Below are 55,410 nucleotides of genomic sequence, written 5' to 3' on the forward strand. Positions count from 1 at the left end.
TCAAGCAGAAGACGGCATACGAGATACATCGGTGACTGGAGTTCAGACGTGTGCTCTTCCGATTATGCGCAGCCACTTATCGCTAGGCTCTGTACGAAAAGTGGCTGCGCTCGGTGATGCTTCGTTAAAAACAGGCTCGGAATGCTCATTTACAACACGTAGACTCCGCTTCCTCGCCTGTTTTTGCCTCGCCTGACCTTCGCTCGCCGACTTTTCGCACAGGCCTAGATCAGGCCAGGGCTTTGGAAGCCAGCCAGAACAACGCTGCGGACAAGGCGACCGTTGCCGGCAGGGTCAGCACCCAGGCCAGCAGGATGGTGCGCACGGTTCCGCCTTGCAGGCCGCTCTTGTTGGCGACCATGGTGCCGGCTACACCCGATGACAGAATGTGCGTGGTGGACACCGGAAGACTGAACACGTTGGCCAGACCGATCGCGCAGGCGGTGGTGATCTGCGCCGACATGCCTTGTGCGTAGGTCATGCCCTGCTTGCCGATCTTCTCGCCAATCGTCAGCACCACACGTTTCCAGCCGACCATGGTGCCGATACCCAACGCCAGTGCGACCGCCAGAATCACCCAGAACGGTGCGTACTCGGTGGTGGTGGTCAAGTCCTTGCGAAGTTTCTCCAGGTCGGATTTTTCACGCGCTGACAGGTCAGGGAGTTTCCCTACCTTGCGGGCGGTGTCGTCCAGGCACAGCAGATAGCGACGAACTTCGATGCGGCTTTCAGGGGCCAGCGCATGGTAATCGGACACGCCCTTCAGGCGGTCGAGTAGCGCGTCGATGGTAGGTTCGGTCTGCTTCGGATTACAGGCAGAACTGGATGGCAGGTCGCCTTTTTCAGCTTTACCCATGGCCAGATATTCGCCCAGCGTGCTGCTGTTGCGCTGATAGAACTGGTTCAGGTGCTGGGTCGCGTCGCGGGTGCGTTCGATCTGGTAGGTCGTGCTGGTGAGGTCAAGCACGAACTGGCTGGGTACGATACCGATCAGCACCAGCATGATCAGGCCAATACCTTTCTGGCCGTCATTCGAACCGTGTACGAAGCTGACCGCCATGGCGGAAATGACCAGCACCAGACGGTTCCAGAACGGTGGGTGCTTCTTGTCATCCAGTTTGCGGCGCTGGTCAGGGGTCTTGTGCATCTTCGACAGTGGGCGCCACCATTTCAACGCAACCAGTACCAGACCCGCAACGATAAAGCCGGCCAGCGGCGAGAACACCAGCGAAGCGCCGATATCGATCGCTTTCTGCCAGTTCACGCCATCGGCCAGCGGGATATCGTTGAGCAGCGCATTGGCCAGACCCACACCGAGTATCGAGCCGATCAGCGTGTGCGAACTGGAGGCCGGAATACCGAAGTACCAGGTACCGAGGTTCCAGGTAATCGCCGCCGCCAGCAGCGAAAACACCATGGCCAGGCCATGTCCGGTGTTGACGTTGATGAGCAGTTCGACCGGCAGCAGATGGACGATGGCATAGGCAACGCCCACGCCGCCCAGCAACACGCCGAGAAAGTTGAATACACCGGAAAAAAGCACGGCCAGATGAGGCGGCATCGCTTTGGTGTAAATGACTGTCGCCACCGCGTTGGCGGTGTCATGAAAGCCGTTGATGAACTCGAAGGTGAGGACGAAAGCCAGGGCGAGCAACAGGCTCACAAGCACCCAGGCATCAAGCCCGCTGAATAAATCGATCATGTAGGTTTTCTGACCGGGTCTGAAGGGGGCGCGATTATGACAGAAAAAATACCGAACGACTTGTCGTCACCACGCGGTGTCGCCTCAAACCAAAAAAAAGACGCATGAGCGCCGCCCCGTTGAATGTTCAATGAGGCAGTAAGGCGTGTAATTCCGGGGGCTGGAAGTCAGAGTGTCGGGCAGGGATCGGCAGACCCGTGCTGTCATGGCTCTTCTTTCAGGCCTTCTTCCATTTTTTGCAGTTCTTGCTTGAACGCCTGGTCCAGCAGGCTGGCTCTTTTGCGCCAAGGCTTGCGTTCCGGTTCCGGTTGCGCGGCGTAGGTGGTGATTTCACCGCCGTAGACATCCTTGTAGCGTTGTTCCTGGCGCTCAAGTTCCGCGCGCAGTTCATCTTTAGTCACTTTAATACCTGATCGAGTCGAATGGGCTCTGGCGATGACGCAGAACATTGCAAGTATGTTCACTCCAGTCTGGCTGTATACCAAATACAGTCAGCGTCCTGTTCGGGCAATTGCGCGATAGGGTTACTGGACATGCCTGTTGTTGTCTGCGGCTACGTGCACCAGAGAAAAACACCTGTCGTAGCGACACACGTTTGATTTCAAGCACAGGGCTTGTGCTGGCAGGCTTGCTGATGGTCTCGCGGCGATACTGCACCGTGACAGCGCGTCGACAGGGCAGTCGATGCGAAAATCGGGTGAGTGGATCAATCGTTGCGAGGGTATTGCCAACCAACTGACGGATACTATCTCCAAGAACTTCTGCTACGTCAACAACAGAGGTTGAATGAGTTCACATGTCTGGTTTTTTTGTACGATTGTTCCGAAGTTTCAGTGAGCCGTTTATATGACATAAGTTTTATAAAACAGTTTTCACTTTCGACGACAAAATGTTGGCGAAGAAATTCCACGCTTTTTATATGCAGGATGTGTGGAGTTGCGCGGCAGGCACCGACCGCGAACGGGATGAGGAGGAGGGTGTCGCGAGCATCGGGCACGAGGGATGCGCTTGAGTAATGAAAACGGCCTTGCTTGGTGAGCAAGGCCGCTGCCTTGGACTTCTCAGTGGGTACCTGACCAGTATTTCCAAGAAGTCACTTCGTGGCAGAGGTAAAGGTATAAGTATATTTACATGGGGTCAATTGCGATTATCGGCCACCTGTTCGATAATCGCACAGGCGGGGAAGGGCTTCGCTCCCCTGAAAAGTGCTGGAACCTACGGTTTACAGGGCCTGAAAGGCAGTTACATAAGGTGTGTCAATGAACGACGAACTGCGTAAATCTTTTGCCTCATTGGCACCGCCCATCGTGGCGTCGCCCGCAAAGCGCATTCAGGCGCTGACCGGTGACCCGGATTTCATGACCTCGCTGGCGCGTGGGCTGGCCGTGATTCATGCCTTTCAGGAGCGCAAGCGGCACCTGACCATTGCGCAGATCAGCCATCGCACGGAGATCCCTCGCGCGGCAGTGCGTCGTTGTCTGCACACGCTGATCAAGCTCGGTTATGCGACCACTGACGGTCGTACCTACTCTTTACTGCCCAAGGTGTTGACTCTGGGCCACGCCTATTTGTCATCGACGCCACTGGCAACGTCTTCGCAGCCTTATCTGGACCGTATGAGTGATCAACTGCACGAGGCGTGCAACATGGCCACGCTGGAAGGCGACGACATTCTGTATATAGCGCGCTCTGCAACCACGCAGCGGCTCATCTCGGTCGACCTTTCCGTGGGCGGTCGTCTTCCCGCGTACTGCACGTCCATGGGCCGCATTCTGCTGGCCGCACTGGATGACGTGTCGCTGCATGAATACCTTGACCATGTCGATCTGCAGCCCAAGACCAGCCGCACCATTCGCACGCCGGAAGCCTTGCTCGAATGTCTGCAACTGGTTCGGCAACAGGGCTGGTGCATTGTCGATCAGGAACTGGAGCAGGGGCTGCGTTCGATTGCCGTACCGGTCTATGATGCGTCGGGCCAGGTGCTGGCTGCGCTGAATGTCAGTACCAGCGCTGGACGTGTGGCACGCAGCGAGCTGGAACAGCGCTTTCTGCCGATCATGCTCGATGCCAGCCGCGACCTGAGTACGCAGCTGTTTACCTGACGTGGCCGTGTTTTCGCCGGATTGAATTCGTTCGATTACCGAACGTTTAGTCGATTATCGGATTGTTTGCCTTCTTGCTCAGGCATAACCTCATTTTCATTCCGGCGCAGGTCTTCGCGCTGATCATTGAACGTGATGTTGGGTTCGGAGCACCTCATGGCAGACATTCTTTCTCTACGCGATGCGGTGAAGCAACTGGTCAACGATGGCGACACCGTTGCGCTGGAAGGCTTCACGCATCTGATCCCCACGGCCGCTGGCCATGAAATCATCCGTCAGGGTAAAAAAGACCTGACCCTGGTGCGCATGACGCCCGATCTGATCTACGACCAGTTGATCGGTGCCGGCTGTGCGAAGCGGCTGATTTTCTCGTGGGGCGGCAACCCTGGCGTTGGCTCCTTGCACCGTTTGCGCGATGCCGTTGAAAAGCAGTGGCCGCGCGCGATGGAAATTGAAGAGCACAGCCATGCCGACCTCGCCAACGCTTATGTAGCGGGTGCGTCCGGTCTGCCGTTCGCCGTGCTGCGCGCTTATGCCGGGTCCGACCTGCCCAAGGTCAACCCGCTGATCAAGACGGTCACCTGCCCGTTCACCGGCGAAGTGCTGGCAGCGGTGCCTTCGGTACGTCCCGACGTAACCGTGATTCATGCACAGAAAGCCGACCGCAAGGGCAACGTGCTGTTGTGGGGCATTCTCGGTGCGCAGAAAGAAGCCGCACTGGCTGCGAAGCGTTGCATTGTGACGGTGGAAGAAATCGTCGATGACCTCAAGGCGCCGATGAACTCCTGCGTGTTGCCGACCTGGGCGCTGAGCGCGGTGTGCCTGGTGCCAGGCGGTGCGCACCCGTCTTATGCGCATGGCTACTACGAGCGTGACAACCCCTTCTATCAGGCCTGGGACCCGATCGCCCGAGACCGGGAGACCTTCACGGCGTGGATCGATGAATACATCCACGGCACCGCAGACTTCAGTGAATTCCAGAGCAAGCTGGCTCGCGCGTCGGAGGCCAAATAATGACTTACTCCACCAGTGAAATGATGACCGTTGCCGCAGCCCGTCGCTTGCGTAATGGTTCTGTGTGCTTCGTCGGCATCGGCCTGCCTTCGAAGGCAGCGAATCTGGCACGTCTTACCTCTGCGCCTGACGTGGTACTGATCTACGAGTCCGGCCCGATTGGTGCCAAGCCCACGGTGTTGCCGTTGTCTATCGGTGATGGCGAGTTGGCTGAAACCGCCGACACAGTGGTATCCACCAGCGAAATTTTCCGCTACTGGCTGCAGGGCGGTCGCGTCGATGTCGGCTTTCTCGGCGCGGCGCAGGTCGACCGTTTCGGCAACATCAACACCACCGTGGTCGGCGATTACCACCATCCAAAAGTGCGTCTGCCGGGTGCAGGTGGTGCGCCGGAGATCGCCGGTTCGGCCAAATCAGTGCTGATCATCCTCAAGCAGTCGGCGCGTTCGTTCGTCGACAAGCTGGACTTCATCACCTCGGTCGGCCATGGCGAAGGCGGCGACTCGCGCAAACGTCTGGGCCTGCCAGGCGCCGGTCCGGTGGGCATCATCACCGACCTGTGCATCATGGAGCCGGAAGCCGGCACCCATGAGTTTGTCGTGACCACGCTGCACCCTGGCGTGACCCGCGAGCAGGTCGTTGCTGCAACCGGATGGGAGATCCGCTTTGCCGACACGGTGGCGGTTTCCGAAGAGCCTACCGACGTCGAGCTGACGGCGCTGCGTGATCTGGAAGCACGAACTGCCGCGGCTCATGGTCAGGTTGCAGGAGAAGCGTGATGCGTGAAGTATTTATTTGCGATGCGATTCGTACGCCCATCGGTCGCTTTGGTGGCGGGTTGTCTTCGGTGCGAGCAGACGACTTGGCGGCGGTGCCGATCAAGGCGCTGATGGAGCGTAACCCGTCGGTCAACTGGGAAGAGATCGACGAAGTGTTCTTCGGCTGTGCCAACCAGGCCGGTGAGGACAACCGCAACGTCGCGCGCATGGCCGCACTGTTGGCTGGGCTGCCGGAAAGTGTACCGGGCGTCACCCTCAATCGTTTGTGTGCGTCCGGGATGGACGCCATCGGCACCGCTTTCCGGGCCATCGCGTCAGGTGAAATCGAGCTGGCCATCGCCGGAGGCGTCGAGTCGATGTCCCGTGCCCCCTTCGTGATGGGCAAGGCCGATGCCGCGTTTTCGCGCAACATGAAGCTGGAAGACACCACCATCGGCTGGCGCTTTATCAATCCGGCGATGAAAGCGCAGTACGGCGTGGACTCAATGCCCGAGACGGGCGACAACGTTGCAACCGACTTCAGGATTTCTCGAGCCGATCAGGACGCTTTCGCCCTGCGCAGCCAGCAACGCACGGCCGTTGCCCAGGCTGCGGGCTTTTTCGAGGAAGAGATCGTGCCGGTGCGGGTCGCACACAAAAAGGGCGAGACCCTTGTCGACAAGGATGAGCATCCGCGTGGCGATACCAGTCTGGAAACCCTGAGCAAACTCAAGCCGGTCAATGGCCCGGACCGCACGGTGACTGCCGGTAACGCGTCCGGGGTCAACGACGGTGCTGCTGCGCTGATTCTGGCGTCGGCCGAAGCGGTCAAAAAGCATGGCCTGACGCCCCGTGCCCGCGTGCTCGGTATGGCCAGCGCGGCGGTTGCACCTCGGGTGATGGGCATTGGCCCGGTGCCGGCGGTGCGTAAACTGGTCGAGCGGCTGGGCCTGGCGGTGACCGATTTCGATGTCATCGAGCTCAATGAAGCATTTGCCAGCCAGGGGCTTGCGGTGCTGCGCGAGCTGGGTCTGGCGGACGATGCGCCGCAGGTCAATCCCAACGGCGGGGCGATTGCCCTCGGCCATCCGCTGGGCATGAGCGGCGCGCGGCTGGTGCTGACGGCGCTGCATCATCTGGAGAAAACCGGCGGGCGCAGAGGTCTGGCAACCATGTGCGTTGGCGTCGGGCAGGGGCTTGCGCTGGCCATCGAGCGGTAAGCCCTCCCGCTTCAACCTGTTGTCCAGCAACCCGGATCGTTTGTCTGCCTCCACGAAAAGGCGGGCCGATGATCCGGGTTGTTGTTCGTCTGGGCACTGGATGTTCAACCCTGCCGATTTTCCTGGTGGCTGAATTGCTCAGACTGATTGTGCTCGATTAAAGACGGTGTTACAGATTGTTTCTTATGGACAGTTCTGCTTGGGGAAAATAATGACTACAACATCAAAAGCACCGCATTACACCGGCGAGGAGCGAAGCAAAAGAATTTTCGCGATTGTCGGCGCCTCATCCGGCAACCTGGTCGAATGGTTCGACTTTTATATCTACGCCTTCTGCGCGATTTATTTCGCACCGGCTTTCTTCCCTTCCGATGATCCGACCGTTCAGTTGCTCAACACCGCAGGTGTGTTTGCCGCTGGCTTTCTGATGCGTCCGATTGGCGGATGGCTGTTTGGTCGTGTCGCAGACAAACATGGCCGCAAGAACTCCATGCTGATTTCGGTCACCATGATGTGTGCCGGATCATTGATCATTGCCTGTCTGCCGACCTATGCATCGATTGGCGCCTGGGCGCCGGCCTTGCTGCTGATGGCGCGCCTGCTGCAAGGCCTGTCGGTGGGTGGCGAGTACGGCACCACGGCCACTTACATGAGTGAAGTAGCGCTGCGTGGCCAGCGTGGCTTTTATGCTTCGTTTCAGTACGTGACTCTGATCGGCGGGCAACTGCTGGCGGTGTTGACCGTGGTCATCCTCCAGCAATTCCTGACCACCGAAGAGTTGCGTGACTACGGCTGGCGCATCCCCTTCGTGATCGGTGCTGCCGCTGCGGTCATTGCCTTGCTGCTGCGTCGCACCCTCAATGAAACCACCACGGCCGAAAGCCGGCAGGACAAGGACGCGGGCAGTATCGCGGCACTGTTCAAGCATCATGCGGCTGCCTTCATCACAGTGCTGGGTTACACCGCCGGTGGCTCGCTGATTTTCTACACCTTCACGACCTACATGCAGAAATACCTGGTCAACACCGGGGGCATGGAAGCCAAGACCGCCAGCTACATCATGACCGGCGCGCTGTTTCTGTACATGTGCATGCAGCCGTTCTTCGGCATGCTCGCGGACCGCATCGGCCGTCGCAATTCGATGCTCCTGTTCGGCGCGCTGGGTACGCTGTTTACAGTGCCGATCCTGATGACGCTCAAGACCACCACCAACCCGTTCATTGCCTTTGTGCTGATTACCCTGGCGCTGGCGATCGTCAGCTTCTACACCTCGATCAGCGGGCTGGTCAAAGCCGAGATGTTTCCGCCTCAGGTTCGTGCGCTGGGCGTGGGGCTGGCGTACGCGGTGGCCAACGCGATGTTCGGCGGCTCGGCTGAGTGGGTTGCGCTGAAACTCAAGAGTGCCGGGATGGAGAACAGCTTTTACTGGTACGTGACGGCCATGATGGCGGTAGCGTTCCTGTTCAGTCTGCGCTTGCCCAAAGAGCCCAAGTACCTGCATCAGGATCATTGATCGCAGGTGTGTTTCGGCCACAAAAAAACCACCTGATCAGGTGGTTTTTTTGTCTGCCGCTGTCAATCAGAACAGCTGAACCGAAGGCTTCTCCTTGGAGATGGTTTCGGTCTGTCCGGTTCTTTCATACCAGCCGCCGCCGAGGGCCTTGTACAGGTTGACCTCGCTGGTCAGCTGCGACAGGCGATCGGTGATCAGCGTTTGTTGCGCACTGAACAGCGAGCGCTGGGCGTCGAGGAAGGTCAGGTTGCTGTCGATGCCGATCCGGTAGCGACGCTCGGCCAGACGGTAGTAATCCTGGTTGGCCGCGACGAAGTCACGTTGCGCCTGGAGCTGCTCGTCATAAGTCTTGCGTGAAGCCAGGCCGTCGGACACTTCCTGGAAGGCGGTCTGAATCGCCTTCTCGTAGTTGGCAACGCTGATTTCCTTCTGGATTTTCGAGTAGTCCAGGCTGGCGCGCAGGTTACCGGCGTTGAAGATCGGAATGTTGATGCTTGGCTGGAACAGCCAGGCGCCCGATCCGCCCTTGAACAGGCCGGACAGCTCGCTGCTGCTGGTCCCGGCACTGGCCGTCAGGCTGATGCTCGGGAAGAACGCTGCACGTGCCGCGCCGATGTTGGCGTTGGCCGCCTTCAGTGAGTGCTCGGCTTCCAGTATGTCCGGACGACGCTGCAGCAGGTCGGACGGCAGGCCTGCCGGCATTTCGGTCAGCATGTCGGAATCGAGCAAATGGCTGGCCGGCAGGTTGTCAGGCAGGCTGGTGCCGAGCAGCAGCACCAGGCTGTTCTGATCCTGGGCAACCAGGCGCTGGTACTGGGCCAGTTTGGCGCGCGCGCTTTCGACGGCGGTACGCGACTGGCTCAGGTCCAGTGCCGAAGAAACGCCGACCTCGCTGGCGCGCGAGGTCAGACGGAAGCTTTCTTCGTAGGTCTTCAGGGTGTCCTGCGTCAGCTTGAGCAGTTCCTTGTCGGCCTGCCAGGTCATGTAGGCATTGGCGACACTGGCCACCAGACTGATCTGGGTGCTGCGACGTGCTTCCTCGCTGGCGAAGTAGGTCTCCAGCGCCTGCTCGCTGAGGCTGCGGACCCGGCCGAAGAGGTCCAGCTCGTACGAGCTGACACCCAGAGAGGCCGAGTAGCTGCTGGTGATGCCTGATTGACCGGTTTGCGACTGATCGGCTGGCACGCGCTGACGTGTACCGCTGCCGGTGGCCGAAACAGCAGGGAACAGGTCCGAGCGCTGGATACGGTACTGGGCGCGGTAGGCGTCGATGTTCAGCGCCGCAACCCGCAGGTCACGGTTGTTGAGCAGTGCAGTCTGAATCAGCTGTTGCAGCGCCGGGTCATTGAAGAAGTGCCGCCAGCCTTGTTCCGCGGCGGCCATTTTGGCGCCTTCGACCGGCGAGTACGCCGGCCCTTGCGGATATTGTGCGGCGACCGGTGCTTCCGGCTGCTTGTAATCGGGGATCAAAGAGCAGCCGCCGAGAATGAACGCGGTAACTGCAAGTGAGATCAATGACTTGCTCATTGGCCAGCCTCATCGTGTGAAATATGTTTCTGCTTGCTCTTGAAGAGCCCTGAAACCGTTACGAAGAACAGGGGCACCCAGAAGATCGCCAGAATAACTGCGGTGATCATACCGCCAATTACGCCAGTACCGATCGAATGCTGACTGCCCGAACCTGCGCCCGAGGAAATCGCCAGCGGCACGACGCCGAGGATGAAGGCCATGGAGGTCATGATGATCGGGCGCAGACGCATGCGGCAGGCCTCGATCGCCGCGTCCACCAGGCTCTTGCCCTGTTCGTGAAGCTCTTTGGCGAACTCGACGATCAGAATGGCGTTTTTCGCCGCCAGACCCACCGTCACCAGCAGTCCGACCTGGAAGAACACGTCGTTGGACAGACCGCGCAGGCTGGTTGCCATCAGTGCACCGATAACCCCCAGTGGCACCACGAGGATGACCGCGATCGGAATCGACCAGCTTTCATACAGCGCCGCCAGGCAGAGGAACACGACCAGCAACGACAGGGCATACAGGGCAGGGGCCTGCGAACCGGACAGACGTTCCTCGTAGGACAGACCGGTCCACGAGATGCCGATGCCCTGCGGCAGCTTCTTGGCCAGCGCCTCGACTTCGTTCATCGCGTCGCCGCTGCTGTAACCAGGGGCTGGCGTACCGAGCACTTCCTCTGCCGCCACGCCGTTGTAGCGTGACAGTTTCGGCGAGCCGTAGGACCATTTGCCGCTGGCGAAGGCCGAGAACGGCACCATTTCACCCGCACTGTTTCGCACGTACCATTTCTTCAGGTCTTCAGGCGTCATACGCGCACCTGCATCGCCCTGGATGTACACCTTCTTCACACGGCCACGGTCGATGAAGTCGTTGACGTAGCTGCCACCCAACGCGATGGACAGGGTGTTGTTGATGTCCGACAGGGTGATACCCAATGCGCTGGCGCGCTCGTCGTCGATGATCAACTGGTATTGCGGTTCGTCGTTCAGACCGTTCGGACGCACGCCTGCCAGAATCTTGCTCTGTGCGGCCATGCCGAGGAACTGGTTACGCGCCTGCATCAGTTTCTCGTGACCGACGCCGCCTTGGTCTTGCAGGTAAACGTCGAAGCCCGTTGCGTTACCCAGCTCCAATACCGATGGCGGCACGATGGCAAACACCATCGCGTCGCGCAGGCTGAAGAAATAGCCCTGAGCCCGCTTGGCCAGTTCGAAGACGCTGTTGTCGGAATCACGTTCTTCCCACGGCTTGAGCATCACGAACGCAATCGCCGAGCTTTGACCGCGGCCCGCGAAGTTGAAGCCGTTTACCGAGAACACCGACTTCACCGCGCCGCTTTCCTTGGTCAGCAGGTACTCACGCATCTGATCGATGACTTCCTGCGTGCGCTCGGTCGAGGAGCCGGCCGGTGTCTGGATCTGGGCGAAGATAACGCCCTGGTCTTCTTCGGGCAGGAACGCAGCCGGAATACGCATGAACATGAACACCATGCCCGCGCAGATCAGTATGTAACCCAGGTACGCAGGCCACTTGTGCTTGAGCATGTTGCCGACGCCGCGCTCGTAACTCAGAACGCTGCGGTCGAAGGTGCGGTTGAACCAGCCGAAGAAACCACGTTTCGGTTGCCCGTGCTTCTCGTGATCGATGGGTTTGAGCATGGTGGCGCACAGCGCCGGGGTGAAGATCAGCGCAACCACGACCGACAGGGCCATGGCCGAGACGATGGTGATCGAGAACTGCTTGTAGATCACCCCGGTGGAGCCGCCGAAGAACGCCATCGGCAACAGAACCGCCGACAGCACCAGGGCAATACCGACCAGCGCGCCCTGAATTTGTGTCATGGATTTGATCGTGGCGTCGCGTGGGGAGAGTTTTTCCTCCTCCATGACCCGCTCGACGTTTTCCACCACCACAATCGCATCGTCCACCAGCAAGCCGATGGCCAGCACCATACCGAACATGGTCAGGGTGTTGATGGTGAAGCCGAAGGCCGCGAGGATGCCGAACGTACCCAGCAAGACCACCGGAACCGTCATCGTGGTGATGATGGTTGCGCGGAAGTTCTGCAGGAACAGGTACATCACCAGGAACACCAGCACGATCGCTTCGATCAGGGTGTGCACCACGCCGTTGATCGATTCGCTGACCACCGGTGTGGTGTCATACGGGTAAACGACTTTCATGCCAGGCGGGAAGAACGGCTCCAGCGACGAAACGGTCGCGCGGATGGCCTTGGCGGTGTCCAGTGCATTGGCGCCGGTGGCGAGCTTGATCGCCAGACCGGAAGCCGGTTTGCCGTCGAACTGCGAATCGGTGCTGTAGTTCTCTGCGCCCAGGCCGACCGTGGCGACGTCTTTCAGGCGAACCTGCGAGCCGTCAGTGTTGACCTTGAGGAAGATGTTGCCGAACTGCTCTGCGGTCTGCAGACGCGTCTTGCCGATGATCGTGGCGTTCAACTGCTGGCCGCTGATCGATGGCAGGCCACCCAACTGGCCGGACGACACCTGAACGTTCTGCGCGGTGATCGCGTCTTTCACGTCCACTGGCGTCAGCTGGAAGTTGTTCAGCTTGGCCGGGTCCAGCCAGATACGCATGGCGTACTGCGAACCGAACACCTGGAAGTCACCCACACCCGAGGTCCGCGAGATCGGGTCCTGCATGTTCGACACAATGTAGTTGGCCAGGTCTTCCTTGCCCATGCTGCCGTCTTCCGACACCAGGCCGATCACCATCAGGAAGTTCTTCACTGCCTTGGTGACGCGGATACCCTGTTGCTGCACTTCCTGCGGCAGCAGCGGGGTCGCGAGGTTGAGCTTGTTCTGCACCTGAACCTGCGCCGTATCCGGGTTGGTGCCCTGATTGAAGGTCGCCGTGATGGTCATGCTGCCGTCGGAGTTACTTTCCGAGCTGACATAACGCAGGTTGTCGATACCGTTGAGCTGTTGCTCGATCACCTGAACCACAGTGTCCTGCACCGTCTGGGCAGACGCGCCCGGATAGGTAACCTGGATACCGATGGCGGGCGGTGCGATGCTCGGGTACTGGTTGATCGGCAGGCTGGAAATCGACAGCGCACCGACCAGCATGATCACGAGGGCAATAACCCAGGCAAAAATGGGTCGATCAATAAAGAATTTCGACATGGGTTACTCCCCTTTGCTGCCTGCGGCTTTATCAGTGGCCGGGGCAGGTGCCGGGTTTGCTCCTTTGACGTTGGTCGCTTCGGCGACTTTCACTTCGGCGCCTGGTTTGACGTACTGCAAGCCTTCGGTGATGACACGATCACCTTCTTTCAGGCCGTCTTCGATCAGCCAGTCGCTGCCCACGGTGCGATTGGCCACCAGCGTACGCATTTCAACCTTGTTGTCCTGATTGACGACCATGGCGGTCGGCGTGCCTTTCAGGTCGCGCGTCACGCCTTGCTGCGGCGCCAGAATGGCTTTCGAATTGACGCCAGCCTGCAACTGCGCATGAACGAACATGCCCGGCAGCAGACGGTGTTCAGGGTTCGGGAACACGGCACGCAGGGTCACGGAGCCGGTGGTCTGGTCAACCGATACTTCGGCGAATTCCAGTTTGCCTTCCTGGCCATAGACGCTGTTGTCTTCCAGGGTCAGCTTGACCTTGGCCGCGTTGTCGCCGGCTTTCTGCAGCTTGCCGCTGTCCAGGTCGCTGCGCAGCTTGAGCATATCGGCAGACGACTGCACCACGTCGACATAGATCGGATCGAGTTGCTGGATGGTCGCCATGGCGTCGGTCTGCGCGCTGCTCACCAGTGCGCCTTCAGTCACCGCAGAGCGACCGATACGACCGGAAATGGGCGCCAGCACCTTGGTGTAGCGCAGGTTGATCTGGGCGGTCTGCAGGGTTGCCTGAGCTTCCTGGGTCGATGCCAGCGCCGTGTCGTACTCCTGACGGCTCACCGCCTGCTCGCTGACCAGTTGCTTGTAGCGATCGGACATCGACTTGGCGGATTGCAGGGTGGCCTTGGCGCTGTTGGCGTTGGCTTCATAGACAGCCGGGTCGATCTGGTAGAGCTGCTGACCGGCTTTGACGTCGCCACCTTCGGTGAACAGACGCTTGAGAATGATGCCGTTGACCTGAGGACGAACCTCGGCGACGCGGAAGGCGGTGGTCCGGCCCGGCAGCTCGGTGGTCAGGGTATAGGGCTGTGCTTTGATGGTAACGACGCCTACCTGAGGGGTTTGCGCAGGCGGGGCGGCCTGTTCCTTCTTGCTACAGCCACTAAGCAGGGTTGCCAGGGCGACGGCAGTGACCAGAACGGTAACAGCTGGCTTGAATTGCATGAAGATCCTCGGGGCAGGAGCCTGTTATCTCAACAGTACGTTGAAGTGTAAAAAAATATTTCGGCTAGATAAGTAGCATGCTAAGGAATATACTTACATTCGCGGCTGTTTGTAAACACCGCAATGCGCATTCGGCCACTATTCAGGGAGCCGGGAGCCAATTCGGGACAAGGCGAGACAAATGCCGCCCGGCCATATCTCGAGGCATGACGCAAGACGCGTGCCTGAGGTGAATTTTTTGAGGTCTTATTGCCATGGTTCGTCGCACCAAAGAGGAAGCTCAGATCACTCGCAGCCAGATCCTGGAGGCTGCCGAGCAGGCTTTTTATGAGCGAGGCGTCGCCCGCACGACGCTGGCCGACATTGCCACCCTTGCCGGTGTGACGCGGGGCGCCATCTATTGGCACTTCAACAATAAGGCCGATCTGGTGCAGGCCATGCTCGACAGCCTTCAGGAGCCCCTCGACGAAATGGCGCAGGCCAGTCAGAGCGAGGACGAGGAAGACCCGCTGGGCTGCATGAGAAACCTGTTGATTCACCTGTTTCATGAACTCGCACTGGACCCGAAAACCCGTCGCATCAATGAAATCCTCTTTCACAAGTGCGAGTTTACCGACGAGATGTGTGATTTCCGTCGTCAGCGTCAGGACAACGCCATACAGTGCCACGACCGTATCACCCTGGGGCTGAACAATGCCGTACGCCAGGGGCAATTACCCAAAGGGCTGGACACCGCCCGGGCTGCCGTGGTGCTGTTTGCCTACGTCAACGGCATCATTTACCAATGGCTGCTGGTTCCGGACAGCTTCTCGCTGCCCGCAGAGGCCGAGCAACTGGTCGACGTGTGCCTGGACATGCTGCGTTTCAGCCCGACGTTGCTGATCGATAGCAACCGCTCGACAGTTGGCGCCTGACAGAACGTGAGCGGCGGCGGCACCCGCCGGTTCCGCCTGCCAGCGACGCTGTGCAGAGCCTAACTCCAATCCCTGCCTCTTATATAGTGTGTTTGCCGATCGTTTATCGGTATTCATTGATAGCGCTCACCGTGCAGGCATCAGCGAGCGTTGATCTGACAAGATATTGTAGGAAGCAAGTAGGACATTTCCTGATACATGTAGCTGATTTCCCAAAGTAAATTCCGAGTATTGCTCCGCAGGAAAACTCCCTTCACTCTTCGCCTCCTGAAAGATCAGAAGAGAGGAAGGTTGCATGTTTTTGCCGAATCTTGCGCCTATGTGCCCTGAAATCATCGCCAGTTACGCTGATGTCCACTCGGGCGGGCAGGGCCATGGCTATCCACTGAACGGGGACATTTCCGGCGTGACCGACATCTGCGAAGGGCATGCAGGTACGCGCAAAAACCTGACCCCCGCGACTGATGGGAGGGCAGGGCATGTCGGACACTGCAACTGATGCTGTGAGGTTATTGGCCAGGATCACGCAACAATCCGAACGTGTGGCCATGGATTCCGTGTTGGGCACGCCGGTCATACGGTTGGGGTTGATCACCACGCTGTATTTTCGCAATGGCCACACCGTGGAGATGAAGCGTCGCGTCGAAGCCTGCTTTTTGCGCTTTTATGACGCGTTCAAAACCAGACTCAAATGGCAACTCTTCAAACGCATGCGTCGCCTGAGCGGCTCCGGGTTCGCCTCGACCCGGCGCCAGATTGTCGAGAGCCCGCCAGACGAGCAGTTCATCTGGTCTATCGCCAGCGCCACTCAGGCTGAAGTCGCCACCTACAGCCTGTTCGTGATGAACACCTCAGAGGGGCAGGCCGACAACGACCGATCGTGTCTGAAAATGGTTCTGCCCTGGTCGTACCTGGCCGAGCCCGACGGCTTGAAACAGTACGAGGAGTGGATCAGGTACCTCAGCAGCGAACTGCAGGCCGAGCATGGCTTTGGTGGCCTTGCCTGCGTGTTGCCGTGCGACGGCCATCAGTATTTGCCGTGGGAATTTCGGCTTGCTCAGGATTTCAGCGGACTGATGGTCGACCCCGGCCCGCACATCGAAAGCCTGCGTCTGCTGGACCGTATCAAGGGCGTCAGCTGGTACACCGTGCTCGGTGATGCGTTCGTCAGGCAACTGGGAGGCAGCGACAAAATGCGCGGCGAGATGAGTGCGCACAGCGAGATCGTGTTCCACACCTACCGCAACGGCCTGATCATTCGCGCCGGCGAGGTGCCTGAGCTGGGCGGGCGAGGGCTGCCGCCGCCAAAGCCTTACGTGACGGTCAACAGGATGATCAAGCCGATTCGCCTGCAGGACACCGGCAACCTTCATCCCTACCTGGCTCCCGGGATTGGCTTTACCGATGAAACCACTGCGCAGTGGTATGCGCGATTCGATGAAAAGCCGCTGCCGCCGGTCTATGCCGGGCAAGCATGCCCTCGCTCAGGCAGCTGGTTCAGCAGTGCACAGTCCGGCTCGCGTCGGCACTTCGACGAGGGCGAACTGATGCCTGCGTTTGCCCATATAAAGAGCAAGAAAACGCAATGGTTCTGGGCCGGGATGCCTTCCTGAACCAGAAAGGCAGTCAGTCCCGTCCTCGCAGCAACGTATTGGGCATCACTGCGGCTGCCGCAAGACCGAGCAGCGAAATGGCCGCGCTGGTGATCAGCAGGTTTCTGAAGGTCAATGCCAGTTCGGCGCGCAGGGTTTCCAGCGCGGGTCCGGTGGCCGCGTTAAGGCTGTCGAGCAGGACATTGCCGGAGCCGCCTTCGCCACCCAGTGCTCCTGCGCCGAGTTGGCCGACACCAGTGTGCTGCAACATGGCCAGCAGCAGCGCCGACATCAGTGCCACGCCCACTGCACCACCCAGTGAGCGGAACAGATTGGTCGTGCTGGTCGCCACGCCCATATCCCGGGGCTGAACCGAATTCTGAGTGCCGACCAATGAGGTGGGGAACTGCATGCCGGTCGCAACACCGGTGAGGATCATGAACAGGCTCATCACTATCAGCGATTGCGGCGGCGTGAAGGCCATGCCCAGAATCGCAACCGGCATCAACAGCGCACCGGTCAGGATCAGCGGCTTGTAGCGTCCGGTATGCGCGGTGCGTCGCCCGGCAAAATAGGCGCCCATCGGCATGCCGATAGCCAGTGGAAGCAAGTGCAGGGCGGCGCTGTCTGCGCCGCCCCCGGTAACGGTCTGGTAACGCAGCGGCATCAGGACAATCAGGGAGATGGCCTGAAAACTGGTGAAGAACACGGTACACCAGCACAGCACAGCGCTCTTGTTGGTGAACAGATGCATGGGCAGCAAGGGTTCGGCCGTGCGACGTTCGTACCAGACGAAAATGGCCAGTGTCAGCAGCGCCGTGCCCAGTAACAACTGAACCTCGGTATCGCCCAGACCGTGGCCTTGGCCAATTTCGGTAATCCCCAGCAGCAGCGCTGTCAGGCCGATGATCATCAGCACGGTACCCAGGTAATCGATAATCGGCTTGCGCTGCGGTACTGGCAGGCCGACGAGGGTCCGATACGCGACGATCAGCGCGGCAGCTCCCAGGGGCAGATTGATCAGGAACACCCAGCGCCAGGACAGGTATTCGGTCATCAGGCCACCGAGCACCGGCCCGGCGACGCTGGCCACGGCGTACATGCTGCTGAAGTAACCCTGATAACGGCCACGCTCGCGAGGTGGAACGATGTCGGCGATGATCGCCTGGCTGACCGAAACCATCCCGCCTGCGCCGATACCTTGAAGAACGCGCGCCAGGACCAGTTGTTCCATGCTCTGCGCCAGGCCACAGAACAGTGACGCCAGGGTAAAAATCCCCAGCCCGAACAGCATCAGTTTACGTCGCCCGTAAAGATCGCCGAGTTTGCCGTAGATCGGCACGGCAACGGTTAGCGACACCATGTAGGCGGATATGACCCAAGCCAGTAGATCGATATCCCTGAACTGCGCGGAAATGGCAGGCATCGAGACCGCGACGATGGTTTGGTCCAGCGCGCTGAGCAGGACTGCCATCATCAACGCAAACAGGATGCTGCGGATGGCCGGAGGCGTTTGATTAAGACTGGTCAAGGCAAAACCTGATGGCAGTGTTGACCCGCCGCAAGTGTGGCGGGAGAGTCTGGCCAGTCTAATCCGATAGCTTGCTAATCGATAGCTGCCTTTGCGCAATGGCGATGCAATTCACGCTGTGCGAGCCTCATCGCAAGGCACTGAAGGTTGCATCGGTTGGCACGCAATGGCCAAGCGTACAGCTGGAGACATAGGGGGCCTGGCGCGCCAGTTCGTTACGATAGGCACCGGCGGTGTAGACAGCCAATACCGCCAGAGCGCCTGCGACAACCATGCATTTTCTTGTTATTACTTTCATGACGCACTCCTTACCTCGGCTACAGAGCAGTTTGAAAGGACTGATTAGAGTGTAGGACAAGGTTGGGTTTTGCGTCGGCTGCCTTATCGCTGCATGCCGCGTGTCGGACGAGGCGAAAGACGCGCTAGAATTCGCGCTTTGACGTATTGGCAGGGTTGAGAGACATGGCACGTAAGGAATACAACGGGTTTGAAGTGGTCTCGGCAGTGATGCCGTCCGAGCAGGGTTATAACGCGGCGATTGCCGTAAAGGCACTGGGCGCCGGCGGCGCACCACGTTTTCATGCGCTGCTGCCGGACCAGAAATTCAAGACCGCCGATGATGCCGACCTGGCCGCTGTGCAAGAGCTGCAGCGGCTGGTCGATATCGATGCAGAGGGCGAACCGGTGTGGGCTGACGCCTGATCAGGCGCCTGGGCGGAACATCTTGAACAGCGCTTCCGGGCCGAGCTGGAAGTAATCCGCCGGGCCGCCGCCGCGCAGGATAGGCTCGGCGGCGGCAGTGTCGTAAACGCCGTCCTTGAGCAGCGACTTGTCGATATGCACCGCCACCACCTCGCCAAGAATCAACCAGCTGGGCACCAGCTCCTTGTCGGCACGCTGCAACTGAATGATCTGCGTGACCTTGCACTCGAACGACACCGGCGTTTCAAGTACACGCGGCACCGAGACGATCTGCGAGGCCAGTGGGGTCAGGTTTGCCAGTTCGAATTCGCTGACGTCCGGTGCTACCGGCGCGCAGCTCTGGTTCATGGCTTCGGCCAGCGAGCGGGTCGCCAGGTTCCAGACGAACTCGCCGGTCTGCTCGATATTATTGAGGCTGTCTTTGCGACCCACGCTGCAGAAACCGATGATCGGCGGCACGTAGTTGAAGGCGTTGAAGAAGCTGTAAGGTGCCAGGTTGAGTTTGCCGTTGGCATCCTGCGACGAAATCCAGCCAATCGGGCGTGGGCCTACAATCGCGTTGAACGGGTCGTGCGGCAGGCCGTGACCCTTGGATGGCTCGTAGGAGTGAATTGCGTCTGACATGCTCGGTTCCTGATGGGCTCAATAGTGGATGTCAGCATAGTGCTGCGCATTTGCAGAGGATGCCAGAGCGGCGTGTGTGTTTCATCCTGAGCCAGACATGAAGAAGCCCGACATCAGCCGGGCTTTGGGGGTGTTGCGTGAGCGATCAGCCCAGACGATTGGCGCCTACGCGATCTGCACCGTCTGCAGCAAGACGATTGGCACCGACGTGGTCTGCACCATCGGCAGCCTGACGGTTTGCACCGACGCGGTCTGCGCCATCAGCGGCGAGACGATTGGCACCGACATGATCTGCGCCGTCAGCCGATACGCGGATCGAGCCGACGTTAGTGTGTTTGGTACCGCCTTCAGCAACGAGGGTGGCGCTGGACAGGTCGCTCTGAACGTGGGTGGCTGGAAGTGCAAATGCGCTCGATGCCAGAACAGAGATAGCCAGGCCAAAGATCAGTGTGTTGGTTTTCATGATGATGTCTCCAATGCGTGTCGGGTGAGTTGTCATCCCGGTATGGAGGCAATGCTACGCGCCAGCGGATTATTAAGAAGTTAATAGGATTGCTAGCGATCATCGCTAAAAATGATAGTTGGCTGTGATGCTCTGATTTCGGGCCTTTCAGCGGGGGTTGCATTATTGTGGTGCAATTCTTGAAAAGTCTTGTAATAAACGCTCTTGACAAATTAAAAGTGCAGTTTATTCAAGCGGTTATTGCTAAAAGTTGGCTAAATGACGCACCGCTCTGTAACACTCTGTTGCAGGTGCTGTATGTAATTGATTGTCTTGTAGCGGCCGTTGTATCGATGCGGACGATGATATTGATCGTTGTAAGTGAGCCTGAATGACTCTTCTGCCTGCGCGGAGTCCTCAGCGTTATACACACGTCTCGATAAGCCCGAAAAATGGAGTGAACGGGGCGGCGATCCCCATTGCTCACGAAGAGTCAGTCATAGCGCTCTATTTCTGGAGGCTGTACCGGCCTCTTCGCGAGCAAGCTCGCTCCCACGAGATTTGTATATAACGATGAGAGCGGAGCCTGGGCACGAGAATCGTCGCAATCCGATCAGTCAGTTTCGATACGCGAGTGCTTGCGCGTGTCTTTCATGAACACATACACCAGCAGCGAGCAGGCAATACAGGCAGTGACGTACCAGTAGTAACCGGTTTCCATACCGATGCTCTTGAACCACAGCGCGATGTATTCCGCAGTGCCGCCAAAGATCGATACCGTCAGGGCGTAAGGCAGACCGACGCCCAGCGCGCGGATCTCGGTGGGAAACAGCTCGGCCTTCACCACTGCGTTGATCGAGGTGTAGCCGCTGACAATGATCAGTGCCGCCATGATCAGGAAGAACGCACCCCACCATGTCTGAATGGTATGCAGCGTGGTCAGGATCGGTACGGTGCACAGCGTTCCCAGTACGCCGAACGCAATCAGGATCGGACGACGCCCGATCTTGTCGGACAGCGCACCAACGACCGGCTGCAACAGCATGAACAGAAACAGTGTCGCCGCTGATATCGACGTCGAGTCGGTGATGCTCATGCCGACGGTGTTGACCAGATACTTCTGCATGTAAGTGGTGTAAGTGTAGAAAGCCAGCGTCCCGCCCATGGTCAGACCCACGACGGTCATCAGTTCCTTGGGATGACGCATCAGCGTGCGCATCAGGCTTTCCTTGGGCTTTTCCTTCTTCTTGCGCGTGAACGACTCGGTTTCTTCCATGCCGCGACGCAGAAACAGCGCGACGATTGCGCACAGCGCACCGATGACGAACGGGATACGCCAGCCCCAGGCATACAATTGCTCCGTGGTCAGCGTCTGTTGCAGAACGATCAGCACGCCCAGCGCGATGAGCTGGCCGGAAATCAGCGTGACGTACTGAAAGCTGGAGAAGAAGCCGCGACGCTCCTTGGTGGCCATTTCGCTGAGGTAGGTGGCGGACGTGCCGTACTCCCCGCCGACAGACAGCCCCTGCAGCAAGCGGGCAAACACCAGCAGGATCGGAGCACCGACGCCGATGCTTTCATAGCCTGGTGTCAGGGCAATAATCAGCGAGCCGAAGCACATCAACAGCACCGATGCCATCAGCGCAGCCTTGCGGCCTTTGTAGTCAGCGTACAGCCCCATCAGCCAGCCACCTATAGGCCGCATCAGAAAGCCGACGGCAAAGATCGCGGCGGTGTTGAGCAACTGGGCGGTGGTGTCGCCCTTGGGAAAGAAGGCTTTGGCGAAGTACAGCGAGAAGGCGGCGTAGACGTACCAGTCGTACCACTCGACCATGTTGCCGACCGAACCACTGAAAATCGATTTGAGACGGCTGGAGGTGGTTTTCTGGCCGGCGGCACTAGCAGCCGACCCATGGGAGGCGGGATTGGAAGTTTCCATGGTGTTCCTTGTTTTTCATTATTTTTGGAAGGAGGCATTGGATGCCCTGCGTGTTACATAGCAGGAGCTGTGCCAGACCATGAGGGCTTGTTCTAGAGCGGTCGGGCGACTTTGATGAGCAAGAATCCGCTTATCTGCCCGGCTGGGGTAAGCGGATTCTTGCCGATGGAAGCGCTCGCAGCAGGGTGTTCTGGTCGATTGCCGACAGAAAAACCGCTCAAGCGCTCATTTTAGAGGAGATCAACAGCGCCGCCATGACGATACTCAGCGTGCCGATGATCACCATGATCGTGTGCCTTGCATAAAACTGCCGAATCTTCTGCCGGGCAGGCGCCGTCTGAAACAGGTAGCGATAAGGTGACAGGGCGACCCACAGCACCGCCAGCAGCAGATAAGTCAGCAGTGTGCGTGGGCCATCAAGCACGTGGACAAGGCCCAGAAACAAAAACGGAAGGCCATGCCGCAAGACCAGCGCCTGGGCACCGGGCCAGCTCAGCACCTTGGGCAGTAACTTGCTGCTCAGCCAGGCATCGGCAGGCTCTGCCAGAATCATCAGCGGACGCCATACACAGATAAAGATGAAGAAGCCGACGGTTGTCCAGAGCGGTGTCAGGAACAGCACGAGGACCCGCGTTCCCGGATTGTATTCCGTGCCTTCAGGCGCTAGCGGGGGTGCCAGCAACGCCAGCAGAAACGCGCCGATGTAGACCCAGATGAGCGGCGTGAAATCGCTCTGCTCACGCATGAGTTTCCAGGCGTTCAGGTCTGCTTCGGGGTAGCGCTTGAGGATATCGGGGTAGTGGACGGTCAACTGCTCCTGAATATGCGCGCAGGCGTTCCACACCGAGGCGTCTTGCTTGACCGCGGTACGGATCCGCGCGGCCAGACGTGGCGGCCTGAACATCAAGTGCGCGGCCTTGCCTTCGGCAGTGCTCGGTTTGGCGTCGAGCAGGCGTTGCAAATGCTCGGCGTACTCCACTTCTTCGTATCGCTGGCGCAGCGCCTGCCAGAGGTCTTCGGGGCCTGGGTGAAGGTTTTGCTGCAGGTTCCAGCCAAATACCGCGCGTGTCTGTTCCAGCAGGTCAGAGGTCACATGCTGGCTGGCAATCAGCAAGACCATGCACCTGCATTGCAAATGCTCGCGACGCTCCAGCTCTGTCAGCCAGGGCTGTTGCTCCAGCGTCTGAAGTTCTTCGATGAAGCGCGCATGCTGCCCGCTCTCGATGAGTGCGCTGAACGCTTCGAACGCCTCGCGCAATATCGCCTCGGCCAAGGCGTGCTGCTGGTAGCTGCTGATATGAATGCTTTGCCATACCGTCAGCCAGCGCAGATGCTGAAATGCAGCTTTGATCAATTCGACGCGCCGCGCCGAGTCGTTCAGGCACTCCAGCAGCAACAGTTGTTGAAAGCGCTCCGCCTGTCCATGCTCCATGGCGAGGTGCTGTTGCTCGGGCAGGTTCTGCGCTGTGGTTTGCCTGACCTGTTGAAGCCAGTCCATGCCATCGGGCTGCTCGATAACGGTCGTTGTCAGAAGCGGGGCAGGCGAGGGCTCAGGCAAGGGCTGGCGCAGCATGACAGGCTGGTCGTCTTCATCTGCGCGCGATCGTGCCAACTGCAGCGCCTCTTCATAGGCATCACGCAGATTCTGGAAGGCTGCCGGGTCTTCATCTGGGCGGTTGACCTTCAGTAACCGGGCATATTGGCGTTTGATGCTGCGCTCGTCGGCATCGTTATTCAGCTCAAGTACGGACCAACAGTCGATCATCTTGCGCCCTGCTCGAACGTGTCGACTTCCTGTTTGAGTTGCTTGCGAATTTCGCTGATCTGCCGCTCGTCCTGCGTCTCCAGCACATGCTGGAACTGGGTGGTCCAGTGATCGATAAGTTCTCGATCGCTGCCCAGGCATTCCTGATACAGGCGTTCAAGTCTGGCGATCAGATGAGTATTGGCCTGCTGTTCGCGCGGATGGACTTTGAGTGCTTCGAGTACCTGAAGGCGCTCCTGTATTTCATCAGGCGTCATCACGCCAGGGTTGTTTTCGATGACCAGCTTGTGACGTTCCCCGGTCAGCTGTGTCATCACATCGGCCTCCAGCAGGCCGTTGTTGTCATAGGTAAAGCGTACATCCAGCGCCACTTCGCCGGCCTTCGCCTTGGGGATCGGGATAATGAGCTCGCCCAGGGCGATGTTGTCCTTGACCATGCGGCTTTCGCCTTGAAAGATCCGCACCATAACGTGCTCTTGATCATCACTGACGGTCTGGACCGTTTTTACCCGGCTGACCGGTACGACACTGTTGCGTTCGATAATGGGCAGGTAATGACCGCTTTCATAGCGATTGCCAACTTGCGTGATGGTCTCGATCCCCAGTGTGTAAGGGCACACATCGGTGAGGACGATCTCCTCCAGCGCTGCGTCCCGGTGCTTGAGTGCCGCCTGCACCGCTGCGCCCTGAGCGACGATCTCATCGGGATTGAGTGCAATGGAAGGGAAGCGCCCGAACAGGCTCGCGGCAAGCTTGCGGATCAGTGGCATGCGCGTCGTGCCGCCCACCAGCAGAATCTCATCCAGATCGGCGACGCGTATCCGCGCGTCTCGAAGCGCACGCTCGGCCGGCGCGCGCAGGCGGTTGAGCAGGGGCGCATAAAAATCGCTCATCTGCTCTTGAGTAATGGTCTTTCGCCATTCCCTGTCGGCGTGACGCAATACGAAGTCGGCACTTCCGTCCTGGCCCAAAGCCCTGCGCACCCGCTCGGCTTCGCGCCGCAAGGCCGGTGCAATCAGCTCCGTTGACGGGAAGTCCGGCTCATCGCGGTGCAGGTTCACAAAGTGCTCGACCATGACCTGATCGAAATCCTCGCCCCCCAGAAAGTTGTCGCCCGCGCTGGCACGCACTTCCATCACGCCGTCGAAAAGCTCGAGGATCGAGATGTCGAAGGTCCCGCCACCCAGATCGAAGACCAGAAACGAGGTTTCGCCTTCCTTCTGGTGAAGGCCATACGCAAGTGCGGCCGCTGTCGGCTCGTTGATGAGCTTCTCGACCTTGAGCCCCGCCAGCTCACCGGCAATACGCGTGGCTTTACGTTGAGCGTCGCTGAAATAGGCCGGGACGCTGATCACCGCTTCGGTAACAGGCTCGCCAAACGCGCGCTCGACATCAGCCTTCAGGCTTTTGAGCACCAGCGAGGACAGCTCTTCCGGGCGGTAATTGGCAGAGCCCAGGCGAATTTCCTGAGCGCTGCCCATGTAGCGTTTGAACAGGGCGGCGGTTTTTTCCGGGTGGGTCTGCAGGCGTTCGCGGGCTGCCTTGCCGACCAGAATCTGCCCGTCGTCGTCCAGCCCGACAACGCTGGGGGTGAGTGTTTCTCCCAATGCGTTGGTCACCAGCTCGCTGCTGCCGTCGCGCCATACAGCCACCAGGCTGTTGGTGGTGCCCAGATCAATACCGACGATCATCTCGAAAATGCTCCCTGCTCTAAGAGTGTTGCGATGTTTTGCGTGATTCTGAATCAAGGCAACCGGTGTTGTCTTGGTTTTATGCGCCGGAAGTGCCGGGATTCACTCATGCGAATCCATCCCCTCAGTGTTCGCCGGTACGACTCACGGCCTTGTGCAGAATCGCCGCCAGATCGTCTCTGCAATAGGGTTTCTGCAGCAGGTCGAAGCGGTGTGTTTCGTCCTGAGCGATCGTCGCGAACTCAGTGCTGTACCCGGTGGTAAGAACCACCGGCATCCACGGATAGCGCGCTTCGATTTCGGCGTACAGTTCCAGGCCGCTCATGCCGGGCATGGCGATATCCGAGAACACCACATGAAAGTTTTCCGGGTTGCCAGAAAGCTCTTTCAGCGCCTCGGCGGCACTGCTTACCCAGAGCACCTGAAAGCCCAATTGCTCAAGCATCGGGCGGGTATAGGTGCCGATGTCCTGATTGTCCTCGACCATCAGTACGCACAGCCCGGGCAACGGGGTGAGGGTGTGGCGATGGTCTTCCTGGACGACTTCGTGATTCTGTGCGCTGGGCAGGCACAGCGTGAAGCGGCTGCCTTTGCCGAGCTCGCTTTCAACCAGCACTTCACCGCCCGACTGCTTGGCAAACCCGAATACCTGCGACAAACCCAGCCCGGTGCCCTGGCCGACACTCTTGGTGGTATAGAACGGTTCGAAGATCAGGCCCAGCTTTTCCTTGGCAATACCTGCGCCGGTATCGGTCAGCGATACCTTTACATAGTCTCCCGCGCTGTGTGAGGCCGGCTGGTCTGCAGTGCAGTGGGCAGCGCATTCAACCTTGATGACCAGCTTACCCGCGCCGGACATCGCATCGCGGGCGTTGACCACCATGTTGACCAGCGCAGTATCGAACTGGCTGCCGTCGGCGAAGATGAAGCACGGCTCGGCAGGCAGGTCGATGCTGACCTGAATACGTGCGCCGGTCAGCGTGTCCATCATCTCGCCGATGCGCGCCACACTCTTGCAGACATCGAACACTTCCGGCTGCAAGGCCTGACGGCGGGCGAACGCCAGCAGCTGGCCGGTCAGGCGTGCGGCCCGGTCGACCGTGCTGGAGATGGCCTCGACGTACTTCACACGACGGTGCTCTTCAAGGTTCGCTGACTTCAGCAGGTCGCTGCAGGAGCGGATCACGGTCAGCAGGTTGTTGAAATCATGTGCCACGCCGCCGGTGAGTTGGCCGATGGCTTCCAGCTTCTGCGCCTGATGCAGGGCGTCCTGGGAAAGCCGTAGCGCTTCATTGGCCTCTTCTTCGGCCTGAATGTCACGGCCGACGGCATGGATGAATTGCTTGTCCGGCACGGCAGTCCAGGAGATGGTCCGGTACGAGCCGTCCTGATGACGATAGCGATTCTTGAAGTGCGGAATCGTGCGGCCGCTCTCCAGCCCGCTCATGGCGGCCAGCGTGCTGTCCACGTCTTCAGGGTGCACCAGTGCCAGAAACTGGCTGTCGAGCAGTTGTTCTTCCGACCAGCCGAGGGCTTGCGTCCATGCCGGATTGACTGCCGAGATGATCCCGTCGAACTGCGCCACCAGCATCAGGTCGGTCGACAGCCGCCAGATGCGATCACGGTCCTGGGTGCGTTCGACCACGCGTTGTTCAAGGGTCTCGTTGAGCGACAGCAGGGCCTCTTCAGCGTCTCTGAGCTGGGTCATGTCCCTGGAGACACAGAGGATCTTCTCTGGTTTGCCATCCTTGCCGAAAATCGGGCTGACCTGCACATGCCACCACTTGGTGGTGCCCGCCAGGGTCTGCGCCGAACCGGTGAAACTTGCGTTCTGACCCGCTCGTGCCGCGTCAACCGCAGCAATGGCGTCCAGATTGCCCTGGTCATGCCAGAAGTCAGGCCAAGGGCAGCCGCGAATCGCGTTGAAATCGCTGACCTCCATGATCCGCTGACCGCCTTCACTCATGAAGGTCAGGCGCGAATCGAGGTCCAGCACCTTGATGCAGTCGTTGATGCTCGACAGCACACGGTCGGTGAACGCTTCGTTCTCCGACTGACGGACTTCGGCCATGACCTGCAACGTGGTCTCGTTGACCCGGCAGAACACGCCTTCGATCAGGCCGCTATCGCCATACAGCGGCGAATAGGACAGCGACCACCAGGTCTGCTCGGGCTTGCCATTGCGGACGATGGTGCGCTGAATATTGTCAGACCGGCGGCTTTGTCCGGCCAGTGCCTGCTCGGCGAGCGGCCGTACGGCTTCCCAGGCATCGCCCCAGACCGAGGCAATGGGCTGCCCCTGCGCCTGTCGGGCGGCAATCGGCAGGACCTGAGAGTAAGCGTCATTGAAAAACAGGGTGTAGTCAGGTCCCCAGAGCAGGTACATGCTGTCCGGGCAACTGAGCATCAGATTCATTGAAGACAGTAGCGCTGCGGGCCATGCTTGCTTCGGTCCCAGCGCGGACGTCGACCAGTCCGTCTCTCGGATAAACCGACCCATTTCGCCGCCTCCCAGGGGGAGGTCGAGGGGAGTATTCACGGTAGAAAATGCCCCATCTTTCGGACTGTCAAAGTGAGCTGAGTAATCAGGCGGGCATGATGTCATTATGCCTCACAAGTATCCAGCCATCACGACCTCATATAGCCGTGAACAGTATGCAGACCCGGCGCTGCGGGAAATGTTCGGTTATCGCCGGAACAAGCTGTACGGAATGTGCGCCGCCTTCATTCGAGGAACGTTTCGCGTACCAGAGCATGGCGCTGCATCTTCTCGTTCAGCGTCCGCCGCGGCAGTTGCAACTCATTGAGCACCGCCTTGATGTCGCCTTTATGACGGGCCAGCGAAGCGCGCAGGCATTGCGCTTCGAAGGCTTCCTGACGCGCCGCCAGTGAGTGCCCGGCCGATTGGGTATCACGTTGCGGCAGGGCGTGCTCCAGCCCCAAGGCCTGCCGCTCGGCGGCATTGGCCAGCTCGCGCACGTTGCCTGGCCAGTCATGCCCGAGCAGACGGCTCAGATGAGCTGCGTCCAGCGCTGGCGGCTCCCGACCCACGCGCTCGGCGGCGGCGCGGGCGAAGTGGCTGAACAGTTGCGCGATGTCTTCTAGGCGCTCGCGCAGCGGCGGCAGGCGCAGCTCGGCAACGTTGAGGCGGTAGGCCAGATCTTCGCGGAAGCGCCCGGCACGCGCCTCTTCGAGAAGATCAGGCTTGGTCGCGGCAATGATTCGCAGATCGACGTCGATACTCTGATTCGAGCCCAGCCGCTCAAGGCGCTTGTCCTGCAGAACGCGCAGCAGCTTGACCTGTTGCGCCATCGGCATGCTCTCGATTTCATCGAGGAACACCGTGCCGCCGTCGGCATACTCCAGGCGACCGATGCGCTTGCCCTGCGCGCCGGTGAAGGCGCCGCTTTCGTGGCCGAACAGCTCGGCTTCGAACAGATGCTCCGGGATGGCCGCGCAGTTGAGTGCAACAAAAGGTCTGGCGGCGCGCGGCCCGAAATCGTGCAGGCAGCGCGCCACCAGTTCCTTGCCGCTGCCGGTTTCCCCGCGAATGATCACGTTGACCGGCAGTTGCGCCAGTTCCAGCACCTGGCGGCGCAGTGTCTGCATGCCGGGCGATACGCCGAGCAGCGTGGCGTCCAGCCGGGTTCTGGCATCGGCCTGCTCATGCAGGCGGCGGTTTTCCAGCACCAGCTGGCGTTTCTCAAGGGCGCGCCGCAGGTTGCTGATCAGGGTTTCCGGGCTGAAGGGTTTTTCCAGAAAGTCATAGGCCCCCTCGCGCATCGCCTCCACGGCCATCGGCACATCGCCATGGCCGGTCAGGAGGATGACCGGCAGGTCGCGGTCTGCGCCTTGCAACCGGGTCAGCAGTTCCAGGCCGCTCATGCCCGGCATGCGCACGTCGGTCAGCACGACGCCGGGGAAGTGCTCCGGTATGTGCGCCAGGCACTCTTCGGCGCGGGCGAAGACTTGCACCTCGAACCCCGACAACGTCAGCCATTGTTCGACGGCTTGCCGAATGGGCGCCTCGTCGTCTACCACGATGACCGAATTCAACATGCCGGGTCAGGCCTCCAGAAAGTCGTTGGGCAAGCTGAACCAGAACTCGGCGCCGTCCGCATGGTTTTGCGCCGTCAGTTGTCCGCCCAGTTCATGAATGATGGCGTACGACACAGCCAGGCCAAGGCCCAGGCCGTCGCCCACCGGTTTGGTGGTGAAGAACGGATCGAAAATGTCGGGCAGATTCTCCGCGGCGATCCCGCTTCCGTTGTCCCTGACGCTGAGCCGCCAATAGTTGTCGACGGCGTCGATACGCACTTCAAGGCGCCTTGAGCGGCACTCGCGCATGGCGTCCAGTGCATTGCGCAGCAGGTTTATCAGCACCTGCTCCAGGCGGATGGCGTCGCCGCGCACCCATGCCGGGCGAGCCAGATGCAGAACGCAGTCGACGTGTTCCTCGCGCAGGCGCGGGTCGAGCAACAGCAAAGCCTGATCGACCACCGTGGCCAGGTCCAGCCTCTCGCGCAGGCCGCTGGGGCTCTTGCGCGCGAAGGTTTTCAGATGGCTGGTCAGGGCGGCCATACGCGTCAGTTGCTGATCGACTGGAACCAGCGCTTTGCAGGCTTCATCGATGCGGCCCTGATCGAGCAGCAGTCGCAGGGTTGCCAGTTGCATGCGCTGGGCGGTCAGCGGCTGGTTGATTTCGTGGGCCAGCGCTGCCGACATCTGCCCCAGCGCCGCCAGTTTGGCCGACTGCACCAGACCGTCCTGCGCGGTTTGCAGATCACGCGTGCGCTCTAGCACCAGACGCTCCAGTTCATCCCGGTTGCGTTCCCTCAATCGCGCCAGTCGCCAGCGCTGATAGAGAAACAGGCCCAGAAATACCAGCGCCAGCCAGATGCCTGCGGCGGCCAGCCCTGCATTGCGAACGTCCTCACTGGAGGCGGGCGGCTTGCGCAACAGGTGCAGGGTCCAGTTCTCATCCACAAGGGGCAGCGACTGCCAGAGATAATCCGTGGTGCCGTCCGGGCCGTCGACACGGCTCAAATGGCTGTTTGCGCTGAAGCTGTCGATGACCCGGCTGCGCAGCGGTGACAATACCTGTTTGTCGTACTGGCGGGTGCGCAACAGGGTGGCACGGTCTTCCACCGAGATCGGCAGCAGCTCGCGATAGCGCCAGCCTGGTTGATTGGCGATGAACACGATGCCTTTCTCATCGCTGACCAGCAGCAGGTCCTCACCCTGATCCCACTCCTGCTCAAGGCTGGGGAACTCCAGCTTGACGACCATCGCCCCCATGAACCCACCGGTATCGTTCAAGACCGCGCTGGACAGAAAGTACCCCGGAATTCCGGTGGTCACACCGACCGCGTAAAAGCGCCCGGTGCCCTTGGCGCGGGTTTGCAGAAAGTAGGGTCGAAAAGCGTAGTTGTGGCCGACATAGCTATTGGGCGTACGCCAGTTGCTCGCGCCAATCGCCAGACCATGGCGGTCGAGCAATTCCAGCGTCGACGAATGAGCCGCGCTGTTGATTTTTTCCAGCTTGAGGTTGAGTGCGTTCTGCACCTCACCGGTCACCGGGCCGTTCAGCGCGGCTCGAATTTCCGGGTCCAGCGCCAGCACGGAGGGCAGGGCGCGATAGCGCTCGATCAGAGTGTGCAGGGTATTGGCATACAGTGCCAGCTGTCCTTCGGCACGCGCGGCGTCTTCCGACATTGCGTGACGCTGCGCCTGACGCATCGCGAGCCCGGCGCACAGGGCTGCACCGGCCAGAATCAGCAGCACGTACAGGGTAATGCGCCAGTAGCGATGCTTGAGCGTCATGTCGCAGCCTGATTGAACCCTGCTGGCGCGTTCCCGAGCGAATGCTCACGAACGCGCCACGCGCAGGGTTTACAACAGATTGAAGGTCGCTTCTTTGACTGCTTGCGAGTCCAGGCCGATCATGACCTTGAATTCGCCAGGTTCTGCCACGTGCTTGAGCTCGGTGTTGTAGAACTTCAGGTCGTCTTCACTGAGGGTGAAGGTCACGACCTTTTCTTCTCCGGGCTCAAGCATCACTTTTTCGAAGTTCTTCAGTTCTTTTACCGGACGGCTGATCGACGCCGCTACGTCATGCAGGTACAACTGCACAACGGTTGCACCGGCAACCTTGCCGGTATTTTTCACGGTCACGCTGGCCTTCAGCTTGCCTTTGCGCGTCATGTTGGCGTCCGACAACGTGATGTCCGAGACGTCGAACTGGGTGTAGCTCAGACCATAACCGAACGGGTACATCGGGCCATTGGGCTCCTCGAAATAGTGCGAGGTGTAGTTGCCTGGCTTGCCTTCGTGATACGGACGGCCGGTGTTCAGGTGCGCATAGTAGACCGGCAGTTGACCGATCGAGCGAGGAAACGTCATGGCTAGCTTGCCCGACGGGTTGTAGTCGCCGAACAGCACATCAGCCACTGCGTTGCCGCCTTCGGTGCCCGGGAACCAGGTTTCGAGCATGGCGTCGGCCTGTTCCTGTTCGTCGACCAGAACCAGCGGACGGCCATTCATCAGCACCAGCACCAGTGGTTTGCCAGTGGCCTTGAGCGCCTTGATCAGGTCGCGCTGTTTACCCGGAATGTTCAGGCTGCTGCGGCTGGCCGATTCATGCGACATGCCGCGCGATTCACCGACCACGGCAACGATCACATCGGCCTGCTCGGCGACCTTGACCGCTTCGTCGATCATTTCCTGCGCTGGACGCGGGTCGATCTCTACTTCCTTCTCGATGAAGTTCAGGTAGTTGAGGACGTGTTCGTTGTCACTGACGTTGGCACCGCGTGCGTAAACCAGCTTGGCCTTGTCGCCGACCGCGTTGGCCAGCCCTTCATACACCGTCACCGACTGGTTGGGACGACCTGCTGCCGACCAACTGCCGAGCATGTCGAGGTGACTTTGCGCCAGTCCGCCGATCACGGCGATGGTGCCTTGCTTCTTCAGCGGCAGTGTTTCGTTCTGGTTTTTCAGCAGCACCAGCGTCTTGCGCGCCACATCGCGAGCTTCGGCACGGTGCAGGCGGTCATCGGAATAGGTGTCGGCCGGATCTTCGGCAGCGACGCCGATGCGACCGTAAGGCGAGGCGAACAGGCCCATGTCGTACTTGGCACCCAGCACCTCACGCACGGCGTTGTCGATTTCCTTCATGGAAACCTCGCCGTCCTTCACCAGGCCGGGCAACTGCTCGCCATAGGCCGCGTCGTTCATGCTCAGGTCGACGCCCGCCTTGATCGCCAGCTTGGCGGCCTCGCGGAAATCCTTGGCCACGCCGTGGTCGATCAGCTCCTTGAGCGCGCCGTGGTCGCTGATGGTCACGCCCTTGAAGCCCCAGTCCTTGCGCAACAGGTCCTGCATCAGCCATTTGTTGGAGGTCGACGGCACGCCGTTGATCGAGTTGAGTGCGACCATGATGCCGCCGGCGCCGGCATCGATGCCGGCCTTGTAGGGCGGCAGGTAGTCCTGGTACATGCGCGTCATGCTCATGTCCACGGTGTTGTAGTCGCGTCCGCCTTCTACCGCGCCATACAGGGCGAAGTGTTTGACGGCGGCCATGATGCTGTCGCTGGCTGCGACGTTCTTGCCCTGGAAGGACCTGACCATCACGTCGGAAATGCGTGACACCAGGTAGGTGTCTTCACCGAAGCCTTCGGAGCTGCGGCCCCAGCGAGGGTCGCGGGAAATATCCACCATGGGGGCGAAGGTCATGTCGATGCTGTCGGAACTGGCTTCTTTGGCCGAGACCCGGCCCATCGTCGCGATGGCGTCCATGTCCCAGCTGGCGGCCATGCCCAGGCTGATCGGAAAAATGGTCCGGTGACCGTGAACCACGTCATAGGCAAAGAACATCGGAATTTTCAGACGGCTTTTGGCGACTGCGGCTTCCTGCAGCGGACGATTTTCCGAGCGGGTAATGGAGTTGAACGTGCCGCCGATTTTTCCGGCAGCAATTTCCTTGAGAATTTGCGGCTGTGGCATTTCCGAACTGATACTGATGAGTCGTAACTGACCGATCTTTTCGTCCAGAGTCATTTGTTTCATGAGTTTGCCGATGAAGGCATTCTTGGCCTGAAGCGTTGTATTGTCCGTGGCGGCAGCGGTCTGGGCCATCACCGACTGACTGGCCATACCAACCAGCAAACCTAATAAACACAGCTTATTCATGAATGATTTCTCAAGGCTTTTGTCAGTAACTCGCGTTTAATGTCCGACAGCCAGTTTTTGGGTTATGGACCTTTGGCGTTATGGTTCGTACGGGATGCAAGGATAGTTGCCATCCGCTTCACTGTACGAAGTCTTCCCAAGGTGTGTACGAAAATGGCGGTTTGATTGATTTTTGTACAGACCCTGTCGATCAAATAGTGACCGCATCAGGTGTTGGCGGTGGATTATGCCGGGGAACTTGTGTTTTGGCTAAGGCGTGTCGTTTCAATGGATTCAAAAAAACACCGGAGGTCTGGATTTTGAAGTCTGTTTCACAGTGGATGTTGTATGTGGTGATGCTGTTGGGAGGGGTATTGCGTGCCGAGGCAGAGCCGTCAGCACTGGTTTTTCCGCCGATGACCGGCAGTGTGGTGGATGCCGCACAAATGCTCGATAGCCAGACTACGGTTCGTCTGGCCAGACTTCTGAGCGCCCATGAAAAGGCGACCGGGGAGCGTGTGGTGGTGGTGACCCTCGCTGATCTGCAGGGCACGAGCATCGAAGAGTTCGGCTCTCGACTCGGTGACACCTGGGGCCTGGGGCTGCACGGCAAGGAGGACAGTGTTCTGCTGGTGGTCTATCGCGATAAGCGCAAGGTGTTCATGGAGGTCGGCGGCGCGCTGAAGGATCGTCTCAATGACGCCCAGGCCTCTCTGATCATCGACATGCTGATGACCCCCGAGTTTGACGACAACCGGTTTGCAGTCGGCATAGAGCGCGGTACGCGCGCGGTCATTGCGGCATTGGGCGGGCAGATACCTGATTATCCGGAGCCTAAAAGACAGATGTCCGAAGATGACCAGCAGACCAATGACGACCAGGTCTGGCTGATCGGGATCGTGTTGACCCTCATCGTGCTGGGGATTGTCATCATCAGCGTCAGGCGCGGCGGCGCTACCCGGCCCGCCCGTGAAAGAGCCGCTGATCGCAGCGGCGGACGTTTCGGCGGTGGCGGTGCTTCAGGCAACTGGTAGTTGATTGATTCGGAATGAGGGAACCATGGCTTTACTGAACAAAGACGAACAGCGGCAGGTTGCCGAAGCGATTGACCGCGTCGAGCAGCGCACTGACGCCGAGCTGGTCACGGTGCTGGCCGCTCGCGCTGACGACTATGCCTACATGCCGCTGATCTGGGCAGGTCTGATCGGCCTGCTGGTGCCGGGCACGATCAATTACTGCCTGCAATGGCTGAGTGCGGACGAATTGATGCTCGCGCAGATGAGCACGTTCATTATCGTGGCGCTGGTGTGCCACCTGTCGAAGGTCTCAGCGTTGCTGGTGCCGCTTTCGGTGCGGCGCTGGCGGGCCGGAAACCTCGCGCGCCGGCAGTTTCTCGAACAGAACCTGCACAAGACCCACGACGGGACCGGCATTCTGGTGTTTGTCAGCGAGGCCGAACGGTATGTCGAAATCCTCGTTGACCATGGCATTGCCAGTCGTCTGCACAACGATACCTGGAAGGCGATGGTCGATGTGTTTACCCAGCAGGTCAGAGACGGGCAGACCTTGCAGGGGTTTCTCGGCTGCATCCATGCCTGTGGCGAGCTGCTTGCCGATCATGTTCCCGTGACCCACGGCAGGAATGAATTACCGAACAGGTTGGTGGTGCTCGGCTGAAGCGAAAGCAGGCGTCGATTCTATCGACACCTGCCTTTCTGAATAGGGGGTATGTCAGAGCGTGCGGTTGATATCGTGGAACGATTTCAGGTAAGTCTTCAATTGTGCAACATGCTCGCTGGCCGAAACCGTTGAGTCGTTTTGCTGTGCGCTCTTGTCCAGAAAGCGATACAGCGATCGATACACGTGTCTAGCCTCCTGAACCCAGGCCTCTTTGCTCTGCTCGACTTGCGACAACAGTGTCAACTCTTCGAGTTTGAACAGCGTGGCCTTGATTTCCTGAGCGTTGGCACGCGAATCGTCCAGCAGCGTGTTGTAACGCTGCCTCAACTTGTCGCGCTCTCCGGTCAGCTCTGAATAATTGATGGCGTCGCTGATTTTTCCCAGCAGCTTTCCGAGTCGGGCAATCCCGGCTTGTAGAAGGGCAATCTCTGGCGACGGTACATTGATCAGCGCCAGTTCTTCTGCGCTGGGGAGCAGGTCTTTGAAAATATCGGCCAGGTTGTATTTTTCGTATGCCTTGATCGTTTCATCCAGCAGACGTCGATCTTCGGCAATCACGCTCATCCGGATGTCCAGATCGGTCTTGCGCTGAGTCAGGCGATCAACGTGCTTGTGCAGCGTACTTTGAACGCGGCTGCCGTCCAGCTTCAGGTTGATCTGTTGCATGCGATCGCTGCTTTCAGCAATGGCGTTGGCCGCTTTAAGGATGATGGCTGTCAGCCCTGTCAGTTGACGAGTACGCTCGACGTTCAGCATACGAATGGCCAGCTGTTTCTGCAGATCACTCAAGTCAGGGTGCGCCTCGATCTGCTGCTGTTTCAAGTCAATCGGTGCCAGATTAACGCTACGCAGTTGCGCCACGATAGCGGCCAGGTGCTCACCCCACAGCGCCTCGGCATGACTGAGCGCCCTTTGAAGAGGCTGCAACTTTTCTTTCATGACCGGCAGGAAGTCCAGCTGCAAAGACATGACGTGGTCGTAGATATTCTGCCGGGCGGACTCCATGATTCGGGTGTCGGGCGGGGTAAGTTCCAGACGGTTAGAGAGGGTGTGTGCGTTCACGGTAATATCCTTATTGGGTGATGTATTTGCCGGAATTGAACTGGTCTAGTGCACGTTCAAAGGTGTCCAGTAACTCGGTCGAAATATTTCTGATTTCCAGCCACGGCGAGACCACTCCCTGGAAATGTAACGCGAAAATGAACAGTGCCTGATCGTCCTCTAGGGTCGCCAGTTCCCGTGCGGAACTCTTGATGTAAGACGACAACAAGGCCCAGACGTCTTTCAGGTTAGTGGCGCCCTGCTGGGCATCCTGCATGCGCAGGTTCATGTCTTCGAAAATTAACTGCAGGCTGAGGATGGCCGCCGCAAGAGGGCGCTTTTCCTTGAGTTGCTGGACTTTGGCAGTTTTGATATGGACCAACCGATCCTTGTCCTTGCGTATCCTTTCTGCCAGGCTGCCGAATATGCCTCCGGTAATGGCGACACCGATGGGGCCTCCAATGATCCCCCAGGCAATATTGTTCTTGGCCGTCGTATACTCCTTCATCTTTTGTTCGATATCGCGTGTTAACCGGTCGATATCGCTTTCCAGGTCTTGGATCTCCTGGTCCAGCTCCGAGTTGTTCGAAAGCGTTACCTTGTGTTGAATGCTCGGCATGATCTCCGCGTTCAGGGTATTGCTGAAGGTGTTTATTTCTTCAGTCAGAAGCTCCGCTGAGTGGCGATGCATGTCTATTCGTTCGGCCATTCGCGTCAGCAAACCGGACAGTGCGCCACACACTTGCTTTTCTGTTGAACTCAGCGGCACGCGCTTCAGGCCGCTGATGTCCTCGAGCTTCAAGTCGGCAATCGTCAGCGTCAATTGTTCGATGACGTCCATTCTTTCGATGTGGGTGATAATCAGACCGCCCTGGTTAACGAAATGAGCGGCAAATATTCCGATATCGAAGCCAGTGGTCTTCACAGCATTTTCAATTGGCGACCAGCTTCGGGCATGCCGATTGATGGTGATGTAAGTGTCCATGACATCTTTCGGCTCAAGTCCGGGAATGCCGCTTTTTTCGAACCCCAGGTACTGTTCCGTGCGTGCCAGTGTGGTGGGCAGATTCAGACCTTGTCGTTCATAGCGTTTTAAGCTGATGACGTCTTCATCGGTCACAATCAGGCCAGGCCTTCGGCCTCCTTTATCGCCGTCTTCAACTATCGCTCTCAGGTATTCGACGGGTTTTGTTGTAACGCGTGCGATATCCTCGGTTATAAGGGTGTTTACTGGGTTAATCATGATGCACGGTCCTTGTGCGATGAGTACGGTAGAGCCAATGCTCCTGTTTTATATCGGCTGATCGATCTCTCTCAGCCGAGAGCCAATATAAAGAAAGGTGCCCACGGTTCAAGGTGTAATAATGGAACCTGGCAGTGATACTTTTACCGTTTATGTACAGTTCAATATTCGATGTAGGCCATTGCGGACGGCCTCTGTGGTCCCGCAAAAATAAGGGTGCCCGGCAACCCGTCACGGGCTAAAATGCGCGCCTGATTTTTTCAAGTCCCGCTCGGGACGTTCGAGGCACCCTTTAATGTCAGTCAACACTCCCGCGCCACTCACAGCTGCGCCTGAGCACCTCGCGCAGTTCCTCGGTCTGCTGGAGACCAGCCTGTCGCAGAACTCGCTGATCAAACTGGTCCTGGCCAAATACGTGGGCAGCGAGGCTGATCTGCAGCGCATTATCATCAAGCCGTTGACCGTCAAGGCGCAGCCCTGCCTGAGTTTCGTGTATCGCTACAAGACGCGCGATATCACCAGAAACTTCGCGCTTGCCGAAGCCGTGGAGGTCATTGCCGGCCTGATACCCGCGTCGTTCAAGAACGCACACCTGTTGTCGCTGAGCGACGAGGTGCAGCTGGAGTTCAGCAAGAAGGGCAAGACGACGCTGTTCAAAAGCAAGGCTCAGCAGGAGCGCCAGGCCCCTTCGGCAGGGCATGATCGCGAGAAGAAGCGCTATCTGGAGCTGACCCGGCCATTCCTGACCGACCTTGGCGTGACCAATCGGCAGCATGAGCTGATTCCGGCCATGTCGCGCAAATGGAAGCAGATCAACAAGTTCATCGAAGTGTTTTCCCATGCACTGAGCTCATCGCCGCTCAAGCTTGATCAGCCGATCAAGGTTGCGGACTTCGGCTCAGGCAAGGGGTATCTGACCTTCGCCATCCACGACTACCTGTGCAACACCTTGCAGGCGCAAGGGCAGGTGACCGGTGTCGAGCTGCGCGAAGACATGGTCACGTTGTGCAACGAGGCGGCGGCGAAGCTCGATCATCCGGGGCTGACCTTTGCTCAGGGTGACGTGCGTACAGTGGCGCCCAGCGCGCTGGACGTGATGATCGCGCTGCACGCCTGTGACATCGCGACAGACTATGCCATTCATATGGGCATTCGCTCCGGCGCTTCGATCATCATGTGCTCGCCGTGCTGCCACAAACAGATTCGTCTGCAGATCCAGAGCCCCGCCTTGTTGAAACCGATGCTGCAATACGGTCTGCACATGGGCCAGCAGGCAGAGATGGTCACCGACAGCCTGCGCGCGCTGTTGCTGGAGGCATGCGGTTACGAGACCAAAGTGTTCGAGTTCATTTCGCTGGAGCACACCAACAAGAACAAGATGATCCTCGCGGTCAAGCGTGCCGAGCCGGTCGATCCGGCTCAGTTACTGGCGCGTATTCAGGAGCTCAAGACGTTCTACGGCATCAGCGAGCATTGCCTGGAAACGCTCCTCAAGAGCGACGGCTTTATCGGCTGAAAATAGCCGTTCTGTGCGCAGTGGCCGAAGTGTCTGCGATCAACGGTCTGGTGTTTGACTGCTTCGTTGCGCTGGGTCAATGGTTGTACCTCGCGCAAGGCGGATGCTTGGCTCATCACTCAAGCATCCGCGCTACCCTCGAGGGTCCGTCATGATCAGCACTTTTTTCATCCCCGCTGTGAACATCATCGGCACTGGCTGCATTGATGAAGCCATGCTCGCCATACGCAAATACGGATTTCGCAAGGCGCTGATCGTCACGGATGCGGGGCTCGCCAAGGCTGGAGTAGCCAGTCAGGTCGCCGGGCTGCTGGTGGAGCAGGGCATCGACTCGGTCGTGTACGACGGTGCCCGCCCCAACCCGACCATCGCCAACGTCGAGAACGGTCTTGCCCTGTTGCAGGCGCGCCAGTGCGATTTCGTCATATCGCTGGGCGGTGGCTCGCCGCACGACTGCGCTAAAGGCATTGCCCTGTGTGCCAGCAACGGCGGGCACATCAGTGACTATGAGGGCGTCGACCGCTCGGCAAAGCCGCAGTTGCCGCTGATCGCCATCAACACCACCGCCGGAACCGCGAGTGAAATGACCCGCTTCTGCATCATCACCGATGAAGCCCGGCACGTAAAAATGGCGATCATCGACCGCAACGTCACGCCGCTATTGTCGGTGAATGACCCCGACATGATGGTCGCCATGCCCAGGTCGCTGACCGCCGCCACCGGTATGGATGCCTTGACTCACGCAATCGAAGCCTATGTCTCCACGGCTGCCAACCCGATCACCGATGCCTGCGCCTTGCAGGCCATGGCGCTGATCGCCAACAATTTGCGCGACGCATTCAACAACGGGGCAAACATCACCGCCCGCGAGAACATGGCCTATGCCCAGTTCCTCGCCGGCATGGCGTTCAATAACGCCTCATTGGGCTACGTGCATGCCATGGCGCACCAGCTGGGCGGCTTTTATGATTTGCCCCACGGTGTGTGCAACGCCGTACTGCTGCCCCATGTGCAGCGCTTCAACGCCAGTGTCAGCGCTGCCCGCCTGACCGACGTTGCGCACGCCATGGGCAGCAATATCCGCGGGCTCTCTCCGGAAGAAGGCGCTCAAGCGGCCATCGACGCCATTCGTGCACTGTCGGCTGCCGTGGAAATCCCGCCAGGTCTTGCTACGCTGGGCGTCAAAGAGGAAGACTTCCCGCTGTTGGCCACCAATGCCCTGAAAGATGCCTGTGGCCTGACCAATCCGCGTCCTGCCGATCTTGAGCAAATTCAGGATATATTTCGCCAGGCACTTTAATCACTCCTGCACAACAGGCCCGCCATGGATGTGCTTAGGCCGTACATCCTTGAAGATCATGAGTGTTGTGGACGCGGGATTGACAGCGTCAGGATGGAGCGGGTGTTTTCGTGAGCCAGGGTGCCTGAACAGAGGCTGACCAGCACCATGGAAGCGGAGCAGGCCAGGCCGCAGTCCGTTTAGCATCCAGATTGTCCTCGCGAATCCCGCGAGCATGACGGGAGGCTCAACCGATGACGCCCCTGCAATCTCTTTTGCAAAGCGGCTATCTGAAGATCGCCGCCACTCTGGTTCTGCTCTTTTCAGGCGCGCAATGCCTGCGGGCAGCAGACATTCCTGAAGGTTTCGCCAAGGATGTGACCGGCGGAGGCTCCGCGGCTGCCGTGCATCCCTCCACGCTGGATGAACTTCGTTCAGCACTCTGTGCGTCGCATGACTCGCACGGTGCCTGCACCGATGACACACCGCGAGTGATTGTCCTGGACCACACGTTCGACTTCCGCGCGAGCATGATTGCCAACGGCAATACCACAACCACCGAATCAGGCTGCGTAGTGAAACCGTGCCCGCGGGGTGGTGAGCAACTTGCACTGAATGGCGCCAACAACTTCTGCCAATCAAGGCCACGTGTCATGGTGACCTACGACAACGCGGGGCTGAAACCACTGAAAGTCGGCTCCAACAAGACATTGATCGGGCTTGGCGACAAGGCAGGCATTCAGGGCGCTGGGCTGTTCATTGGCGACGGCGCGCATAACGTGATCGTTCGCAACCTGACGCTTTCGGATATCAATCCACGTGTCTTATGGGGCGGCGATGCGCTGACCTTGAACAAGGCCGATGGCGTGTGGATCGATCACAACACCTTTGCGCGGATCGGCAGACAGATGATTGTTACGGGCTGGGGCACTGCGTCACACATCACCATTTCCAGCAATGAGTTCGACGGCCGAACGCCTTACTCGTCTACCTGCGATGGCCATCATTACTGGGTATGGCTGTTCCTCGGCAGTCAGGACACGCTGACGCTGTCGAGAAACTATGTACACGATACCTCTGGCAGAGCACCCCATTCAGGTGGCATGAACAATGCGCATGTTCGTGCCCAACTGGTCAACAACGTTTTCCAGCGCATGACCTATCAAGGCGCAATCATGTCGCGTACCTCATCGTCACAGCTGCTGGTCGAGGGAAACGACTTCGAGAACGTGGCTCACCCGCTGTATAACGATGTGGACCAGCCAGGCACGGCGTTCGCCTTGTTCGATCCGGTTTCAGCGGCTGCAGACAACGTGTGCATGAGCATGATCGGCAGGCCTTGTGTGGCGAATCGGCAACAGGATAGCGGCGACGACTATCGCCCGCAGGACGCCTCTGCCTTGCAGGCGTTCCGCGAGTATCGGCAGTACCTGGTGGTGCCGGTTTCGGCACAAGAAGCCAAGGCGCAGGTGCCGGGAGAGGCGGGGGTGGGTAAGGCCAGTGCCGGTCTACTGCAATGACTTCGATTTTTGAGTTGCATTGACGTGTTTCTGGGTTTTGCTATCTGAGAGTGGACGCGGGGAGAGGGGGAGTTTTGAACGGCAAGGGGGCTAATTTCAGGAGTGCAGAGCAGATTTTGTGAAGGACTGAAATGGAACGGGTAGAGGGAATCGAACTCTTATTGGACAGAATTATTCGAATCTGTGTATGTGTGTAGGTATTGCCCCGAGGCAGCGCTGAGAAAAGCGTGTAGTTGTGTGTTCTGAGGTGGCTGATTTGCTGGGGCTCGTCCCTACGGTAGTAAACATACCCTTCAAATCTTGACTTGCTCACATGTGAAGGAAAGCCTGAGATTCGGATATCTGGAGCATCGATTTCTTCTTAACCTCACCGGATCGCATGATCCGTTCCCGGGCCGTATCCCGCGCACATTGACGCGGGATTCGATTCGTGAGAGATCAAGCTGGGTAACCATTCCTCATCGGTTTGTCCGTCGACCACATATCGATGACTTGATGTCGTAAATATTACTTGCCCATTATTTTCCGCTGCAAGTGTCCTCAGCGCTTGGACATAAGAGTTGAGGTGTTCATTTGGAATATCTTGCTGCTTTGGTGTATCCAAGATGAGCATTCTGACTGGGAATGACGGATCGCTTAGGTAGATTTCGAACAACGCAGCATGGTAAGCCAGCACTGTTCTGGCTTTAGAGCTACCTTTCAAAATATCCAGCCTTTCGTCCCCCATGGTTGGCTAAAAAGGACAAGTTTCTACAGCGATTTCTCCTACATCGTGAAAGGGCCTGCAGGTTCGAGCCCATGTTGAGCAAGGAGATTCCGACGAGGCTCAGCAAAATGCCGGCCCATTCCAGCCCGGCATTGCGATGGCCCCAGATCAGGCCGAACAACAACGTGAACAGCAGCGCCACAGCATCATCCAGCCCAGCCAATTTTTGTACACAGCCAGCGATGCAGCCTAGCCAGAATGCTTCCTCCAGCCTCTTCCGGCTGTATTTCATCGGCCTCAAGGAAAAACCGCCTTAAGTCGCAAGAAAGCATGCCGACAACCTCATCAGCAATGAGATTGACGGTCTTCGACCGCGTCCTGGCGTACCTTCCCGAAGAGCAACAGGATCGTCAAGATCAAGGCGGAGCAAACGCGCGTGAAGGTCATGACGCCAGTTCTCAAAACCGGCTCAGCGGCTTGAGCTCATCACCGATCTGTATCCGATTCTTGCGTCATTGACCTGGCCAGGTATGCCTTGCCCCGGAGTTTCTACATGTGTTCAATGTGTGATGCGCTCACCCAACTTTGGGCCGAAGGCGCGACCGGCCAGGGTGCGGCCAAACAGACAGTCACCAGCCAAGTGATGCTTGAGCACCTGACGCTTGACCAGCAAGCCAACTACCTTACTGATGGCTATTGGCACGACGCCTATGGCGGTTCTCAGCACCATTTTGACGTGCACGCCGGAGGGTCGCTCACCGTCAACCTGGCAAGCTTGAGCGCAAGCGCTCAGGTTGTTGCTCGATATGCGCTGCAAACCTGGACCAATGTCAGCGGCCTAAACTTTGTGGAAACCACCGCTGCCGCTGCGATCAATTTCAGCGAACAAAAAAGCGGTGCGTACAGCAACTCCAATTATGCAGGCAGCATCATCTCGGATAGCAGCGTCAACATCGCTTCCGATTGGGTGAAATACGGTTTGTATTATCAGCAAACCTACATTCATGAAATCGGCCACGCGCTGGGGTTGGGCCATGCGGGCGATTATAACGGGAGCGCGACCTTCCCCAACAATGCCTTCTATCAAGAGGACAGCTGGAAATACTCGGTGATGTCCTACTTCAGTCAGGACGAGAATACGTATTCCAACGCCTCTTTCGGCTATGTCGCTACCCCCATGCTGGCGGACATCGTAGCCATCCAGTCAATGTACGGCACCGCCGTTACCCGCACAGGTGACAATACCTACAGTTTCAACAAGACTTCCATCAACACCGGAACCGACTTCGTGCCCGGCCTGGTGGCCACGATCTATGATTCGGGCGGCAACGACACGATCAACGTCAGCACCTATGTCGGCGCTCAGACAGTCGATCTGAGAAGTGAAGCTTTTTCCAGCCTATACGGCGGTCTATCGAATATTGCAATCGCGCGCGGTACGGTTATCGAGAACGCCATAACTGGTGCAGGCGCAGATACGCTGATAGGCAACGCCAGTGACAACTTTCTAAATGCAAACGCGGGCAATGACCAGTTGCAAGGCGGCGATGGCAATGATCGGCTGATGGGTGGGGCGGGCTCGGACGTGCTCAATGGTGGCAACGGCATCGACACCGCCTTGTATACCGAGGCAGGTGCTCGCTACTTTGCAACCTACGATACCGCGCTGGTCAGGAATGGCACCCTCAGCGTTCATGATGCGCAAACGTCCGATGTGGACACACTTTCAAGCGTCGAAAGGCTGTCTTTCAGCGATCGCAATGCCAATCTTGACGAACTGCTCATGGCTTTTCACAGCCGTTATGGCGCCTTCAACGCCGAGAGTGACGCCACTGTTTTGTTGAGTTTTAGCACCGATCTTCATCACATCGCGCTCACCGAGGATCAGGCTGACGTTGCCAGGCTCTACTCACTGTTCGGTCGGACGCCCGATTATCAGGGTTTGAATCACTGGCTGACGCAGCAGGCGATGGGCAGTTCGGATGCAGAGATTCGCGATGGTTTTCTGAATTCCATTGAAGGGATGCAGCGCTACAGCGGGCTTGGTGATCGGGACTTTGTCCTTGATCTCTATCAGACCGTATTGCATCGCACAGGCGAAGAATCCGGTGTGTCGTTCTGGAATACTCTGCTGCAGGCGGGTGGGAGTCGAGCAACGGTCGCTGATGGCTTCCTGAATTCGCGCGAGAGCCGTGACCTCTCGGAAGGCGAGACGGGGTTCATCAGGATCGTGGCTCATAACGCCTGGAACAATCTGGATGTGGTAGTGGGCAAGGGCGTGGCCACCGGCACGGCTGGTGATGATCAGATCAGTGAGCAGGAAGTCAACCTTGACAGCAATGCGGTTTCGCATCTGGCCGGCAAGGCCGGTATAGACACCTTTATTTTCAACGACGCTGCATCCGCCTACACGATCAGTGCGCTCGATACCGACACGCTATCAGTCAGTCGTTCCACGGGAGCTGCGGCGAAATTCGAACTGAGTGGCTTCAATGTGCTCGATTTCGCAGATCGCGAACTGTTCGTTCTCGACTCGGCGCAGGCAAGCATTGGTCGTCTGTATACCATTCTGGGTCGTGCTCCCGATGTCGAAGGCCTGAAGTCCTGGCTGTCCCAGGGCGCCGCAGGCGAAACCGTTGCCCAGGTTGCGGGTGGTTTTGTGCAATCTGCCGAATTTTCCCAAAGCCTGCCCGACGCCAGCAATGCAGTCTTTGTCGAAAAGCTGTATCACAATGTCCTGGGCAGAGGCAGCGACGCTGACGGCCTTGCCCATTGGGTCCACTCGCTGGACGGAGGCACAAGCCGTGGACAGATCGCATTCAATATCGCCAACTCCGCGGAGTCTGCTGCACTGACTCAAGGCGATGCCGGCTTCATTCACCTGGTAGGGCATGCTGATTGGGTTTGACGTCGCGATGGCTGCAAACCTTCCGTTCGCCGGGGTTGCAGACCACTTGGGGATTTCTCTCTCCGCTTCTAAACACGTCGAGCTGAGCGAGGCATTGAAGAAGGAGATTTCGTCGATTGAGTTGTACTCTGACGCTGTCCGGGCGATCGTTGAGCTTCAAAACTCAGACATCCTGGTAGGGGTTTATTGAGTGATCGAAGGATAAACGCGGGTCAGACAAGACGCCGTGTCGAGGGAGTCGACGGTGCGTCAAATTTTTGGGGATTCCGGGAGAACTAATGGTGGGGCGGCGAGAAGGTATTGATGGCCTTAGGCGCTAGGGCGAAATTGCCTGGAATGCCCGGGATCATTGGCTGGAAGATGGAGCGGGTAGAGGGAATCGAACCCTCAACTAAAGCTTGGGAAGCTTTCGTTTTACCACTAAACTATACCCGCTCTGATAGCTGCTCTGAGCGGCTGACTTTGTACCAGAACCCTGCCCTGATTTGAAGCGCTAATTTCACCCCGCAGCGCTTTGCCTCCTGATACTCACCCTGAAAACCAACCGCCAGATGACGATGCTCCGCAACTGACGGTGGCTTCGTGTGTGGTTTTCAGAAGGTCAGGGACGGGTAGTCCTGAACCCGGTTATGGACGTCGCGTGACACTTGTCCCGGTTGCAGGAAATTCATCAGCACCTGTTTCGAGTCGCGGCAGGCGGCCTTGTGTTCCATGTCCAGGAAGTGGCCGGTAGCGTCGATGGTGCTGAAGCTGCAGTCGCGCAGGTATCTGGAGAAGTGGGCGGCGTCGTTTGCGCAGGTGTATTCGTCCAGGGCTCCGTTGATGAACAGCACGGGGACGGTGATGTTCTTGCCTGCGGTCAGGTAATTGTCCGGGTCGAGCTCCAGGACCTGGCTGAAGTGGTAATGCATCTGGTCATACTCGTGAGCATCCAGGCTGCTGATATGACGGAAATTGAAGCGCTTGAACAACGTAGGCAGATGCTTGCCGACGGTGTTGTTGATCAAGTGGCCCATGTCATAACGGTTGTGCGCGCCCAGGTGCGTGATGCCGTGACACAGGTAGTCATGCATCTTCTCGTTGATCACGGGGGAGAACGAGCTGATCACCGCGCTTTCGATGCGTTTCGGCCGATGCGCCAAAGCAACCAGCGTGGCCGCGCCGCCCCACGAGAACGACAGCACGTGCTCGGCGTTGAAGTGGTCGATCAGTTCCAGCAGCAACTGGCCTTCTTCTTCCCGGGTCAGTGGCGCGCCATGCAGGTTGTGCGGTTTGGATTTGCCTGAATAGGGCTGGTCGTAAAGCACCACGTTGAAGGTCGGGTAGAGGTTGCGGACGGTCTGGGTAAATGAAGCGGTGGTGGCCAATGAGCCGTTGACCAGAATGATGGTCTTGGCGGCGGCATCGGTGCGATAGAGTTCGGTATAAACCCGAAACTGTCCTTGTATGTCGAGCACTGCTTTTTCTGGCGACATAGGTTTCACTCCTGGCGTAGACAGGTAGGCGTGCCTATGACATTGCCCGCGTTTCGTGACAGACATGCGATAGTCGATCAACGGCCTGTGCCGATCCGACCAGCGTCTGCCAGGCGGCCATGACGTTCAAAACAGGCCGATTTCACCGGTGTTCAGCGCGCGATAGCTGCCGGGGCCCAGGCCGGGGTCCAGCGCCAGCGTGCCGATGTTCTCCCTATGCAGGCGCAACACTTTGTTGTCGAAGTGGCCGAACATTCGTTTCACCTGATGATAGCGGCCTTCGACAATGCTCAAGCGCGCACTGCGCGGCCCCAACAAGGTCAATTGCGCCGGTTGCGTGGTGAGGCCTTCGAATGCGAAATACAGGCCTTCGGCAAATTTCGCGGCGTAGCGTTCGTCGATCGGTTGCTCGGTCTCGACGTAATACACCTTGGGCATTTTGGTCTGTGGCTGAGTCAGGCGTCGCGACCATTGACCATCGTTGGTTATCAGCATCAGGCCGGTGGTGTTGAAGTCCAGCCGTCCGGCGATGTGCAGTTCGTGCTTGTCAGGCTCGTCCAGCAAATCGAGCACGGTCGGATGCTGCGCATCGCTCGTCGCGCTGACGCAGCCTTCAGGTTTGTGCAGCATGAAGTAGCGGGGGGCTTTGCCTGCCTGGAGGATTTCTTCGTCAAGCGCCACACAACTGAATTCGCGTACTTCGTGATGCGGGTCGCGGGTTGCCTGGCCGTCTACCTGCACGCGTCCGCTGGCCAGCGCCAGGCGCACTTGCTGACGATTGAAGTGTGGCAGGTTGCTGAGGAAACGATCAAGGCGCATGGCGATAACGGCGAGCGGAGGAAGAGGCGCGCATCTTACTCTGTGGCCCGGCGTGCCTGGGGATTTGGCGCTGCATCTTCGATCACGGCGCAGCGCGGGCACAGACAGGCCTTGTCGCGAAGGTTATCCGGCAGCGCTGCCAGCAATGCCGGGTCGATGCTTTGCGAAAAGCACCAGCAGGGCTGGTCCACGGTGCGCGGATCGGCCAGGCTGCATTGGTTGCTGAAGCCGCAGAGGGGGCACAGCGCGGTGTCAGGGGAGGCCGTTGTCATGTCGGAGTAAGCGCCGTGCTGGATGATCGGGGTGTTCGGTTCAGGCCATATTAGCAATCACCGAGCTCGCTGCCGGTGCATGATAGACGGGTGAACGGTTCATCAGCGCAGATATCGCGGCACACCGGCAGTGCACCAGCAATATTCTGTCGTAATGGATGCCTTGCATGGACAGGCTTTCGAACAGGTCGGCCAACGATGGCGGGGGCATGCCGAAGCGGTTGCGCACTGTCAGAACATCCATCGGCGTTGGCGGCAGCCAGCCGCGCAAGGGCGACGCCCGCGAGTTGCCCACCACGCTTGCGATCTCGTCATAGCTCTCGCTGGTGGTCGTCTGAAACTTGGACAGGCTGTAGTTCTTCAGTCTGCCGGGCAGCGAAGTGCCTGCTATCAGCTTGTCGGTGAGAAGCAGGGGTTCAAGCGGCGTGGGCTGCATCACGCTGTGCACCGCCGTGTTGGAACGTGCGAATGGCCGGGCATTCTTGTTGACGACCCGATGCAGTTTCGGGTCCACCAGTTCGTAGCCATGCGGCGCGTAGGTGCGAATCTCGGTGCCATTGGGGATCTTCACGGTTCGGGACCACGGCGTGTAGTACCCGTGGCTGCTGACCACCAGAGTGCGCGCCTGACCTCTGTCCGAGGTCCATAAAAGGAACCTTTTACCCAGCTTCCAGGCATGCACCTGCAACAGGTTTGACGAGACGGCAGTGCTGACAGTCCAGCGTTTGAGCAGGGCGTCGGTGTGAAAGAATTTCTCCAGCCGGGTCTGGCGCGGGGTGACGAACTGCCTGCGCAATGGCCGGGTGCCGAACGCCCGGTCGAGCGTAATCGCTACGGTTTGGGAACTGCTCACGGCAGGTTTTACGATTCGGCTCAGTGAGCGCAGCATTCTTGGCGTGTGCGGAGCCAGTTGCAGCAAGCCCAGCGTCAGCGTGGCCAGCAGCGCCTGGTTTTTCTCTGCGTAACGGCTGCCCGGCAGATGCGTTGCGGCAATGGCCAGCGAGGTGATGCCAATCTCCGTCGTCAGGGAGGCAATGAGCGCAGGTGTCAGCAACAAGGACATCGGCACCAGCAGTCGCTGTAATTGCTGAAGCCGGTCGGTCCAGTCCGCCAGCGTTACCTGCGTTGACGTGACGATCTGATCCTCTGCGTCATCCAGTGCGTTCTGCTTGAGCAGTTGGTGTAGAAAAGCGAATGGCGTGTCTTCCAGTCTTTTCTCACACAACGAGTGGCTCATGGCCTGGCGCGTGTCCGGGTTGTACAGCGCATCTGTCCAGGGGCGAAGGATGGATATGGGCGGGTTGGGCGCCTGTGTCCCGCCCCATAATTTGAGCAGGTAGTCCAGGCGCGGGTGATGACGGCGGGGAACATAGCGCATGACCGCGTCACGCCATTCCGGACTGGCCGTTGCCCGGCTCAGATGCTGCTTCAGCGCCGTGTCATCTGCAAACTCGATGAACGCATCGGCGTGGCCCACCTGATAAAGCACGTTCGTCAAGCCCGGCTGCTCAAGTACCAGCAGGCCGGTGTATTGCTCCTGCATGCCGTCGGTCAACGCGCCCTGAACGAAAAAACCGAGTGACCGCCATTGACCAGGTGCAGAGGGCGCAAGGGTTTCCACGAGCAGATCGAAGGTGCCACGCGTGAGGCTGCCGCGCTTCAGGCTGATCAGCGCCTGGCTGATGAACGTGGTTCTGAACGCCTGTTCTATGGCGGTTCTCTGCTGATCCCAGAAGTCGTGTATGCGTTGAGTCATCCAGGTCAGAAAGTCGAAGGCTCTGATGTAGTCCTCGAGCGCCTGCGGGCTGATATCAAGCACCTGACCCTGCTCACTGTCGCCCTGACCGGTGGGGTCGAAGAAGACCACGGTGCCGCCGCCGTGATCGATATAGCCAGCAGGGTGATCGACTCGATAATTGCTTATCAGCGCCTCGCTCAGGCTGATCGGCCTCGGGTCGGGGGTGTGAACATAGGTAGGCGGCAACCGGGGGTTGCCCAGGGGTTTGCTCGAATAGCCGGGTTGATAAGCGATGAACACATGCTCGGGGTTGTGCGTCAGCGCGTGGTTTTCCTGCAGATAGCTCGCCATGACCTGGCCGGCCATTTTCGACGCAACCGGGATCTGCTCCAGAATGCTCGGCTGTGTCTGCCACAGGTCTGCGGCACCTGCCAGCGCCAGGCCGCGAGCGACTGGCCTGAGCAGGTCGAGCGTGCTGCGCGCGTGGCTGTCGGCAAGAAGCCCGGCGAACGAAGCCTGGGTCAGTGCGCTGAACAGGTCGCCTTCGATCAGCGGCGCCTCGACAACGATGCCGGCATGCTGCTCAAGCGCAAGAAATACCTGGCCGTAGAGCCCTGAGGCGTTCATGGCCGCCAGCAGCCGCCTGCTCATCTGGCGTGGATCATCGCTGATGTATTCGATGACGTTACCCTTGGCACCCAGAATGTGAATGAAACAGTGCGAGGTGGTTTTCGAGCTGATCTGAAATATCCCCGGCACCTGTTTGCCATTCAGCGTCAGGACCCGGACCTCGGATTTTTCACCTCGTCCGCTCATGCTGATCGTGTCGGTGTCGATGGGAGACCGGTCAAGTCCCATGGCGTCCCGCGCCAGCCAATAACCGTCCCGACTGATGTGTCTGTGGTTGAGCTGCCGAGCCAGGTTGTCAAGGAACGCCAGCCGCGACAAGGTGCGCCAGGTTGCTTCGTGTCGTGTCCTGAAGAGCTGCAATACGGCGTTGTAATCGCGTTTGAGCGGCAGCTCGCCAATCAGCCTGAACATCTGCGCGGTTGTCAGCGCAGGCGTGTCTTCGCGCAGTGAAAGATCGGCAAGGGTGCTACGCGACAGCGCCTGGAAATGCGCGGGTTCGAAGCTGGCCAGCGCCACATCGGTCAGCGACAGGCTGACGCTGTAATGCTCGTGTCCATTGTCGTCCACAGCAGGTCGGTCATCGTTGCTGAAGGTGATCTGCAGGGCGTCCGGGTCGAGTGCCTTGCCGCTCATCTGCGTGAGCAGCGTGGTCAGTTGCTGGCGAACGAAATCCTGTCGGGTCGGTGGAAAATCCATGTCCAGTTGGCAGGCTTTCAGAAGTAACGTCGAGTCGGCAATCAGCCGGAAACCTGCGCTGTTACGCATGGCCCTGAGTTGTCGCTCGATGTGTGGCGAGGCGTCTTTCGGCTCGCTTTCTTCGGCCACTGCAGGCGACGGTGTTGGCTCGGGCGCTGAAAAGCCGTCCGGCAGGATAAACGGCATTGGTGCGTTTAGCGTGTCGTGCCTGCTAATGCTGTGCTCGGGACGCAGAACGCTGGTTTGCTCCAGCAGCATAGAGGACGGATGAAACAGCGTGTCCTGGCGAAGCGGACTCCAGATGGGGTTCATGACGTGCGGTCAAAATGAATGAATGCCCATTATTTCGGGAAGCGCGATGGGGAAGGTCATAACTATGTGTTGCGACTTCCCGTCGCGCTGAAAGAGTGAGGCGGCACGCCCGAGCATGCCGCCTGGCGCTTACTGCTGTCGCACGTGCGCACGCCAGCCGCCGAGATGGCTGATGTCGCGGGCACCTTCCAGGCCATAGGCTTCGCAGATGAAACCGGTCTCCCAGCGACCGTCGGCCAATTGCACCTTGCCCAGCCCGAGCGGTGCCGGAATGCCGGTCAGAAACGACCCCAACTCGATACTTGGCAGCTCCCAGACCTCCACGTCGATGGCTACGCCGTGTTCAGCCACCCGCACCATGCCAGGCCGGAAGGGCGGACCACCGGCCAGCGCATACAGCCGATAGTCGGCCGAGCTTTGCGTGGTTTCCAGCAGGCGTGCCCCGCGTTGCCTGAGCTGCCAGTTCAACGCCAGTCCGTCCAGGTGAGCACCGCAGACCACCAACCGCGCCATATCGTTGCGCGCAGTGGTTTGCGGTACAGGCAGCCGAGGTGCTTCGCCGCCAATCAAGGGCAGGGCGGTTTGCCGTTGCAAGGCGTCGGCCAGGCTGAGCAGGTACTGATCGGTGAATGCGCGTCCGAACAGCGTCACGCCCCACGGCAGACCGTTGCCCATGAACGCGCTGGGCACGGCGACGGCGGCGTAGTCGAGCAGGTTGACGAAATTCGTGTAGTAACCCAGCTCCGAGTTACGCAACACCGGCTCGGCCGCCAGCTCTGCCGATGTCACCGGGCGGCCGATGCTTGGCGTCACCACACACTCCAGCCCCTCAAGTGCCCGATCGCACGTCGCCTTGAGCGCTTGCAGGCGGTATTGCGCGCGAAACGTATCGACCCCGCTCACCTGGGGAGCCTTGGCCAGCACGTCGCGGATCACCGGCAATACGGCGTCAGGGTGTTCTTCCATCAACTGCCCGGCGACGCTGTAGCGTTCGGCCACCCACGGCCCTTCGTACAACAACCGCGCGGCTTCGAGAAACGGTGACAAGTCCAACGTGACCGCTTCGCCACCCAGCGCGATAAGGTGGTCGATGGCTGCGTTGAACAGCACCGGCCCCTCGGTACAGCCGAAGAACTGCAGGTCCTCGGCGCGGGGTACACCGAAGCGAAACGGGCGAGGTGTGCCGAACGCCGAGGCGTCGTTCCACAACGGGTTGCGACGGCTGTACTCATCGCGCGGATCAAATGCGGCGATCAGTGCCAGTAGCTCGCTGGCTTCCCGCGCCGTGGCGGTGAAGGTCGAGACACAATCCTGCGTGCGGCATGCGGGCACTACGCCTGCCGTGGAAATCAGCCCCTTGCTGGCTTTCATTCCCACCAGGTTGTTCAGTGCTGCAGGTACCCGGCCCGAGCCCGCCGTGTCGGTGCCCAGCGAGAAGCTGCTGACGCCCAGTGCCACGGCCAGCGACGAGCCAGCGCTCGAACCGCCGGACGGGTACTCGTTCAACACGCTGTTGGGGCAGGCGCCATATGGCGAGCGGCTGCCGTTCAAGCCTGTGGCGAACTGGTCCAGATTGGTCTTGCCCATGGGCACTGCGCCCAGCGCGATCAGTTGCGCGACGACGCTTGCCGAGTGCTCGGGTGTGTAGGCGTAGTCCGGGCAGGCCGCGGTGGTTGGAATGGTCGCCAGATCAATATTGTCCTTGATCGCGAAGGGGATGCCGAACAGCGGCAGGCCCCTTGGATCGCGATCGTCCAGTGCGGCCAGATAGGGCTCGAGTTCAGCCGGGCTGAGCAGGTGGATGAACAGGTGATAATCGCTGTTCAGCCGTGCGGCTTTTTCGCGCAGCGCCAGGATCAGTTGCCGCGGCGATGTCCGGCCGGACTGGTAGAGCGCGCGTACGGTGTCCAGGCGCAGGTCATTGGGCAGTGCTGTGTCGTTCATGACGGGATTCCCTTGAAAGTGAAAAGTGGGTCGATTCAGTCTGCGGCCAGCACCACGACCCGTTGCCCTGCGCGTACTGCCGAGCCGGGTTGCACCCTGACGTCCTGCACCACGCCGGCGATCGGGGCGAGCAGGGGGATTTCCATTTTCATGGACTCCAGAATCACCAGCACATCGCCCGCTTCCACGCGGTCGCCCGGTTGCACCTGGACTTGCCAGAGATTGCCGGCGATGTGGCTGTCGACGCCTTGCTGGCCGGGTTGCAGAGGCTGTTCTTCGGTGTTCGGCGCCACGCCTTCATCGCTCTGGAAATCGGCCTGTCCGTTGGCGATCCAGCGTTCGCGCTCGGCGTTGAAGGCGGCGTTTTGCTGGGCGCGGAACGCCGTAATGCCTTCGGCTTCGCGGCTCAGGAAGGCCTGGTAATCAGCCAGATTCAGGGTGCTGTGTTCGATGTTCAGGGCAAAGCGACCCAGCGGGAAGTCGCGGCGGATACGCAACAGTTCGTCGGCGCTGACCGGGTAGAAACGGATCTGATCGAAGAAGCGCAACAGCCATGGTTTGCCCTCGAAGGCTGCGACGTCGCGATAGCGATTCCACATCTGCAACGTGCGGCCGACGAACTGATAACCGCCGGGGCCTTCCATGCCGTACACGCACATGTAGGCGCCGCCGATGCCCACCGAATTTTCGGCGGTCCAGGTGCGTGCCGGGTTGTACTTGGTGGTGACCAGCCGATGGCGCGGGTCCAGCGGCGTGGCCACCGGTGCGCCGAGGTACACATCGCCCAGCCCCATGACCAGATAACTGGCGTCGAACACTGTACGTTGCACTTCGTCGAGGTTGGGCAGGTCATTGATACGGCGGATGAACTCCAGGTTGCTCGGGCACCAGGGCGCGTCCTTGCGTACTGTGGTCATGTACTTTTCGATGGCCAGCTGGCAGGCCGGGTCGTCCCAGGACAGCGGCAGATGGACGATGCGCGAGGCCACTTGCAGGTCTTTCGCGGCGCACACCGCGTCCCATTCTCCGGCGACGATGTCGAGCAGTTGCCGAAGCGGCAGTTGCTCTGGGCGGTAGTGGACTTGCAGCGAGCGAATGCCCGGCGTCAGATCGATCACCCCCGCCAGCGCCTTGGCCTCCAGCGCAAGCATCAAGGCATGGCCGCGCAGACGCAGCACCAGGTCCAGCTCCGGCGCACCGATTTCCAGCAGCAGATGGGTATCCCCGGACAGACGCGCAACCAGGCGTTTATCGTCCTGGCCGATGTCGAGGATGACCGGGGAGGGCAGATCCTCTATGCGGACAACTTCGCTGTCACGGGAGTTTGCGGTGCCTTGTGGGAGCGAGCTTGCTCGCGAAGAGGGCGTTGCAGTCGATGGGTTTTCTGCGTCAGGAATATGGTCTTCGCGAACAAGTTCGCTCCTACGGGAGTTTGCGATGCCCTGTGGGATCTGGCTTGCTCGCGAAGAGGGCGTTGCAGCCGATGGATTTTCTGCGTCAGGACTATAGCCTTCGCGAGCCGGCTCGCCCCCACGGGAGTTCGCGGTGCCCTGTATGAGCGAGCTTGCTCGCGAAGAGGGCGTTGCGGTCGATGGATTTTCTGCGTCAGGAATATAGCCTTCGCGAACAAGTTCGCTCCTACTGGAGTTCGCGGTGCCTTGTGGGAGCGAGCTTGCTCGCGAAGAGGGTGTTGCAGTCGATGGATTTGCTGCGTCAGAAATATAGCCTTCGCGAGCAAGCTCGCTCCCACGGGAGTTCGCGGGGCCTTGTGGGAGCGAGCTTGCTCGCGAAGAGGGCGTTGCAGTCGATGGATTTGCTGCGTCAGGAATATAGCCTTCGCGAACAAGTTCGCTCCTACTGGAGTTCGCGGTGCCTTGTGGGAGCGAGCTTGCTCGCGAAGAGGGCGGTACAGCCGATGGATTTTCTGCGTCAGGACTATAGCCTTCGCGAACAAGTTCGCTCCTACTGGAGTTTGCGGGGCCTTGTGGGAGCGAGCTTGCTCGCGAAGAGGGTGTTGCAGTCGATGGATTTGCTGCGTCAGAAATATAGCCTTCGCGAGCAAGCTCGCTCCCACGGGAGTTCGCGGGGCCTTGTGGGAGCGAGCTTGCTCGCGCAGAGGGCGTTGCAGTCG

At 59.1% G+C, this 55,410-nt stretch carries 40 protein-coding genes, 1 tRNA gene and 1 pseudogene; 16 read left to right on the forward strand and 26 right to left on the reverse strand.

The annotated features are described in order from the left end of the window. Window positions 1-229: 229 nt before the first annotated feature. On the reverse strand, window positions 230-1,702 hold the full coding sequence (locus tag P406_RS23365) for an inorganic phosphate transporter (RefSeq protein WP_003413241.1): 1,473 nt from the start codon (window positions 1,700-1,702) through the stop codon (window positions 230-232). 203 nt (window positions 1,703-1,905) lie between these two features. Next, window positions 1,906-2,103 carry a hypothetical protein gene (locus tag P406_RS23370; RefSeq protein WP_002554967.1) on the reverse strand — a complete coding sequence of 66 codons (198 nt, stop codon included), beginning with the start codon at window positions 2,101-2,103 and terminating at the stop codon, window positions 1,906-1,908. An 858-nt stretch (window positions 2,104-2,961) separates the two neighbouring features. Here P406_RS23370 and pcaR point away from each other — a divergent pair. From pcaR to P406_RS23395, 5 genes are all read left to right on the forward strand, one after another. Continuing rightward, complete coding sequence (gene pcaR, locus P406_RS23375) at window positions 2,962-3,804, forward strand: pca regulon transcriptional regulator PcaR (RefSeq protein WP_003363842.1); 843 nt, start codon at window positions 2,962-2,964, stop codon at window positions 3,802-3,804. A 156-nt stretch (window positions 3,805-3,960) separates the two neighbouring features. Then, entirely contained in the window at window positions 3,961-4,818 is an 858-nt protein-coding gene (locus P406_RS23380) for a CoA transferase subunit A (RefSeq protein WP_003395944.1), read from the forward strand. Next, window positions 4,815-5,597, forward strand: coding sequence for a CoA-transferase subunit beta (locus P406_RS23385; RefSeq protein WP_174518690.1), 783 nt, complete (start codon window positions 4,815-4,817; stop codon window positions 5,595-5,597). Before P406_RS23380 ends, P406_RS23385 begins: the two co-directional genes overlap by 4 nt. Continuing rightward, complete coding sequence (pcaF, locus tag P406_RS23390; RefSeq protein ID WP_173929316.1) at window positions 5,594-6,796, forward strand: 3-oxoadipyl-CoA thiolase; 1,203 nt, start codon at window positions 5,594-5,596, stop codon at window positions 6,794-6,796. The genes P406_RS23385 and pcaF overlap by 4 nt, the downstream gene beginning before the upstream one ends. A gap of 211 nt (window positions 6,797-7,007) precedes the next feature. After that, a complete protein-coding gene (locus tag P406_RS23395; protein ID WP_003413237.1) occupies window positions 7,008-8,309 on the forward strand; it encodes an MFS family transporter in 1,302 nt (433 codons plus the stop codon). Between the two features lie 66 nt (window positions 8,310-8,375). Here the strand turns inward: P406_RS23395 and P406_RS23400 are convergent, their stop codons facing one another. The 3 genes from P406_RS23400 to P406_RS23410 are packed head-to-tail and all read right to left on the reverse strand — an operon-like array spanning window position 8,376 to window position 14,131. Next, window positions 8,376-9,836, reverse strand: a complete 1,461-nt coding sequence (locus P406_RS23400; RefSeq protein ID WP_003431378.1) for an AdeC/AdeK/OprM family multidrug efflux complex outer membrane factor — start codon at window positions 9,834-9,836, stop codon at window positions 8,376-8,378. Continuing rightward, the gene (locus tag P406_RS23405; protein ID WP_003418653.1) at window positions 9,833-12,967 is read right to left on the reverse strand and encodes an efflux RND transporter permease subunit; all 3,135 of its coding nucleotides are present in this window, start codon (window positions 12,965-12,967) and stop codon (window positions 9,833-9,835) included. The genes P406_RS23400 and P406_RS23405 overlap by 4 nt, the downstream gene beginning before the upstream one ends. A 3-nt stretch (window positions 12,968-12,970) precedes the next feature. Next, entirely contained in the window at window positions 12,971-14,131 is a 1,161-nt protein-coding gene (locus tag P406_RS23410) for an efflux RND transporter periplasmic adaptor subunit (RefSeq protein ID WP_003413226.1), read from the reverse strand. A 254-nt stretch (window positions 14,132-14,385) separates the two neighbouring features. On the opposite strand from P406_RS23410, the gene pmeR reads away from it, so the two are divergent. The 3 genes from pmeR (at window position 14,386) to P406_RS23425 (ending at window position 16,658) form a co-directional block, all read left to right on the forward strand. After that, on the forward strand, window positions 14,386-15,045 hold the full coding sequence (gene pmeR, locus P406_RS23415; RefSeq protein ID WP_046237501.1) for an auxin-lysine conjugate-binding transcriptional regulator PmeR: 660 nt from the start codon (window positions 14,386-14,388) through the stop codon (window positions 15,043-15,045). A 295-nt stretch (window positions 15,046-15,340) separates the two neighbouring features. After that, window positions 15,341-15,544, forward strand: coding sequence for a hypothetical protein (locus tag P406_RS23420; protein WP_046237502.1), 204 nt, complete (start codon window positions 15,341-15,343; stop codon window positions 15,542-15,544). Then, window positions 15,525-16,658, forward strand: a complete 1,134-nt coding sequence (locus tag P406_RS23425; RefSeq protein ID WP_032703148.1) for a DUF3396 domain-containing protein — start codon at window positions 15,525-15,527, stop codon at window positions 16,656-16,658. Before P406_RS23420 ends, P406_RS23425 begins: the two co-directional genes overlap by 20 nt. A 13-nt stretch (window positions 16,659-16,671) precedes the next feature. Here P406_RS23425 and P406_RS23430 read toward each other — a convergent pair whose 3' ends face one another. Beyond that, window positions 16,672-18,168, reverse strand: coding sequence for an MDR family MFS transporter (locus P406_RS23430; RefSeq protein WP_046237503.1), 1,497 nt, complete (start codon window positions 18,166-18,168; stop codon window positions 16,672-16,674). A gap of 127 nt (window positions 18,169-18,295) precedes the next feature. Next, window positions 18,296-18,466, reverse strand: a complete 171-nt coding sequence (locus P406_RS29510) for a hypothetical protein (RefSeq protein ID WP_164490389.1) — start codon at window positions 18,464-18,466, stop codon at window positions 18,296-18,298. Window positions 18,467-18,630: 164 nt separating this feature from the next. On the opposite strand from P406_RS29510, the gene P406_RS23435 reads away from it, so the two are divergent. Continuing rightward, on the forward strand, window positions 18,631-18,870 hold the full coding sequence (locus P406_RS23435; protein WP_003406313.1) for a hypothetical protein: 240 nt from the start codon (window positions 18,631-18,633) through the stop codon (window positions 18,868-18,870). Here the strand turns inward: P406_RS23435 and P406_RS23440 are convergent, their stop codons facing one another. The 9 genes from P406_RS23440 to bglX form a co-directional block, all read right to left on the reverse strand. Continuing rightward, on the reverse strand, window positions 18,871-19,494 hold the full coding sequence (locus tag P406_RS23440; RefSeq protein ID WP_003406312.1) for a flavin reductase family protein: 624 nt from the start codon (window positions 19,492-19,494) through the stop codon (window positions 18,871-18,873). Window positions 19,495-19,639: 145 nt separating this feature from the next. Next, on the reverse strand, window positions 19,640-19,957 hold the full coding sequence (locus tag P406_RS23445) for a hypothetical protein (protein WP_011268785.1): 318 nt from the start codon (window positions 19,955-19,957) through the stop codon (window positions 19,640-19,642). Window positions 19,958-20,549: 592 nt separating this feature from the next. Then, window positions 20,550-21,875, reverse strand: a complete 1,326-nt coding sequence (locus tag P406_RS23450; RefSeq protein ID WP_003413212.1) for an MFS transporter — start codon at window positions 21,873-21,875, stop codon at window positions 20,550-20,552. Between the two features lie 217 nt (window positions 21,876-22,092). Beyond that, window positions 22,093-23,640, reverse strand: a complete 1,548-nt coding sequence (locus P406_RS23455; protein ID WP_046237504.1) for a J domain-containing protein — start codon at window positions 23,638-23,640, stop codon at window positions 22,093-22,095. Beyond that, the gene (locus tag P406_RS23460; protein ID WP_046237505.1) at window positions 23,637-25,331 is read right to left on the reverse strand and encodes a molecular chaperone HscC; all 1,695 of its coding nucleotides are present in this window, start codon (window positions 25,329-25,331) and stop codon (window positions 23,637-23,639) included. Before P406_RS23460 ends, P406_RS23455 begins: the two co-directional genes overlap by 4 nt. A 124-nt stretch (window positions 25,332-25,455) precedes the next feature. Next, on the reverse strand, window positions 25,456-27,831 hold the full coding sequence (locus P406_RS23465) for a PAS domain-containing protein (protein ID WP_082100928.1): 2,376 nt from the start codon (window positions 27,829-27,831) through the stop codon (window positions 25,456-25,458). Between the two features lie 224 nt (window positions 27,832-28,055). Continuing rightward, window positions 28,056-29,390 carry a two-component system response regulator MifR gene (gene mifR / locus P406_RS23470; RefSeq protein ID WP_046237507.1) on the reverse strand — a complete coding sequence of 445 codons (1,335 nt, stop codon included), beginning with the start codon at window positions 29,388-29,390 and terminating at the stop codon, window positions 28,056-28,058. A 6-nt stretch (window positions 29,391-29,396) separates the two neighbouring features. Next, window positions 29,397-31,154 carry a sensor histidine kinase gene (locus P406_RS23475; protein WP_046237508.1) on the reverse strand — a complete coding sequence of 586 codons (1,758 nt, stop codon included), beginning with the start codon at window positions 31,152-31,154 and terminating at the stop codon, window positions 29,397-29,399. Window positions 31,155-31,223: 69 nt separating this feature from the next. Further along, entirely contained in the window at window positions 31,224-33,521 is a 2,298-nt protein-coding gene (bglX, locus tag P406_RS23480) for a beta-glucosidase BglX (protein WP_046237509.1), read from the reverse strand. A 320-nt stretch (window positions 33,522-33,841) separates the two neighbouring features. On the opposite strand from bglX, the gene P406_RS23485 reads away from it, so the two are divergent. Both P406_RS23485 and P406_RS23490 read left to right on the forward strand, forming a co-directional pair. Then, window positions 33,842-34,534, forward strand: coding sequence for a TPM domain-containing protein (locus P406_RS23485; protein ID WP_046237510.1), 693 nt, complete (start codon window positions 33,842-33,844; stop codon window positions 34,532-34,534). Between the two features lie 25 nt (window positions 34,535-34,559). Beyond that, window positions 34,560-35,177, forward strand: a complete 618-nt coding sequence (locus P406_RS23490) for a TPM domain-containing protein (protein ID WP_003413191.1) — start codon at window positions 34,560-34,562, stop codon at window positions 35,175-35,177. Window positions 35,178-35,231: 54 nt separating this feature from the next. On the opposite strand, the gene P406_RS23495 is transcribed toward P406_RS23490, so the two are convergent. Together P406_RS23495 and P406_RS23500 are read right to left on the reverse strand one after the other, a co-directional pair. Beyond that, window positions 35,232-36,248, reverse strand: coding sequence for an alpha-xenorhabdolysin family binary toxin subunit B (locus P406_RS23495; RefSeq protein WP_046237511.1), 1,017 nt, complete (start codon window positions 36,246-36,248; stop codon window positions 35,232-35,234). Window positions 36,249-36,252: 4 nt separating this feature from the next. Next, a complete protein-coding gene (locus tag P406_RS23500; RefSeq protein ID WP_046237512.1) occupies window positions 36,253-37,464 on the reverse strand; it encodes an alpha-xenorhabdolysin family binary toxin subunit A in 1,212 nt (403 codons plus the stop codon). A 295-nt stretch (window positions 37,465-37,759) separates the two neighbouring features. Here P406_RS23500 and P406_RS23505 point away from each other — a divergent pair, with 295 nt between their 5' ends. The 3 genes from P406_RS23505 (at window position 37,760) to P406_RS23520 (ending at window position 41,779) form a co-directional block, all read left to right on the forward strand. Next, entirely contained in the window at window positions 37,760-38,980 is a 1,221-nt protein-coding gene (locus P406_RS23505; protein WP_046237513.1) for a class I SAM-dependent methyltransferase, read from the forward strand. A 151-nt stretch (window positions 38,981-39,131) separates the two neighbouring features. After that, entirely contained in the window at window positions 39,132-40,280 is a 1,149-nt protein-coding gene (gene yiaY / locus P406_RS23510) for an L-threonine dehydrogenase (RefSeq protein WP_046237514.1), read from the forward strand. Window positions 40,281-40,513: 233 nt separating this feature from the next. After that, the gene (locus P406_RS23520) at window positions 40,514-41,779 is read left to right on the forward strand and encodes a pectate lyase family protein (RefSeq protein WP_046237515.1); all 1,266 of its coding nucleotides are present in this window, start codon (window positions 40,514-40,516) and stop codon (window positions 41,777-41,779) included. Between the two features lie 779 nt (window positions 41,780-42,558). Here P406_RS23520 and P406_RS29215 read toward each other — a convergent pair. Then, a pseudogene (locus tag P406_RS29215) lies at window positions 42,559-42,684 on the reverse strand (drug/metabolite exporter YedA); the annotation flags it as partial. A gap of 354 nt (window positions 42,685-43,038) precedes the next feature. Between P406_RS29215 and P406_RS23530 the strand changes: the two are divergent. Both P406_RS23530 and P406_RS23535 read left to right on the forward strand, forming a co-directional pair. Continuing rightward, a complete protein-coding gene (locus P406_RS23530; protein WP_003413176.1) occupies window positions 43,039-45,393 on the forward strand; it encodes a DUF4214 domain-containing protein in 2,355 nt (784 codons plus the stop codon). Further along, window positions 45,377-45,583: a hypothetical protein gene (locus tag P406_RS23535; RefSeq protein ID WP_046237521.1), complete on the forward strand. Its 207-nt coding sequence runs from the start codon at window positions 45,377-45,379 to the stop codon at window positions 45,581-45,583. The genes P406_RS23530 and P406_RS23535 overlap by 17 nt, the downstream gene beginning before the upstream one ends. A gap of 171 nt (window positions 45,584-45,754) precedes the next feature. Here the strand turns inward: P406_RS23535 and P406_RS23540 are convergent. From P406_RS23540 to P406_RS23570, 7 genes are all read right to left on the reverse strand, one after another. After that, window positions 45,755-45,828: transfer RNA gene (locus P406_RS23540), tRNA-Gly, on the reverse strand. Window positions 45,829-45,986: 158 nt separating this feature from the next. Continuing rightward, a complete protein-coding gene (locus P406_RS23545) occupies window positions 45,987-46,868 on the reverse strand; it encodes an alpha/beta fold hydrolase (RefSeq protein WP_046237516.1) in 882 nt (293 codons plus the stop codon). A 126-nt stretch (window positions 46,869-46,994) separates the two neighbouring features. Continuing rightward, entirely contained in the window at window positions 46,995-47,687 is a 693-nt protein-coding gene (locus P406_RS23550; RefSeq protein ID WP_046237517.1) for a pseudouridine synthase, read from the reverse strand. A gap of 35 nt (window positions 47,688-47,722) precedes the next feature. After that, window positions 47,723-47,959, reverse strand: coding sequence for a cysteine-rich CWC family protein (locus tag P406_RS23555; RefSeq protein ID WP_046237518.1), 237 nt, complete (start codon window positions 47,957-47,959; stop codon window positions 47,723-47,725). A 40-nt stretch (window positions 47,960-47,999) separates the two neighbouring features. Further along, entirely contained in the window at window positions 48,000-51,335 is a 3,336-nt protein-coding gene (locus tag P406_RS23560) for a dermonecrotic toxin domain-containing protein (protein WP_046237519.1), read from the reverse strand. Between the two features lie 129 nt (window positions 51,336-51,464). Next, complete coding sequence (gene atzF, locus P406_RS23565) at window positions 51,465-53,279, reverse strand: allophanate hydrolase (RefSeq protein ID WP_046237520.1); 1,815 nt, start codon at window positions 53,277-53,279, stop codon at window positions 51,465-51,467. A gap of 35 nt (window positions 53,280-53,314) precedes the next feature. Beyond that, a partial coding sequence (locus P406_RS23570; RefSeq protein WP_046237522.1) for a carboxyltransferase domain-containing protein occupies window positions 53,315-55,410 on the reverse strand: 2,096 nt, incomplete at its 5' end.

This window comes from Pseudomonas syringae pv. coryli str. NCPPB 4273 (assembly GCF_000972175.1).
GTDB classification, from domain to species: domain Bacteria; phylum Pseudomonadota; class Gammaproteobacteria; order Pseudomonadales; family Pseudomonadaceae; genus Aquipseudomonas; species Aquipseudomonas syringae.

Excerpts from the sequence above, each read along its gene's own strand:
- P406_RS23560 (WP_046237519.1), bottom strand. The coding sequence starts at position 51,335 with ATGAACCCCATCTGGAGTCCGCTTCGCCAGGACACGCTGTTTCATCCG.
- P406_RS23530 (WP_003413176.1), top strand. The coding sequence starts at position 43,039 with ATGTGTTCAATGTGTGATGCGCTCACCCAACTTTGGGCCGAAGGCGCG.
- P406_RS23405 (WP_003418653.1), bottom strand. The coding sequence starts at position 12,967 with ATGTCGAAATTCTTTATTGATCGACCCATTTTTGCCTGGGTTATTGCC.
- P406_RS23400 (WP_003431378.1), bottom strand. The coding sequence starts at position 9,836 with ATGAGCAAGTCATTGATCTCACTTGCAGTTACCGCGTTCATTCTCGGC.
- yiaY (WP_046237514.1), top strand. The coding sequence starts at position 39,132 with ATGATCAGCACTTTTTTCATCCCCGCTGTGAACATCATCGGCACTGGC.
- P406_RS23535 (WP_046237521.1), top strand. The coding sequence starts at position 45,377 with ATGCTGATTGGGTTTGACGTCGCGATGGCTGCAAACCTTCCGTTCGCC.
- P406_RS23505 (WP_046237513.1), top strand. The coding sequence starts at position 37,760 with ATGTCAGTCAACACTCCCGCGCCACTCACAGCTGCGCCTGAGCACCTC.
- pcaR (WP_003363842.1), top strand. The coding sequence starts at position 2,962 with ATGAACGACGAACTGCGTAAATCTTTTGCCTCATTGGCACCGCCCATC.
- P406_RS23450 (WP_003413212.1), bottom strand. The coding sequence starts at position 21,875 with ATGGAAACTTCCAATCCCGCCTCCCATGGGTCGGCTGCTAGTGCCGCC.
- P406_RS23440 (WP_003406312.1), bottom strand. The coding sequence starts at position 19,494 with ATGTCAGACGCAATTCACTCCTACGAGCCATCCAAGGGTCACGGCCTG.
- P406_RS29510 (WP_164490389.1), bottom strand. The coding sequence starts at position 18,466 with ATGAAAGTAATAACAAGAAAATGCATGGTTGTCGCAGGCGCTCTGGCG.
- P406_RS23455 (WP_046237504.1), bottom strand. The coding sequence starts at position 23,640 with ATGATCGACTGTTGGTCCGTACTTGAGCTGAATAACGATGCCGACGAG.
- P406_RS23485 (WP_046237510.1), top strand. The coding sequence starts at position 33,842 with ATGTTGTATGTGGTGATGCTGTTGGGAGGGGTATTGCGTGCCGAGGCA.
- P406_RS23445 (WP_011268785.1), bottom strand. The coding sequence starts at position 19,957 with ATGAAAACCAACACACTGATCTTTGGCCTGGCTATCTCTGTTCTGGCA.
- P406_RS23435 (WP_003406313.1), top strand. The coding sequence starts at position 18,631 with ATGGCACGTAAGGAATACAACGGGTTTGAAGTGGTCTCGGCAGTGATG.
- P406_RS23410 (WP_003413226.1), bottom strand. The coding sequence starts at position 14,131 with ATGCAATTCAAGCCAGCTGTTACCGTTCTGGTCACTGCCGTCGCCCTG.
- P406_RS23420 (WP_046237502.1), top strand. The coding sequence starts at position 15,341 with ATGTTTTTGCCGAATCTTGCGCCTATGTGCCCTGAAATCATCGCCAGT.
- P406_RS23500 (WP_046237512.1), bottom strand. The coding sequence starts at position 37,464 with ATGATTAACCCAGTAAACACCCTTATAACCGAGGATATCGCACGCGTT.
- P406_RS23365 (WP_003413241.1), bottom strand. The coding sequence starts at position 1,702 with ATGATCGATTTATTCAGCGGGCTTGATGCCTGGGTGCTTGTGAGCCTG.
- pmeR (WP_046237501.1), top strand. The coding sequence starts at position 14,386 with ATGGTTCGTCGCACCAAAGAGGAAGCTCAGATCACTCGCAGCCAGATC.
- P406_RS23475 (WP_046237508.1), bottom strand. The coding sequence starts at position 31,154 with ATGACGCTCAAGCATCGCTACTGGCGCATTACCCTGTACGTGCTGCTG.
- P406_RS23545 (WP_046237516.1), bottom strand. The coding sequence starts at position 46,868 with ATGTCGCCAGAAAAAGCAGTGCTCGACATACAAGGACAGTTTCGGGTT.
- P406_RS23465 (WP_082100928.1), bottom strand. The coding sequence starts at position 27,831 with ATGGGTCGGTTTATCCGAGAGACGGACTGGTCGACGTCCGCGCTGGGA.
- P406_RS23380 (WP_003395944.1), top strand. The coding sequence starts at position 3,961 with ATGGCAGACATTCTTTCTCTACGCGATGCGGTGAAGCAACTGGTCAAC.
- P406_RS23425 (WP_032703148.1), top strand. The coding sequence starts at position 15,525 with ATGTCGGACACTGCAACTGATGCTGTGAGGTTATTGGCCAGGATCACG.
- atzF (WP_046237520.1), bottom strand. The coding sequence starts at position 53,279 with ATGAACGACACAGCACTGCCCAATGACCTGCGCCTGGACACCGTACGC.
- bglX (WP_046237509.1), bottom strand. The coding sequence starts at position 33,521 with ATGAATAAGCTGTGTTTATTAGGTTTGCTGGTTGGTATGGCCAGTCAG.
- P406_RS23460 (WP_046237505.1), bottom strand. The coding sequence starts at position 25,331 with ATGATCGTCGGTATTGATCTGGGCACCACCAACAGCCTGGTGGCTGTA.
- P406_RS23395 (WP_003413237.1), top strand. The coding sequence starts at position 7,008 with ATGACTACAACATCAAAAGCACCGCATTACACCGGCGAGGAGCGAAGC.
- P406_RS23550 (WP_046237517.1), bottom strand. The coding sequence starts at position 47,687 with ATGCGCCTTGATCGTTTCCTCAGCAACCTGCCACACTTCAATCGTCAG.
- P406_RS23520 (WP_046237515.1), top strand. The coding sequence starts at position 40,514 with ATGACGCCCCTGCAATCTCTTTTGCAAAGCGGCTATCTGAAGATCGCC.
- P406_RS23555 (WP_046237518.1), bottom strand. The coding sequence starts at position 47,959 with ATGACAACGGCCTCCCCTGACACCGCGCTGTGCCCCCTCTGCGGCTTC.
- mifR (WP_046237507.1), bottom strand. The coding sequence starts at position 29,390 with ATGTTGAATTCGGTCATCGTGGTAGACGACGAGGCGCCCATTCGGCAA.
- P406_RS23490 (WP_003413191.1), top strand. The coding sequence starts at position 34,560 with ATGGCTTTACTGAACAAAGACGAACAGCGGCAGGTTGCCGAAGCGATT.